Raw genomic sequence first — 54,510 nt, forward strand, 5'->3', positions numbered from 1 at the left:
AAGTGAGTGAACAGTAGGCAGTAGGCAGTAGGCAGTAGGCAGTAGGCAGTAGGCAGTAGGCAGTAGGCAGTAGGCAGTAGTAAAGGTTAGCTGTCCGTCCGCCTCCTGGTTGCTATTGCCTATTGCCGACTGCCTCACCTAGGTGCCCGCTTGGCCAATATCCGCTGCAGCGTGCGGCGGTGCATGTTGAGGCGGCGGGCGGTTTCCGAGACGTTGCGCTCGCACATTTCATAAACGCGCTGGATGTGCTCCCAGCGCACGCGGTCGGCCGACATCGGGTTTTCAGGCGGCGCGGCGCGCTCGCCGGCGGTGCGGGTGAGCGCCGCGAAAACATCGTCGGCGTCGGCCGGCTTCGACAGATAGTCGATCGCGCCGAGCTTAACGGCTGTCACGGCGGTGGCGATGTTGCCGTAGCCGGTGAGGATTATCGTCCTGGAATCGGTGCGCTTCTCGCGGATGGCCGCGACAACGTCGAGCCCGTTTCCGTCACCGAGACGCATATCGACGACGGCATAAGCAGGTGGATGCGCGCGGGCCTTGGCCACGGCCTCCTCGACGCTCTCGGCCGTCTCCACCTGAAAACCCCTCGCCTCCATGGCACGCGCCAGGCGGGTGAGGAACGGCTTGTCGTCGTCCACGATCAGCAGCGACGCGTCGCCTGCCCCGACGACGCCCTGAACGGTTTCTTCGTTGATCATTCTTGTTCGTCCGTATTGCCCGAATTTGTTTCAGATATAGGCCGAAACTGCCACATTTGCCACCTTTGGAGCATCCTGCTTTCGCCAGGGCTCTATGCCGTGTCGAACATCGACGCCACGGCGGATTCGGGATTGAGGAAAGCCTCGCGCGGCCAGTTGACCTGCACGACCGCGCCGTGGCCGGGTTCGTTGGCGTTGTAGAAGGAAAGCGTCGCGCCCGAGCGTTCGAGCAGCGTCTTGGCGATAAACAGGCCGAGGCCGAGGCCGCCACCCCGCTCGGCGCCGTGGCGGGTGGACATGTAAGGCTCGCCGATGCGGTCGATAATTTCCGGTGGGAAGCCCGGCCCGTCATCTACGATGTCGAAGGCGACTTCCCGCTCGTCCCAGCGCCAGCGTATGGTGACAGTGCCGATGGCGAAATCGACGGCGTTCTCCACCAGATTGCCGAGGCCGTAGATCACGCCCGGATTGCGCCGGGCGACGGGCTCCGGGCCGATCCGCTCGCCGGGCTCGAGCCGTATGGCAATGCCGAAATCGCGGTGCGGCGCGATCACCTCCTCGACCAGCGATGTCAGCGGCATTCGGGCGAGATGCTGTTCGCTCTCCGACGACAGGCTGGTCAGGCGCTTCAGTATATCCCGGCAGCGCTCGCTCTGGGTGCGCAGAAGTGTGACGTCCTCGTGGTATTTCGGATCGCCGCGCAGCGCGCGTTCCATCTCCTTGGCGACAAGGGCGATGGTGGCGAGCGGTGTGCCGAGCTCATGGGCGGCCGCCGCCGCAAGCCCGTCCAGCGCCGAAAGATGCTGTTCGCGCTGCAGGACGAGTTCGGTGGCGGCGAGCGCATTTGCGAGAAGCCGCGCCTCCTCCGCGACGCGCCAGGCATAGACGGCGGTAAAGGTGGTGGAGCAGAACACCGCGGTCCACATCCCGGCGACGTAGATGAAGGGCATGGAAAGCTCGGCGCCCTCAAACCACGGCAAAGGCAGATGGTAGAAGGCCAGGAGCGTCGCCATGGCCATGACGAGGGCGCCGAGCAGGGCCGTGAGCCGCAGCGACAGGGACGTGGCCGAGATGATGACCGGCACCGTCATCAGGAGCGAGAACGGATTGGTGAGCCCGCCCGTCATGTAGAGCAGGCCGGCAAGCTGCAGCGCATCGAAGGTGAGCGTGATGAAGGCGGCGCGCGGTGTCAGCCGGTGCGCGGCCGGATAGCGGAAGGTGAGCAGCAGGTTGAGCCAGGCCGAACAGGCGATAAGCGCGAAGCACAGGCTGACCGGCAGCGGAAAATCGAGCCAGTAGGCCACGATGATGACGGTGACGCTCTGGCCGACGATCGCCAGCCAACGCAGCCGGATCAGCGTGTTCAGCCTAAGGCGTTGGCTCTGCTGGAGGTCGGGCGTGCGCTGCATTTCGATCATGGCCGTTTATGCCCCTCGCCGGCGGTCGACGCCAAGCGCTTATTTGACCCGCGGCTTGGCCCGCGCTGTGGCTTCGGCCGAAACGGGATCCTCCGGCCAGAAATGCTTGGGGTAGCGGCCGCGCATTTCGGCGCGTACATCGGCCCAGGAGCCGCGCCAGAAGCCCGGCAGATCGCGGGTCGTCTGGATCGGCCGATGCGCCGGCGACAGCAATTCCAGAGTCAGCGGCACCGTGCCGCCGGCTATGGAAGGATGGCTGTCGAGGCCGAAAAGCTCCTGCACGCGGATGGCCAGCACCGGCCATTCGCCGTCATAGCGGATCGGTACCCGGCTGCCGGAGGGGGCGTCGAAATGGGTCGGCGCCAGCGACGCGATCCGGCGCTGCAGGTCGTGCGGCACCAGCGACATCAGCCCCGCGTGGAGAATTCCGGCGTCGATGCGCTGGAAAGAAGCCTCGCCCGGGAGGAGCGGAGCGAGCCAGTCGTCGAGCGATGCGAGCAGCGCCTCGTCGGAAACGTCCGGCCACGGCGCGCCGAGTCCTCGATGCAGCCATTGCAGCCGATGGCGCAGGGTCTCGGCTTCCCTGCTCCACGGCAGCAGCGCCAGACCGTGCGTGCGCAATGCGTCGAGCATGGCGCGATCGGCCTCCGCGCCGGTCGGCGGCGGCAGCATGCGCTCGGAAAGCACGATCGCACCGAGGCGCTCCGTCTCGCGCACCTTGACCGCGCGTTTTTCGGGGCCGAAGCTCGAATCCACCTGCTTGACGATGCGCGCGCCGAGCGCCTCGCGTATCACTTCCATCGATACCGGAGCGGCTGCGGCAACGCGCGCATTCTGCGCCTTGCCCTGGAGGTCGGCGACGACGAGGAACGTTTCGCCCGCAAGCGGGTCGGCGGCGTCGAGCATGGCGCCGCTGCCGTTTGCCAGCACGAACCGCCCGCGCGCACCGCGCGCCCTGGCGACGCGGTCGGGCCAGGCGTGGATTAGGAGGGCGCCGGTGGTGGTGGTGGTGGAATTGTCGGGAAGGGCAGTTCTCGTTCCGCCCGCCTGCCGCGCCTGCCGCTCGGCGAGCTGCCGGGCCGCGACGGCGCGCGGCGACCGGTCGCCGCGAAACCGCATCAGCCGGCGCTCCAGATCGGCGCTGTCGCCGCCAAGCCCTCGCTCGGTTATGAGCACGGCAAGCTCGGCGGCAGGCAAGGCATGTCCGTCCTTCGCTGCCTCCGCCACCATGTGCGCAAGGCGCACCGGCAGCGCCAGCTTGCGCATCGCTTCGCCCGCCGGTGTCAGCCGTCCGGCGGGGTCGATGGCGTCGAGATCAGCGAGCAACGCCCTTGCCTCGGCAAGCGCCGGCGCTGGCGGCGGGTCGAGGAAGGTGAGGCTGGCCGGATCGGCGACGCCGAAGGCGGCGCAGTCAAGAACCAGCGACGACAGGTCCGCTTCCAGGATTTCGGGCGGCGTGAAGGCGGGCAGCGCCGCCGTCTGCTCGGCGCGCCACAGGCGGACGGCAACGCCCGGCTGCGTGCGGCCGGCGCGGCCTGCGCGCTGATCGGCCGAAGCGCGCGAGACGCGCACCGTCTCCAGCCGAGTCAGTCCGGTCGCCGGTTCATATCTCGGCAGGCGTGACAGGCCGCTGTCGATCACCACGCGTATCCCGTCTATGGTGATCGAGGTTTCGGCGATCGAGGTCGCCAACACCACCTTGCGGCGGCCCGGCGGCGGCGGCTTGATCGCTGCGTCCTGCGCCTTGCCGTCGAGCATGCCGTAGAGCGGCGCGATGTCGACATCGCTGCCTATCCGGCTTTCGAGGCGTTCGGCGGTCCGTTCGATCTCGCGTTGGCCGGGCAGGAAGGCGAGCACGCTGCCAGGCTCGGCGGCAAGCGCCTCGCGGATGGCTTTTGCCATCGCATCCTCAATCGGCATCCCTGCGGGACGCTCGTCGTAGCGTATGTCGACGGGGAAGCTGCGCCCCCGGCTTTCGATGACCGGCGCATCGCCCAGCAATTTTGCTACACGCGCCCCGTCCAGCGTCGCCGACATGACCAGCAGCCGCAGATCCGGCCGCAGCGCGCCCTGCACATCGAGCGCCAGCGCCAGCCCGAAGTCGCCATCGAGGGAGCGCTCGTGGAATTCGTCGAACAGAATGGCCGAGATGCCAGGCAGTTCCGGATCGTTAAGGACGGTGCGAGCCAGCACGCCTTCGGTCACGACCAGTATCCGGGTTGCGGCCGAGACGCGGCGCTCCATGCGCATGGCGTACCCGACCGTGCCGCCCACCTCCTCGCCGAGCAATTCGGCCATGCGCCGGGCGGCGGCGCGTGCTGCGAGCCGGCGCGGCTCCAGAAGCAGGATCTTTCCGGCGCCGAGCCACGGCGCGTCGAGGAGCGCCAGCGGCGCCAGTGTGGTCTTGCCGGCGCCGGGCGGCGCGACAAGCACCGCCTTGCCCTTGTTCTCCAGCGCCTCGAGCAGCGCCGGCAAAGCGGCGGTGACGGGAAGATCGGGAAGCGTTCGCACCGTCATTGCCCGACGCGGATCACAGGGCCGCCCGCCGCATGGGCGTCGGCCTCGTCATGGGTGACCAGCACGACCGGCAGGCGGCTGGCGCGCGCCTTGGCGAAGACGAGTTCGCGCATCTGGCTGCGCAGCCCGGCGTCGAGCTTGGAGAAGGGTTCGTCGAGGAGCAGCATGCGCGGCGCCGAAAGCAGCACCCGCGCCAGCGCCACGCGCGCCTTCTGGCCGCCCGACAGCGTGTCGGGATCGCGCGCCGCCGTGCCGGCCAGCCCAACGCCGCCGAGCGCTTCCTTCACCAAGGCCGAGCGCGGGGCCTTGCCCTTGATCGAAGGCGGGATGGCGAACAGGAGATTGCCGCCGACCGACATATGCGGGAAAAGCAGCGGATCCTGGAACAAGATGCCGGCGTGGCGCTCTTCGGCGGGCAACGCGGTGATTTCCTCGTTGCCGGAAAACACCTTGCCCGAGGCCGAGAACGCCGGATCGAGAAAGCCGCCAATATAGGCGAGCAGGGTGGATTTGCCCGAGCCCGACGGGCCCATCACGGTCAACACTTCGCCGACCTCGACGCGATGCGAGACGGCGAGCAGCACACGTCCATTCAGCGCGATGCTCACCCCGTCGAGGAAAAGTTGTTGGTCGGCCATCTGTCCCGCCGCGTTCCGCCTGAACCGGTTCTACACGCGCATGGCGCGGCGGTTGCGGAATACCAGCGCCGGGATGAGGGTGGCAACAGCAAAGCCCGCCGCCGGCAAAAGCATCTGCAGAAAGGCATAGACGCCGATGACGCGGCGGTTGCCGCCCGATGCGAGCGCCACAGCCTCGGTGGTGATGGTTTCCAGCCTGCCCGCTCCGATCAGCAGCGTCGGCAGGTACTGCCCGACCGACACGGCGAATCCAACGGCGGCGGCGACCAGTATGGCTCGTGACAGCATCGGCAGGCGGACCCGGAGCAGCGTCGCGCTTCGCGATTTACCGAGGCCGGCGGCGACCGCTTCGTAGCGCCGGTCATAGGCTCGCCACGGGTCCGATAGCGACAGGAAGACATAAGGCATGACGAAGGTGAGATGCGCCAGCACCAGCGCCGGCAGGCTGGCGACGCTACCGGTGAACACGAACAGCAATTGCAGCCCGAACAGGAAAGCCGCCTGCGGCACCAGCAGCGGCAGGTAAAGGAAGAGCAGCGCCCAGCGCCCGGCGATCCGGCCGGTCTCGTTCTCGCGTATCAGGCAAAGCAGCGTTAGCGCTATCGCTAGCGCCGTCGACAGGGCGGCGACCCCAAGCGTGACCGACAGCGGACCGGCAAGCCGGGGCGCGGTCTTGATCCAGTTCTTCGCTGTCAACGTCTCGGGCACGGCGTCCGGAAACTGCCACAGCCCGGCGAACGACCAGATGGCGAGCGTGGCAAGACCGGCAAGCACGGTCAGCGCGGCGGCGACCATGGCAGCAAGCGCGCCTTGGCGCAGCCACATGTCGCCGCGGAAGCGCAGCCCGGACCTGCGCAACCGGCGAAGTATCGCCGCGCCGAGGCGTTCGAGCGCGATCCAGATGAGCAGCGCCGCGGCCGTCACGCCGAGCTGGAGCAGCGCGCCGGCGCTGGCGAAGAAGCGCATCGACAGTTCGGGATCATTCATCCAGCCGACGAGGCGGACGGCGAGTGGGGCCGGCGTGGTCGGCCCGAGGATCGCGGCGACGTCGACGACCGATGTGGCGAAGGCGATGACGGCAAACACCGCGAGCCGCATCTGCCGGTAAAGCGGCGGCCAGACGCCATGCAGGAAGCCGGCGATGCGGCCATAGCCGAGCGAGGCGGCCAGCGCCCGGGTACGCGGAAGATCGACCTGCGGCAGAGCTGCGAGCGCGATCAGCAGCAGGAAAGGGATCTCTTTGACGATCAGCCCGGCGGTCATCGACAGCCCCAACGGATCGTTGACGATCAGGAGGTCGGGCGGGCGCTCCCAGCCGGTCAGCCACGGCGACAGCATCCGGGCGATCATGCCGGACGGCGCGATCAGGAAGGCGAGGCCGAAAGCGGCTGCGGCATGCGGCACCGACAGGAGCGGCGAAACCAGATGCTGGATGCGCGAGAAGATGCGCGTTCCGGCCCAGCCGGCGATGAACAGCATGACCACGCCGAGCGACACGGCCGTTGTTATCAGTCCAGCGGCGAGGCTGATGAGCACCGACATCAGGATGCCGGGTTGGGCCAGCAAATTTTCGATATGCGCGAGCGTGAAGCCGGTTCCGTCGAGCGCCGGCAGGTAGCCGAAGGCCGGCAGGATGGTGCCGGCAAGGCCGAAAAGGATCGGGCCTGCCAGGACGGCGACGGCGAGCGGCGGGCCGAGACGGCTCAGCATTCCAATGCCTTCGGCGGAAGCGCTCTACGTTGCGCGAAGAAACCTCGCGACGCAATCAATGCTAGTTCGCCGCGCCGTAGCGCCGTTTCCATTCCGTCTCGATCTTGTCCATCCAGCTTGGATGCGGCTCGTCAAGTGCCGGGCCGAGCTCGTCCGGCTCCAGCGTGGCGACGCCGAGGTCGAGCGCGTCGAAGCGGGTGCGGTCGGCTACGTCGAGTTTCGAGATGGCGAGCACCGTCGGATCGCCCCAGATTTTTGGATCCTGCTTGTGCGCCTGCGCTTCAGGCGAGATCAGGAAGTCGGCGGCCACCAGCGCGCCGGCCTTGGCGGCGGCGTTGTAGGGGATCGCCACGAAATGCGTGTTGGCGAGGGTTCCGCCGGGAAACGTGAAGGAGCGGACCGTCTTGGGCAGCTCGCCATTGGCGATGGCGCTTGAGGCCTCCGAGGGGTTGAAGGCGAAGATGATGTCGACCTCGTTGTCGGCGAGCAATTGCTTCATCGCCGGGTAGTTCTGCGGAAACGCCTTGCCGCCGCGCCACAGCAGCGGGTTCAGCTCGTCGAGCCAGGCAAAGAGCGGCGCGACGGCTTTCTCGAACGACGCCTCATCCACCGGCTTCAGGAGAACGGAGCGATCGGCGGCGAGTTCGGCGAGCGCCTGCTTCAGGAACGACGAACCGGTGAAATCCGGCGGCTGCGGGTAGGTGAAGCGGCCGGGATTCCGCTTCGCCCAGGCAAGCAGGTCCTTCGCCGATTTCGGCAGCGAAGCCGGGTCGGTTTTCGCCGTGTCGTGAAAGAAGACCAGCTTGGCCATGCCCCACGGGCTCTCCAGCCCGTCGACGGGAATGGTGAAGTCGGTCCGGATGGTCGGCTTGTCGTCGACATCGATGAAGCGCCGGTTGGGCAGCTTTTCGGCCCAGCCGGGCGAGAAAAGCAGCTGCTGGCGCTTCATCGACGAAAAATTCTCGCCGTTGATCCAGATCAGGTCGACCGTGCCGCCTTCGTTACGGCCGGCGGCCTTTTCAGCGACCACTTTGGCGACGGCATTCGCGGTATCGTCGAGCTTCACATGGACCAGCTTGACGCCGTAGCGCTTTTCCAGCTCCTGGCCCGCCCATTCGAGATAGGCGTTGATGTTTTCCGCGCCGCCCCAGGCGTTGAAGTAGACCGTCTCGCCTCGCGCATCGGCAAGGACTTCCTGCCATCTCTCCGGATCGGGTTCGCCGGCCAGCGCCTGAAGCGTCATGGCAGCGAACGCAGTGGCGGCCAGAAGCAGCTTCTTCATCGGATTCTCCCGGTCCCGTTCAATCGGGCGCGATTGAGCATCGTTGGGGGAAGCCGGTCAATGAGCCGCCAGCGACGGCAGGGTCAATTCGATGTGAGAGGTGCGTGAGACCGCGTCACGCGACATCCACCCATCGGCCTTCGCGAAAAGAGCGCGCCATGGCGTCGACGGTGCGCTCGATCAAGATGCCTTCCTCGAAGTCGATGGCGACTGTGGTTTCGCCGCGCATGCGCCCGATCAGTTGGCGGCATTCGATGATCTTCAATTCGTTGAAGCCCAGCCCGTGGCCGGGCGCGGGGATGAAGCGATCGTAGGGCGGGTGGTGCGGAGCCGTCAGCACGGTGCGGAAACCTTGTTCCGTCGCCCGATCGGAGGTGAGGTAGAGCTGGAATTCGTTCATCCGCTCCTGGTCGTAGAGGATAGAGCCCCTGGAGCCGAATATCTGCACGGCGATGCGGCCCTTGCGGCCCCAGGCGGTCCGGCTGAGCGCGATCATGCCGGAGGCACCGTTGGCGAGGCGCAGGAGAATGGTGGCGATGTCGAATACCTCGACTTCGCGTTCGCCGGCGTCGGTCCGGCGCGTCGGATAGGGTTTGGCCATGTCGCACATCACCCGCGACACCCGGCCGAACAGCGTCGAGATCAGCGACAGCGGATGTACGCCGAAATCGTCGATCGCGCCGTGGCCGTTGACGGCTTCGTGCCGCTGCTGGAACGGCGCGTCCGGATCGGCCAGGAAATCCTCGTCCATCTCTATGCGGACATTGTTGACCGTGCCGATCGCGTCTTCGTCGAGCAGCTTTCGAATGTGGCGTATGGCGGGGTTCTGGATGTAGTTGAAGCCGAGGATGGCGACCTTGCCCGAGGCGCGCGCGGCGGCCAGCATCGCCTCGGCCTCGGCGAGCTTCGGCGCCATCGGCTTTTCGCACCAGACATGCTTGCCGGCCTCGAAGGCGGCGATCGCCATTTCGGCATGGAACCGGTTCGGCGTGGTGACCGAGACGACATCGACTTCGGGGTCGGCGATAACGTCGCGCCAGTCGCCGGAAGCCTTCGCGAAGCCGAATTCGGCAGCCTTTTTCGACGCGAGTTCCTGGCTGGCTTCGCCGAGATGGACGAGATGAATGTCGGGCACGTCGCCGAAAACCGGCCTCACGCCGGTCCAGGCCATGGCGTGGCACTTGCCCATATAGCCAGTACCGATCAGTCCGACGCCGATCTTCTTCATGGAGGGTCTCGCACCTTTGGATACGTGAAAAGACCGGGGCGTTGGACGCCCCGGTCCGATAGGCGGACAGGCCTATTTGTACTGTTCGGCGTTGCTCTTGTCGACGAGCACGGTGCCGGTGTCGATCACCGGATCGATTGTCTTGCCTGCCTTCAGGTCGACCAGAGCCTGGATGCCGAAGGCGCCCATGTTCTTCGGCGCCTGCGCGACCGTCGCGGTCATCTCGCCGGCCAGGACGGAGGCTGCCGCGTCCGGATTGGCGTCGAAGCCGACGACCATCACATCGGCCAGCTTGCCCGCCGACTTCAGAGCCTCGACCGCGCCGAGCGCCATATTATCGTTGGAGGCGAACACGGCCTTGATGTTGGGGTTGCCGGTGATGATGTTTTCCATCGCCGCCTGGCCCTTGGCGCGGTCCCATTCGCCGGTCTGCTCGGCGACCACCTTCATGCCGCAGGCCTCGAGCCCGGCCTTGGAGCCGGTTGCGCGGGCTTGGCCGGTGGACTGGGTGATGATGCCCTGCAGGATCGCGACCTCGGAGCCCTTTTCGATCTTGCCGCAGATATAGTCGGCGGCAAGCTTGGCTCCGACCTCGTTGTTTGTACCGATGAAGGTGACGCCTTCATTGGTGCCCTTGGTGTCGACGAAGACGACCGGAATGCCGGCAGCTTTGGCCGCGTCAACGACCGGGGCCAGCGCGTTCGGATCGGTCGGCGCCAAGGCGATGCCGTCCAGGCCCTGCGCGATCATGTCCTCGATCTGCGCGATCTGCGCGGCGACGTCGGATTCGGTCGGCGGCGACATGACCACTACTTCGACGCCGAGTTCCTTGCCCTTTTCCATCGCGCCGGCTTCCACCGCCGCCCAGAACGGGTTGCCGGCGCCCGGACCCTTCATGTCGAGCAGGAACTTGTCGGCAAGCGCCGTGCTGGTCATCAGCGCGAGCGCCGCGCCGGCCAGAATGAATTTCTTCATGGTATCCTCCCAGATGTTTCAAAATGTCTCCGATTGAGGATTGCACCCGGCGCGGAGACGGCGACGGGCGCAATTTTCGACTACCGTCTCACCGCCGCATGGCGGCGCAGAACGTCGATATAGACGGCGGCGATGATGACCAGCCCGATCAGGATCTGCTGCCAGAACGGACTGACGTTATTGAGATTGAGGCCGTTGCGCATCAGCCCCATGATCAGTACGCCGGCCATGACGCCCAGAACGGTGCCGCGGCCGCCGAAGAAGGATGCGCCGCCGATGATGACCGCCGCGATGGCGTCGAGTTCCGCGTTCTGGCCGGCAAGCGGAAAGCCCGAATCGGTGCGGCCGGCGAGCAGCAGCCCGCCAAGCCCGGCAAAGAAGCCGCTGATCGCATAGACATAGACCAGCACGCGATCAACATTGATGCCGGAGACGCGGGCGGCGTGCGTGTTGCCGCCGATGGCGAAGATGTGACGGCCCATCGAGGTGCGGTTGAGGAAGAACCACATGCCCACGGCGCTGATGATGACCACGAAAAGGCTGGCCGGCAGGCCCGTCGGCGGTGGGAAAATGCCGAAATCGTAATTCGCCTGACCGAGATAGCGCACCTCCCGCCCGAGCCCGGACACCGGAGCGCCCTCGGTGATAAGGCTCGACAGGCCGCGCGCGATGTTGAGCGTGCCCAGCGTCATGATGAACGGATGCGGCAGCCTGAGCACCGTCAGCCCGAGCCCGTTGACCAGGCCGGCCGTGATGCCCACCAGCGGCCCGATCAGGACGACGATCGGCCACGGCACTCCGGCCTTGGCGGCAACCGCCAGGCACATCATGCCGAGCGCCATCACCGAACCGACCGAAAGGTCGATGCCCGCCGTCACGATGACCACGAACATGCCGAGCGCCAGAAGCGCCAGCGTGGCGTTCTGCTTGATGATGTTGGTGAGGTTGGCCAGCGACATGAACACGTCGGGCCGCGTGGCGTAGAGCAGCGCCATCATCACCACCACGATGACGACGATGCCGTAATGCTCGAGGAAGCTGGAAAGTCTTGGGCTGTTGCCGAGCATCAGTGCTGCACTCTGTCGTGGGCGAAGGACTGGGTGTGGCCCTTGGTGCCCATGATCCAGCCGATGACCTCGTTGCGGTTGGTGTCCTGCAGCGGCGCGTCGGCGAAATTGGCGCCCTGGTAGAGCGCCATCACCCGGTCGCAGCAGTAGAAGATGTCGTCCATGCGGTGCGAGATAATGATCACCGCGACGCCGTGCTCCTTCAGCGACTTGATGAGGTCGAGCACCTTGCCGACTTCCTTGATGGCGAGCGCGGCGGTCGGCTCGTCCATGATCACCACCCTGGCGTCGAAGGCGGTCGCCCGCGCGATCGCCACTGCCTGGCGCTGCCCGCCGGACAGTTCCTCGACATTCTGGTCGATGCTCTTGACGTGGATCTTCAGCTTGTCGAGGTGCTCGGCGGCCATGCGGCGCGCCAGGTCGCGGTCGATGATCGTCAGGCCGGCGAATTTCCTGCCCGGCTCGCGGCCGAGATAGATGTTCTCGTAGATCGGCATGTTCCCGGCCAGTGCGAAATCCTGGTAGACCATTTCGATGCCCATCTTGCGGGCGTCGCGCGGCGAGTGGAATTTCACCGGAGAGCCGGCGAAGTAAAGCTCGCCCTCGCTCGGCGTGTAGAGGCCGGAAAGCACTTTCATCAGCGTGGACTTGCCGGCGCCGTTGTCGCCGACCACGCCCAGGGCCTCGCCCGGCGCGATATGGAAGCTCACGCCGTTCAGCGCCGTGATGGCGCCGAAATACTTCTTGACGCCGCGCGCTTCAAGCAGTGGCGCCGCAGCCGGCTCGCTCCCGTCGGTCATCCCTGCGAACTCCTCCACACCGCTGTTTCGCAGTTCCAGAATTGGAACAAACAGTGCATTATGCTTTTAGGTGTGGAATATCCATTCCATTTCTGCTTGACTGCGTCAAGGGCAAAATATCCGCCAAGGAAGCCGGGCGATGAGTGCGACAGATGTCTCTCCCAAGGACTACCAGGCGCTCCGGGCGCTGATCGCGCAACGCGCGGAGGATCTGCCGCGGCGGCTGATGCAGGTCGCCGGCTATGCGCTTGAAAATCCAGATGAGATCGCCTTCGGCACGGTCGCCAGCATCGCCGCCAGGGCGGACGTGCAGCCCTCGGCGCTGGTGCGGTTCTCGCGCGCGCTCGGCTATCAGGGGTTCACCGAACTGCAGGACGTTTTTCGCTCGCGGCTGAGGGAGCGGGTGCTGAATTACGACGAACGGCTGGCCAAGATGCGCGAGCACGGCATCGCCACCAGCAAGTCCGGCCTCGTGCTGGACGGGTTCCTGGAGGCGGCGGAACAGTCGGTCGGGCGCTTCCGCGAGAAGGTAGACCATGACGCGATCGAGCGCGCGGTCGACCTGATGGCCCGGGCCGAAACCATCTACCTGATCGGCCTCAGGCGATCCTTTCCGATCACCTCTTATATGAGCTATGCGCTCGGCAAGCTCGGTATCCGGAACATACTGGTGGATGCGGTGGCCGGCATGGGCGCGGAGCAGGCGAGTTTCATAACCGGGCGCGACGCCGTCCTGTCGATCAGTTTCACCCCCTATGCCAGCGAAACCGTCATGCTGACCAACGCCGCCAAGGCACGGGGCGCCGCCATCGTCTCGCTGACCGATTCTGTGTTCTCGCCGATCGCGTCCTCCGCGGACGTGCTGCTGGAGATCGTCGAGGCCAATTTCGAGGGTTTTCGCTCGATGGCCGTCACCATGGCGCTGGCCATGACGCTGACTGTTTCGGTGGCTGCACGGCGGGCCGAGGGGTAGTATGGTTGCGGCCGTCTTTACTCAGCCGGCGTGCGGCTGCGGGTTTGGCTGCTCTCGATCTAAAAAACGAAACAAACATTCTGAATTGACTATTTTGCAGAATGTATGTTTCATAATGCGAAATTCTTGATGCCGGATCGCGGGCGCGTCGATCGCGAACTTCGCCTGCGCGTCGAAACGGAAGGAGCGGGTATGTCCGAGGCGGACGCCAGGCGGCTCGACGTCATCACCATGGGGCGGGCTTCCGTCGATCTCTACGGGCAGCAGATCGGCTCGCGGCTGGAGGACGTAACCTCCTTCGCCAAGTCGGTCGGCGGCTGTCCGGCCAACATCGCCATCGGCACGGCACGTCTCGGCCTGCGTTCGGCGCTGCTCACCCGCGTCGGCGACGAGCAGATGGGCCGCTTCATCCGCGAGCAGATGCTGCGCGAGGGCGTATGCGTGGACGGTCTCGTCACCGACCCGACGCGGCTGACGGCGCTGGCCATCCTCTCGGTCGAGAACGACAAGAGCTTTCCGCTGCTGTTCTACAGAGAGAACTGCGCCGACATGGCGCTGTCGGAAGACGATGTCGACGCCGAATTCGTCGCCTCGGCCCGCGCGCTGGTGGTCACCGGCACGCATTTTTCCCGCCCCAACACGGAGGCTGCGCAACGCAAGGCGATGCGGCTGATGAAGGAGGCGGGCGGCAAGGTGGTGCTCGACATCGACTATCGCCCGAACCTGTGGGGCCTGGCCGGCCATGCGGCGGGCGACAACCGCTACATCGCCTCGGAGCGAGTCTCCAACCAGATGAAGACGGTGCTGGCCGATTGCGACCTGATCGTCGGCACCGAGGAGGAGGTGCTGATCGCGTCGGGCGAGAGCGAATTGCTGCAGGCGCTGAAGACCATTCGCGCGCTTTCGCCTGCGACCATCGTTCTGAAGCGCGGGCCGATGGGCTGCATCGTCTATGACGGCCCGATTTCCGAAGATCTCGAAGCCGGCATTGTGGGCAAGGGTTTTCCGATCGAGGTCTACAATGTGCTGGGCGCCGGCGACGCCTTCATGTCGGGCTTCCTGCGCGGCTGGCTCGGCGGCGAGGATTTGAAGACGGCGGCGACATGGGCCAACGCCTGCGGCGCTTTCGCGGTGTCGCGGCTCCTGTGCTCGCCGGAAATACCGACGTTCGAGGAGTTGCATTTTTTCCTGAAGCACGGCAGCCCGCACCGGGCGCTGCGCAAGGACGAGGCGATCAACCACGTCCACTGGGCAACCAACCGGCGGCGCGACATCCCCTCGCTGATGGCGCTCGCCATCGATCATCGCGCTCAGTTGGAGGATATAGCGAGGAAGACGGGCGCAGATGCAGAGCGCATCGGTGCTTTCAAAGTGCTGGCGGTGAAGGCGGCTGACCGCGTGGCGGGAGGGCGCGACGGCTACGGCATGCTGCTGGACGAGAAGCATGGCCGCGAAGCGATGTTCGAATTCGCGCGTTCTTCGTTGTTCTGGCTCGGCCGCCCTGTCGAACTGCCCGGTTCGCGGCCGCTGCGCTTCGAATTTTCACAAGATATCGGCTCGCAACTCGCCGAATGGCCGGTCGACCATTGTATCAAATGCCTGTGTTTCTATCATCCGGACGATCCGGCTGAGCTCAAAACCGAGCAGCAGCAGAAGCTGCGCGCGTTGTTCGAGGCCGCGCGCAAGGTCGGCCGGGAATTGCTCGTCGAGATCATCGCAGGCAAGCACGGCGGGCTTGCCGAGGACACCATTCCGCGCGCGCTAGAGGAGCTTTACGCGCTTGGCATCAAGCCGGATTGGTGGAAGCTCGAGCCGCAGGCGTCGAGCGCCGCCTGGCGCGCCATCGGCGCGGTCATCGAGAAGAACGATCCGTGGTGCCGCGGCGTGGTTCTGCTTGGGCTGGAAGCGCCACAGGACGAGCTGGAGGCGGCTTTTGCCGCGACGGCGGAAGCGCCGGTGGTCAAGGGTTTCGCGGTCGGCCGGACGATCTTCGTCGATGCCGCCGAAAAATGGTTCGCCGGCCAGATCTCGGATGAGGCGGCGATCACCGACATGGCCGAGCGGTTCGAAAGACTGACCGAGGCCTGGCTTGCGGCGCGCGGCAAGAAAGCAGCATAGTCGGCCAAAATTGGCCGGGAGGAACCCATGAGCAAGACCATCCGCCTGACCATGGCGCAGGCGCTGACCAGATTTCTGGCGCGCCAGATGACGGAGATCGACGGCAAGACGCTGCCGCTGTTCGGCGGCGTCTGGGCGATTTTCGGGCACGGCAATGTCGCCGGCATAGGCGAAGCGCTGTATCAGGTAAGGGACGACTTACCGACTTTCCGTGCCCACAACGAGCAGGGCATGGCGCATGCCGCGATCGCTTACGCCAAGGCCAATTTCCGCCGCCGCATGATGGCGGTCACCACGTCCATCGGCCCGGGCGCGACAAACCTGGTGACGGCGGCCGCATTGGCCCATGTCAACCGCTTGCCGCTGCTGCTTTTGCCCGGTGATGTATTCGCCAACCGTATCCCCGACCCGGTGCTGCAGCAGGTCGAGGATTTCGGCGACGGAACCGTCTCGGCCAACGACTGCCTGCGCCCGGTCTCGCGCTATTTCGACCGCATCACCCGGCCCGAGCAGATCATCCCGGCGCTGAACCGGGCAATGCAGGTTCTGACTGACCCGGCCGAGTGCGGGCCGGTGACGCTGGCGCTCTGCCAGGACGTGCAGGCCGAGGCCTACGATTATCCGGAGAGCTTTTTCGACGAGCGGGTTTGGCGGCCGCGCCGGCCGCAGCCGGATGCGAGCGAGTTGGACGCGGCGGTCGCCGCGCTGAAAGGCTCCAGGAAGCCGGTGATCATCGCCGGCGGCGGGGTTCTCTATTCGGAGGCCACGGCAACGCTGAAAGCCTTTGCCGAGAAACATGGCATTCCGGTCATGGAGACCAATGCCGGCAAGTCGAGCCTGCCGCACGACCATCCGCTCAATATGGGCTCGGTGGGGGTGACCGGGTCCTCGGCCTCGAACCTGCTTGCCGAGCAGGCCGATGTGGTGCTCGCTGTCGGCTCGCGGCTGCAGGATTTCACCACCGGCTCCTGGGCGCTGTTCAAGGCCGACGACGTGAAGATCGTGGGGCTGAACGCTCAAGCTTTCGATGCCGGCAAGCATCGCGCGCTGCCGCTGGTGGCCGACGCGAAAGCCGGGCTCGAGGCTCTGGAAGCCCGGCTCGATGACTGGAAATCGCCCGACGCCTGGGTCGCGACGGCTAAGGCCGCCAAGACCGACTGGCTGACCGCCGCCAAGGCCGTGACCGATCCGACCAATGCGTTGCCTTCCGACGCGCAGGTGATCGGCGCGGTGCACCGTGCGCGCGGCTCGAAGGCGACGCTTGTCTGCGCGTCGGGCGGATTGCCTGGTGAGTTGCACAAGCTGTGGCCGGCCGGCGCACCAGGCAGCTACCACATGGAATATGGCTATTCGACCATGGGATACGAGATCGCCGGCGGGCTCGGCGTCAAGCTCGCCAAGCCCAACGACGACGTCATCGTAATGCTCGGCGACGGCAGCTACATGATGATGAATTCCGAGATCGCGACCTCGGTTATGCTAGGCAAGAAGTTGACCATTGTGGTGCTCGACAACCGAGGCTTCGGTTGCATCAACCGCCTGCAGATGGCGACAGGCGGGGCGAACTTCAACAATCTGCTGAAGGACGCTAAACACGAGGTGCTGCCCGAAATCGACTTCGCCGCGCACGCCGCCTCGATGGGCGCGGTTGCCAGGAAAGTCGCCTCGATCGCCGAGCTGGAACGGGCGCTGAAAGAGGCGGAAGCCGATACGAAGACCTCGGTGATCGTCATCGACACGGACCCGCTGATCTCGACGGATGCCGGCGGTCACTGGTGGGACGTGGCGGTGCCGGAGGTCAGCAGCCGCAAGGAAGTCAACGCGGCGCGCAAGGACTATGAGCAGAAGCGCAAAATGCAGCATCTGGTGAATTGAGCTTGCCCCTCACCCTTACCCGTCCCCGTTATCCTTCGACAAGCTCAGGACGGGGAGAGGGGACGTCAACGCCGCGGCAATCTCCTCCTCTCCCCCCTTGCGGGGAGAGGGATGCCGCCCTTCGACAGGCTCAGGAGGCAGGTGACGGGCAGCGCTGCCAATGGAAAGAAACCGGAGAAAAAACTTGAAAGCCAAACTTGGCATGTCTCCCATCGCGTGGTGGAACGATGATCTGGCCGAACTCAGCGATGACGTGTCGCTGGAGGAGTGCCTGCGGCAGTCGCGGTCGGCGGGCTTCACCGGCATGGAAATGGGACGCCGCTTTCCCAACGATCCGAAGGTCATGCTGCCGATCTTGAGAGAGGCCGACGTGACCCTTTGCGGCGGCTGGTTCTCCGGCACGCTGGTCATTGAGGACATTGCTGCAAACAGGGACCGCATCCAGCCGATGATCGACCTGTTCAAGGCCGTCAACGCGCCCTGCATCGTCTATGGCGAGGTCGGCCGTTCCATCCAGGGCGACCGGACAAAACCCCTCGCCACCAAGCCGAAGCTCGCCGACGACGAGATGAAGGCGTATGCCAAAAAGATCACCGAGTTCGGCGAATGGTGCGCCGATCAGGGCATGCCGCTCTCATACCACCACCATATGGCGGCTGTGGTCGAGACCGAACCCGAACTCGACGCCTTCATGAAATATTCGGGCGCCGGCATTCCTTTGCTCCTCGATGCGGGTCACCTGGCCTTTGCCGGAGGCGACGTACTGCGGGCTATCGACAACCACCACAACCGCATCAACCATGTGCATGTGAAGGATGTGCGCATGGACGTGATCAACCGGCTCGACCGCACCAGGCAATCTTTCCTCGACGCGGTGGCCCTTGGCGCCTTCACCGTGCCCGGGGATGGCTCGCTCGATTTCGGCGCAATCGTGAAAAAGTTTGCGGACTATGGCTATGAAGGCTGGTTCGTGGTCGAGGCCGAGCAGGACCCGAAGAAGAATCCGCCACTCAGGATGGCGCAAGTCGGCTACAAGGAGTTGATGCGGGTCATGACGGCGGCCGGCTATACAGTTGAGACACAGGGCTTTCCGAATGCTTGATTCCTGCACTCCCGACGATGGTTTGGCCTGATGGCGGGCGAGGACCACCCGTTCCTGCGGCCACTGTGGCGCCGGGTCGCGCTCGTCGCCTTCTGCGTGGCTTGGGCTATATTCGAGATATTCTACGGCCAGTCGTTCTGGGCGATGATCGCCATCGGCATGGCCGGCTACGGCGCGTGGATTTTCCTGATCGCCTACAAGCCCGGCCCCGGGAAGGAAAAGGAGTAAGCCATGCCGAAACTGCTGGTGAAACCGGAAAAAGGAACCGGCCGCGTCTCCCATGTAACGCCCGCAAGCGCCGGCTGGACCTATGTCGGCTTCGATCTCCATCGGCTGAAGCCGGGCGAGACGGTGTTGGCTGCGACCGGGGATCGCGAAGCATGCCTGGTGTTCGTCACCGGCAAGGGCAGGGCCAAGGCGGGACCGGAGGATTTTGGCCTGCTCGGCGAGCGCATGTCGCCCTTCGAGGGCAAGCCGTGGTCGCTCTACGTGCCGCAAGGCTCCGACTGGTCGGTTACCGCCGAGACCGATCTCGAACTCGCGGTCTGCTCGGCGCCGGGCCTGGGCGGCGGCCTCGGGGCACGTGCCATTGCGCCGGAACAGCTCGGACGGGAAGTGCGGGGCAAGGGCACCAACACGCGCTACGTCACCAATATCCTGCCGGAAAACGAAGCGGCGGATTCGCTTCTGGTGGTCGAGGTCATCACGCCCGGCGGCCACACGTCAAGCTATCCGCCGCACAAGCACGATCGTGACGACCTGCCGAGGGAATCATATCTCGAGGAGACCTATTACCACCGGCTGAACCCGCCGCAGGGTTTTGCATTCCAGCGGGTCTATACGGACGATCGGTCGCTGGACGAAACAATGGCGGTCGAGGACGGCGACGTGGTGCTGGTGCCGAAGGGCTATCATCCCTGTGCCGCCTGCCATGGCTACGATCTTTATTATCTCAATGTCATGGCCGGGCCGAAGCGAACCTGGAAATTCTACAACGCGCCCGAGCATGAGTGGCTGCTGAAGGCCTGACGCCGACAGGTCTCATGGTCGCTGACTAATGACTTTGCCGGGGGCATCTGCTATCAGCCGGCATCTGTCCTGCTTCGTCAATCCGTCATGCAAATCGCCTATGGCATCGAGGCCGGCGAGGATATTCGATGCGTTACGCGATCTATTTCACACCTGAACAGAACGACCCGCTGACGCGGCTCGCCGCCGATTGGCTGGGCCGCGACCCGTTCACGGGTGCTGCGACCAAACCGCCGGCAAGCACCGTTCTTTCTCCGGCGGAGATCGCCTTCCACACTGCATCGGCACGCCGCTACGGCTTCCACGCGACGCTGAAAGCGCCTTTCCGTCTCGCCGAAGGCGAAAGCCAAGCCGATCTCGAGGCGGCGATGGCGGAATTCGCGCGAGCGACCGCGCCGGTCGTCATTCCGCGTCTCGTGATCAAGCAGATGGACGGATTTTTCGCGCTGGTTCCGGGCGAGGAAAACCCTGGGCTCCAGCGTTTCGCTGACGACGTGGTCACCAGCTTCGACCGCTTCCGGGCGCCGTTGAGCGAGACCGATATCGAGCGCCGCAATCCGGACGCGCTGAGCCCCGCCGAGTTCCGCAATCTGTACCAGTGGGGCTATCCTTACGTGTTCGACGCCTTCCGTTTCCACATGACGCTGACCGGGCGCGTGGCCGAAAACGACAGCGCACGGGTCCGCCGGGCGGTCGACGAGGTGTTTCGGGCGGCCATTGCCCGCCCCGTGACGGTTGCGGGCCTGGCGCTGTTTGTCGAGCGCGAGCCCGGCGCTCCGTTCATGGTACAATCCTATTACGCGCTCGATGCGCGGCGTGACAGAAAGACTGCCTGACATGACTTCCGAAACTATCCTGACCAATGCTCGCATCGTGCTTGCCGACGAGATGATCGACGGCACGCTCGTCATGTGCGACGGCAAGATCGCCGACATCGCCCCGGGCGCGACCCGAACCGGCGAGGATATGCAGGGCGATTTCGTCATTCCCGGCCTTGTCGAACTCCATACCGACCACCTGGAAGGTCACTATGCGCCGCGCCCGAAAGTGCGCTGGAACCCGATAGCCTCCGTTCTGGCCCACGATGCGCAGGTGGCGACCGCCGGCATAACGACGGTGTTCGATGCGCTGCGCGTCGGCATGGACCAGGATGGCGAGCTCACGATCGAGGACATGCGCAAGCTGGCCGATGCCATCGAAGACAGTTCCCGGCAGGGCCGGCTGCGCGCCGATCATTTCATTCACCTGCGCTGCGAGGTTTCGGCTGCGGATTGCCTGGAGGGCTTTGCCTATTTCGACGGCGATAACCGAGTCAGGCTGGCATCGCTGATGGACCATGCGCCCGGACAACGCCAGTTCGCCCGTCTCGAAGCCTATGCAATCTACTACATGGGCAAGCTGAAGATGAACGAGGAGCAGTTTCGCGAATTCTGCGAAAGGCGGATGGCGGAATCGGCGCTGAATTCACCCGCCAACCGCAGCGCCATCGCTGCCGCCTGCAACCAGCGCGGCATCGTGCTGGCAAGCCATGACGACGCCACGATCGCCCATGTCGACGAGGCCGTGACGCAAGGAATTCGCGTGGCGGAATTCCCGACCACGGCGGAGGCCGCGAAAGCCTCCAAGCAGGCCGGACTCGGCGTGCTGATGGGCGCGCCGAACGTCATGCGCGGCGGCTCGCATTCGGGCAATGTCTCGGCGCGCACGCTTGCCGAGGAAGGTCTGCTCGACATTCTGTCGTCCGATTATATCCCGTTCAGCCTGATCCAGTCGGCCTTCTTCCTCGGCGAGGTCGTCGAGGGCATCTCGCTGCCGCAGGCCGTCGCGATGGTTTCAAAAACGCCGGCGGAAGCCGTCGGCCTGACCGACCGCGGCGTGATCGAGCCGGGCCGCCGCGCCGATCTGGTGCGCGTGCGCGTCGACGAGCATGTACCGGTCGTGCGCACCGTCTGGCGTGAAGGAGGCCGTGTCGCATGATGGTTTCCGCACTCATAGAACGCGAGCAGGCGCGCGCCGAATTCCCCATCCGCAATGGCGTGTTCATCGTCGTCGTCGGACCGAGCGGCGCCGGCAAGGACACAGTGATCGGTTATGCGGCCGAGCGCCTGTCGCCGGAGGAGGGCGTGGATTTCGTACGTCGTGTCATCACCCGCCCCTGCGACGGGTCGAGCGAGATCCATGATACGCTGGCCGACGCCGCATTCGACGAGGCAGAGGCGTCGGGCGCATTCGCGCTGACCTGGCAGGCGCACGGGCTGAAATACGGTCTTCCGGCCAATGTCGACGAAGCCATCGCCAATGGACATGTGGCGATCGCCAACGGCTCGCGCGGCGTCATCCCCACGCTGCGGGAACGCTATGCCAATGTCGCCGTGGTGGAGATCACCGCCAGCCCCGAAATTCTTGCAGAGCGGCTTGCCTCGCGAGGGCGCGAATCGCGCGGCGAGGTTCTGGTGCGGCTGGCGCGCGCCGCCGCGGTCAAGCTTGCCGGGCCGGGCGTGGTTTCCATCGACAATAGCGGCCCGCGCGAGATCGCCGGCGAACGCTTCATGGCCATCGTGCGCAAGGCCATCGCGCATTCGGACGTGTCCGGCGCAGTCTGACGCTCAAGCAGGCTCACCCGATCCGGGACAGGTGATTGTCCCAGGCATATTCCTCGGCCGATTGTGAATCGCCATTGGGGTCGACGATCTCGCCGGCGCCGGTGGTGGCGAGGAAGCCGCTCCGGTCGGGCGCGATGCCGCAGACCTCGGCGAGCCGGCTCGTAGAGACAATGCGCCCGGCGGCCGCTTCGATGATCACCAGCGCGTTGCCCTGCGGCGAGGAAACCGCGATCGTTCCGGCCTCGGCATTGGCGGCGACCGAGCCGACATAGTTGCGCAAGCCAGCCAGCACGTCTTGCGGCATGTCGATCAGCCTAAAGGTTTCTCCCGCCCTGGCGCGTCCGACCAGTGCCGGCCGCTCGCTCGCCGGTCCCTCGTGCTGGCAGCCGAACCAGACTGTGCCGCTCGGGTCGACCGCCATGTGGCGGATCGACAGCTGGTGCAATTCGGGCGGCAGTTCGTGGCGTTCGATGAGATCGCCGGAGTGGCGGTCGATGAAGACCAGCGACGGCTTCATGGTCGAAAGGTTCAGCTTGGCACGGCCGAAATCCGGATGCGTTTCGATTCCGCCATTGGCGATTGCGAGCGTTCGGCCATCACCCAGCAGCAGCAGTTCGTGCGGCCCGACGCCGTGGGTGGGGAATTCGCCCAGCCGCCGGAAATCCGCGGCGGCGTCATAGACGCCGATCATGCCCGCCGCATTGTCGAAATCGTTCTCGGTGGCATAGAGCAGCCGGCCGTCTCGCGAGAACACGCCATGGCCGAAAAAATGCCTGCCGGCGATGCTGGCGATGGTCGCAGGCTGCTTGCTGCCCATGTGATCGAATACAACCGCGAAGGTGCCCGGCTGGCGCGCGAACACCACCGAGCGTCGCGACACCGGGTCGAAAGTCACGTCGTGTCCCCGGTCGGGCAGGTCGACCCGGTGCAGGACCGCGCCCGCTTCGGACAGTATGGCTGCGCCGTAGCTGCCGTCGCGCCGCTGGTATGCCGTGGCGAATACCGCATCCGCCTGCACCGTTTCGGCGAGCGCGCGGCCCGGCAACGATGCGAGAAAGCCGGCGCCCGCGGCCTTCAGGAAATCCCTCCGGTCGATGAGCGGCGTACGCACGCTTAGTCTCCGTCGAGCGACGAGAAGCCGGCGGTCAGGCCCAAAGCGCCCGCCAGCCTGACGCCGAAAAGCTCAGACAGGCTGGAGGTGACGAGGCGGGCATAGGCCAGCTTCTCCCGTCGCGCCGGGTCGGCGAGTATTTCGGCAACCGGTCCGTCGGTGGCTTCCAGGGCGCTCTCGGCATTGTCGAATTCGAAGCCGATCGAATCCGCGATCCAGGCAGCATCCGGCGGCAGTAGCCCGACAAGCTGGCTCGCCTCGAACAGCTTTCGCATGCCGCGCAAATTCGCCGCGATGGAGGCTTTAGTCGCGCCGGACCGCCAGAAGATCGCCTGCTTGGGCCGGTCGCTGTGCGCATCCTCGCCGAGAAAACCGTTGATGCGCACGTTGCGCACCATTTCAAGGCCATGAATGAAGATGTCGAACAGTTCGGTTATCGCTTCGTCATCGGTGCGGTAGAGCGGGTTGTCCGCACCGGGATTGCCCCATTGCGCCGCAATGCCGGCGGGGTCCTGCCAACCGGCAACGATGGCCGAGGCCATCTCCTCGACATTCCCTGCGATCGCGCGTCCATAAGCGCAGCGATAGGCTTCGCCCGGCGCGGCCAAGCTCTCCGCTCCGGTGCCGAAAAGGATGAATTCGAGCGCGCCCAGCCCCTGCATGGCGACGCTTTTGCCCTTGAGCGTCGCGGGGTCGGTGGCGGTCGCATCCTTGTCCGCGAGCGCCCGCTGCACCTGCTTCAGGCCGGTGCTCTTGCGGTCCGGCCAGAACAGGATGCGCTCCAGCCGGTTCTCCTCGGTCACCGGGCCGAAGCGGATGATCTCGGCTTCCGACCATGCGGTGACGACAGTGAGGAAGGCTTCCCGCGCTACCGCTAGCCTGTTCGGCGACGGCTCGGCGCAGAGTGCGTCCATGTCGCCGCTGAGTTCGGCTGACGCGGTCTGGAACGCGCCATAGGCCGGTGTGACGAAGCCCGACACCGCGCCGGCGATGACCGGGTTCTCGGCACTGGCCGGAGATGCAAAGGCGGTCGTCGCCGCTAACAGGAGGAGGAGCAGGAGCTTCATCACAGCGACTCCAGAAATTTTTCCAGAGCGTCGCGGTCGGCTTTCTCAAGCGCGGCGAACCCGTCGCGCGCGGCCCGCGCCTCGCCGCCGTGCCAGAGTATCGCCTCGGTCAAATTGCGCGCCCGCCCGTCATGCAGGAAGAATGTGTGGCCGCTGACCTGCGCGGTAAGGCCGATGCCCCAGAGCGGCGGCGTGCGCCATTCGCGGCCATCCGCATCGCCAACACTCTGGCCGTCGGCAAGCCCTTCGCCCATGTCGTGCAGCAGGAAATCGGAATAAGGCCAGATCAGCTGGAAGGCGTGCGCCTTGTTCGGCGCGTCGCGCCGCGTCACGAATTTCGGTGTGTGGCAGGAAGCGCAGCCGAGCTCGTAGAACACTTTCTTGCCGGCGAGCACGTCCGGCTTTCCGGCATCGCGCCGCGCTGGCACGGCGAGGTTCTGTGAATAGAAGGTGACGAGGTCGAGGACCGGATCGGGCGCCTCGGTTTCGCCTAGGCGCTCCTGCACGCCGTTCGGCAGCGCCCGGCAATCTTTCTGGGCATCGCTGCAATCGCCCCAATGGCGCGGCACGTCCGGCGTCGAGATGCCAATGTCGCCGGCGAAGGCTTCTGCCGACTGCTGGCGGATCGACGGCGTCGAAGCCTTCCAGCCGAACCGCCCGAGCGCCGGCTCGCCGCTGACCGCGTCGCGCACGATCGATGCTTTCCCGGAAATCCCGTCACCATCCCGGTCCTCCGGGTCGGCTTTGGCGAGAATGTCGGCCGGGTGGATCTGCTCGACCAGCCCAAGCCCGATCATTGGCGGCGTCACCCGCGGCGAAAGTGTGGTTGCCGCATGGAGCGGGCCGAGCGGCAGGCCGCTGACCGAATAGCGCGGCTTGCGCAGCGAAACGACACTTTCGTCGCCGAGCGTGACCGGCGCCTCCTCGTAGGCGATTTTCATCTTGCCCTCGGCGGCAAGGCCGGGAACGGCAAGGTCCTGCAGCTGGCCGCCATAGACGGGATCGGGGAAGTTGAGCGCGGCCTTCTGCGCCAGTTGCGCCTTCTCCTCGGCGGTTTCGGCGGCGCGGGCGAGCCGCAGGAACATGGAGGTCGCGTCGGCATTGCCTTCGGGAGGATGTCCCCGACCGTCCTTCAGATGGCAGCTTTGGCAGGCGCGCGCGTTGAACAGCGGCCCGAGCCCGTCCGACGCCTGGGTAGACGACGGCGAAGAAACCCAGAGCTTGCGGAACAGTGCATTGCCGAGCTTGAACGTGCCCTGCTCCTCGAAACTCAGATTGGCCGACGGATGGGAGAAGGCATCCTGGTTGACGCGCTTGCGCGAGGTCGCAGCACCCGCCGGCATCGGCTCGAAATCTTCCGCCTTGGAGAAATCCGTGGCCGGCTCGGTTATCGCCGTGACGCGGGCGAGATCCTTTGCCGTGAGATAGGTGCGGGTTGAGGAAAGTCCAGCCGGAACGTCTCCGGCTGCGACGACAGTCGTCAATGCGAGACTCGCGAGGGCAGCGATCAACGATCGGCGCTGAGCCTGTGTTGGTGCGGCCTTCGAGCCTCGAAGGACGCACCAACTATACAAAAGCGTTCGGCGGCGCAGAAGATCTATGGCGCGCCGCATCGCATATCCTAGTCGGCCTCGTTCGCCGAAGCCGCGTTGAGCAGGCCGTAACGTTCCTCGCCTATGCTGGCGAGCAGCTGGAGCTGCGTTTCGAGGAAGTTGATATGGCCCTCCTCGTCCTTCAGCAGGTCCTCGAAAAGCTGCATGGTGACGTAATCGCCCAATTCCTGGCAGATCTCGCGCGATTTCTTGTAGGATGTGCGCGCGTCATATTCGCCGGCCAGGTCGGATTCGAGCACTTCGCGGACATTCTGGCCGATGCGCAGCGGCGCCAGCGACTGGAGGTTCGGATGGCCTTCCAGAAAGATGATGCGCTCGATGATCTTGTCGGCGTGATGCATCTCTTCGATGGATTCCTCGCGCTCCTTCTTGGCCAGTTTAAGGAATCCCCAATCCTCCAGCAGTCGGAAATGAAGCCAGTACTGATTGACGGCGCCAAGTTCCAGAAACAGCGCCTCGTTAAGCCGCTCGATGACTTGTATTTCGCCCTTCATGGCGTCTGCTCCCGAATTCGGCCCGCAGTCCTCGGACGCGGTCCAGGTGTGAAACGACATCCGCCCCGTTCGCCTCCGAACGAAGGTGGTAATGCTCGGTTACCCGAATGATCGTTTCCACCACATTTGGGAAGCAGCCGCAACAGCGACCGCGCTTCTGAAGCCAATGATATACCTTGGCCGGCACGATGAGGTGCCAAGGATCGGCTTCCAGAAGCTGGATAATGGCCTCTTCGATATCCTTTTCGGTGATCAGGTTGCAGTGACAGACAATCATGTTGAACTCTGTTGGGTCCCGGCGCGGAACGCCGGCCTGGATATCGGGAAAGCTTACTGGAAGACCTTGTCGGGGGCGTCGAGGCTGTCGGACCCCTCGAAGGCGATGGAGTCGAGCTTCAATACCGCGACAACACGTTCGATAGACCTGGTCTGGTCGATCAGCCCGTCGATCGCGGCCTGAACCGCCGCGTTGCCTTCGGCATTGCCTTCGCCGATCTGCTGGTCGTACGCCTCGCCGCCTTCTGCGCGCTTGGCCACGGCTTCCATGGCGGAAATGGTCGCGTCCAGCTTTCCGGTCAGCTCGGCGTCGAGCGCGGCGTCGGCTTCCTTGACCATTGCGGCGACGGACGGCCCCTCGACGACAGACCCGTCAATCCGCTTGTAGCGGCCGAGATAGGCATCGCGGATGCCGATCGCATCGTAGAGATGCGAGATGTGGGTATTGTCGGAGAAGCAGTCATGCTCTTCTTCGGGATCGTGCAGCAGAAGGCCGAGCTTCATGCGCTCGCCTGCGAGTTCGCCGTAGGAGAGCGAACCCATGCCGGTCAGGATGGCCGACAGGCCTGCCGCCGGGTCGCCTTCCAGCAAAGACTTGCGCGCTTCTCCCTCGGGCCCCCAATTGGCCACCATTTCCTCGATATCTGCCACGAGGAGGTCGGTCGTGGCCGCAAGGTACTGAGCGCGCCGCTCACAATTGCCACCGGTGCAATTGGCCGGATCGTAGTCGGTGAAGGGGCGGATTCCCGCACCGGGACCGGTTCCGTTCAGATCCTGGCCCCAGAGCAGGAACTCGACCGCGTGATAGCCGGTCGCGACGTTGGCCTCGATGCCGCCGGCTTCCTGCAGCGTGCCGGCAAGAAATTCGGGAGTGATCACCGAAGCGTCGACCTTCGCCCCGTTGATCTCGATCTGCGGGTTGGCGATGACATTGGCGGTGTAGAGCGTGTTCTCGTCGGACTCCGTGCCGTAGCCGGCGTCGACATAGTCGATCAGGCCTTCGTCGAGCGGCCAAGCGTTCACCCGGCCTTCCCAATCGTCGACGATCGCATTGCCGAAGCGGTAGACTTCCGTCTGCTGGTAGGGGATGCGGGCGGCCTTCCAGGCGGCGCGGGCGGCCTCCAGCGTTTCCGCGGACGGCTTGGCGATCAGCGCGTCCGCTGCCTCGTCGAGCAGCCTGGCCGTCGCAAGCGCATCTTCGTATTTCGCCTGGGCGATGTCCGCATATGTGGCCAGTACGGCCTTGGGATCGGTATCGGCTTTTGCCGGGAGGACGAAAATAGCCGCGGTCAGCATCGCGGTCGCAGCTACCGCCGCCAACCTGCCGCTCTGCGGCGCTGTAAGCAATGCTCGCATCATCGTATTCTCCTCACTGATCGGCCGGCCTGCGGCGCTGGACTGTATTGTTGGCGGGCTGCAGCAGCAGCGCGACGATGCGCAGCGGCGCCTGGAGCGGCCGCGAGGCTGGCAGTGTGCCAAGGAACATGCGCCCAGCCGAAAAGCGGGCGGACCGCGCAGGAGCGCGGGAAGGAAAAGCAGACACGAAGTCCTCCAATCGAACGGGTTCAAGGCCCAGACATCAAAGGGATGTGCTCATTGAGCACGGCGCCATAAAAGCGGTCGGCAGGAAAAAGTCAATCCGGATCGAGCAAAAACATTTGAAATCAACACATTAGAACTATTCTAAGTTTCTCAACTTAATGGATGCCGAATCCGCAGCGGCACCCGAGACAAGCCGGCGCACTTGACACGGCGTCGTTCGAGGTGCGACCCCGCGCCAGGATGCGATGTCGGAAACGGAACGGTCGCCCGGCGGGACAGCATCTTATGCTGCGCCCTGGAATGCAGGCATCATGAAGAACGGCGTGGTCATTGTCGGTGCGGGACATGCGGGCGTGCAGGCGGCCGCGAGCCTGCGCGAGGCTGGTTTCGATGGTCGCGTCACGCTGATCGGCGACGAGAACGAGCTTCCCTACCACAAGCCGCCTCTGTCCAAAGCCTTCATGAAGGAGGCCGACGCCAAGCCGCAAATGCTGCGCGCGGAGGCCTTCTACACAAACGGCGGCATCGACCTGATGCTGGGCGCCAGTGTCGAAAGGATCGACCTCGCTGGCCGGCGCCTCGACCTTTCGGGCGGCGGGCATATCGCCTTCGACCACGCGATCCTCGCCACCGGCTCGCGGCCGCGCACGCTGGCCCTGCCGGGCTCGGACTTGGTCGGCGTGCTGTCGCTGCGCTCGGTGGCCGACGCCCGCGCGATCCGCGAGGCGAGTGCAGGCTGCGAGGACGTCGCCGTTCTCGGCGGCGGCTTCATAGGACTGGAAATTGCTGCAACGCTGGCGCTCGGCGGGCGCCGCGTCACGGTCGTCGAGGCGCAGGACAGGCTGCTCGCCCGCGCCGCCGCGCCGGTGATCGCCGCCCATGTCCGCACCCGCCTCGAAGCGGCGGGTGTGCGCCTTTTGGCCAACACGACGATCGAGCGGCTGGAAAGCCGGAACGGCCATGTCGTGGCGGCCGTTACCTCGTCGGGCGAGAGGCTGCAGGCGGGGCTTGTCCTTATCGGGGTCGGCGTCGTGCCGAATTCGGAGCTTGCGGAAGCGGCAGGCATCGCGGTCGCCAACGGCATCCGTGTCGACCCGCAAATGCGCAGTTCGCAGCCTGAAATCCTGGCGATCGGCGACAACGCCAACTACCGGCACTGGTTTTCGGGGGCCGATGTGCGGCTGGAATCGGTCCAGAACGCCACCGACCAGGCGCGGCTGGCCGCCCGCACCATAACCGGCCATGAAGATGCCTATCGCAGCGTCCCCTGGTTCTGGTCCGATATCGGCGACATGAAGCTGCAGATGGTCGGTCTGGCCGCCGGCGGCGACAGGTCCGTGGTGGTCGGCGATGCGGCCGAAAACCGCTTTTCGGTGTTCCACTTTCTGGGCGACAGGTTGATCTGCATCGAATCCGTCAACCGGCCCGCCGACCATATGCTGGGCAGGAAGATGCTTGCCGCCGGCTTTTCGCCAAACCCGGCAACGCTTGCCTCCGACGATCTCAAGGCGGCTTTCGCGAAGTGGCAGCAATTGCAGCCGGCCGAGTCGGCCTGAAGATGGACCTGCCGGTCGCAGCCCGGTGGTTCGAGCGCCGCGAGATGGGTGGCGGCGTCACCATGCTGACGGAGCCGCACGCGCATGCCTACATTCGCGCCAATATTTGGCACGTGCGCGGCGCCGACATGGACCTGGTGATCGACACCGGCATGGGATTGCGGCCGCTCCGGCCCGAACTCGACATCGAGCCGGGAAGGCCGCTGCTTGCAATCGCCACGCACATCCACGTCGACCACGTCGGCTCGCTCCACGAATTCGCAGACAGGGCGGGTCCGCGCGTTTCGGCAGCGGGGTTCGCGGCCATGTCCGACGAATGGACGCTGGCGCATATGTTCCGCGAACTCGAAGCGCCGGTTTCGGCCTTGCCCGCGCCCGGCTGGAGCGCCGAAGACTACAGGATCGAGCCCGCCGCGCTGACCAGCATTCTCGACGAGGGCGCCATGGTCGATATCGGCGACCGGCGCTTTGCAGTACTTCACCTGCCGGGGCATTCGCCGGACTCCATCGGGTTGTTCGACGAGGCCAACGGGGTGCTGTTCAGCGGCGATGCCATCTACGACGACGAACTGATCGACGACCTGCCGGGCTCGGACCGGGCGGCCTACTGCCGCACCATGGAACGGCTGAAGGAACTGCCGGTCCGCATAGCGCATGGCGGCCACGGACCAAGCTTCGGCCGCGAGCGGCTTATCGCCATCGCTGACAATTACCTGCGCAGACGCGGGTAGCGGCCGCTCCACACGGCGCGACAATCGGGCATCGCAGGGCCTGGAACCCGGCTGGCCCGCACACGTTCTGGGTCTCGAAGGTGAGGGGCATCATGTCGCCTCCCGGTCAAGAGGCTCAGGCATGACATTGAACGGCACGTTCACCCGGATCGCCAACACGGTGGCGCACGCTACCGGCATGCCGGCGACATTCATCGCCTGTTGCGCCATCGTCGTTGCATGGGCTTTGAGCGGGCCTGTGTTTGGCTTCTCCGACACATGGCAGCTCATCATCAACACCGGCACGACGATCGTCACCTTTCTGATGGTGTTTCTGATCCAGAACACGCAGAACCGCGACGGCGCGGCCCTTCAGACCAAGCTCGACGAACTTATCCGGGTCGGCGCGGCTTCCAACAAGTTCATTGGCATCGAGCACCTGACGGAAGAAGAAGTGGAGGAGTTCCGGGCGCGCTGCGAGCGGGCGGCCAAGGCCAAGGGCAAATTGAAAACGCGGCAACCGGCTTCGCACTCCGGACGATCGCGTTAGCAGTGCGTGCAGCGCAGTCCCCTATTCAGCGGGCGCGGCGGCGGGGCGATCGATCGGCTTCAGCCACGGCTCGCGCCGGTGCGCCCACAATTCGTAGTGCGGCAGGAGGTCGGTCGGCGCGGTGTCGAGCGTGCCGATCTTGATTTCGGCCTCCCCGCCATCGACTTCGAACAACCTGGAGCCGCATTTGGGGCAGAAGCGCCGGCGTTCCCACTCTATGGTCTGGCCGCTCGTCTCGAACGCCGATTCCGGCCAGACGGCGAAGGCGGTGAAAACGCTTCCGGATTCCTTGCGGCAACTCGTGCAGTGGCATATCCCGACACGCAGCGGCTCTCCAGCCACCTTGTAGCGGACCGAACCGCAACTGCATCCGCCAGACCTGTAACGCATTTTTGCTCCTCCTCTGGGCGGAGAAACTTCACATCGCCGTACTGGTTCCGAGCGCATACGGCCGGCTGGCCGGCGGGGCGAAATGTGCGAGACGGAACTAGGCGGCAATCAGGGCGTTGTCAGCCGTCCCTTCCATCAGACGACGGCCGAGATCGGATAGTCGGCGGCCACTGAAAACGGAAAGCTGCACAGGTGGTGACCATCGCTGTCGGTAATGTCGAATTCCGCTTCCCGTATCACCGGCTCGCCTCTGAGCAGCGCGTGGGCGATCACTTCCTTGGCCGCCAGCATGGCCTTCCTGACAGCCTCCTTCTCGTCGGCGAGTTCAATGCCTTCGGTATCCCTGGTGAGCTTTCCGTCCGCCCGGTAGTGAAAATAGTAAAGGGGCATGCACGCCTCCGGTGCACTGCCGAACAGCCGGGTCGCTGAAAATGTTCCAAAGAGGCCGAAACGACCTGATCCAGCCAAAGGCAAAATACGTACAGTCTTTACAGGCCCCAACGGCCGTAGCTGTCGACCGCAAAGCGGAAGGTTCACCGCGCCAGAAGCTTGCCTCGATGAAACTGGGCGTGCGCCCGCGCAATCTGCTGCTCAGCATAATAGGCGCGCAGGACCTTGCCCTGATCAAGCCTCACCTCGAACGGGTCTCCCTGCAGGCGCGGGCTCCCGTCGAAACCGTCGATGCGCCCGTCTCCTATGCCTATTTCCCCGAGGATTGCCTGATATCGGTCATCGCGAGGCTGCGCGACGATAAGGCTATCGAGGCGAGTGTTGTCGGCCGGGAAGGCATGACCGGCACGGCCATCCTTCTGAATGACGATACGGCGCTGAACGATTGCCGCGTCCAGATAGCGGGGGCGGCCTGGCGCATCGGCTCCGCCGCCCTGAGATCGCTCCTTGAGAAAAGTCCGACTCTCCAGGCGCACTTGCTGCGCTACATCCAGGTGCTTCTGGTGCAGACGTCCCAGACGGCGCTCGCCAATTCGCACCTGACACTCGAAAAGCGCCTGGCGCGCTGGCTCCTGATGGTGCACGACCGCGTGGGGCGGGACGAGTTCGGCCTGACGCACGAATTTCTTGCGGCGATGCTGGGGGTCAGGCGGACCGGCGTCACCGTGGCCCTGCACATGCTGGAGGGCAAGCATCTGATCCGATCGACGCGGGCGCGCATTCAAATTCGGGATCGCGCCGGACTGGAGGCGCTTGTCTCCACCAGCTACGGCATTCCCGAAGCGCAGTACCGGCGGCTCTTTCCGGAAGCCGGCTTCTGACCAGATTTTCGAATGTCGGTTTCGTACAACCGGGCTGTTGGTACGTTTTCGACACTAACGTTTCCGCTGCCCCGGCATTAAACCTCTGGCTCCGCTTGTGGGGGGCGATTTCATGCCGCGCTATTTTTTTCATTTTCGGAGCGGGGACCAATTGAGCGAGGACTACGAGGGCGAACTGCTTCCGGATATCGCCGCGGTGGAAGAGAACGCCATGGTCTCCGCCAGGGAGATACTCGCCGAGGAACTTCTGGGCCGCCAGCCGGTGCTGGCCGGCTGCAGCTTCGAGGTCTGCGACGAAACCAAAAACGTGGTGTTCGTCTACCCGTTCTCAAAAGCGGCGTAAGCGGGACGCGCCTTGAGCGCCGCCAACCAAGTTCGAGCATAGAATAAATGGATCGTTTGCACGTTTTGTTGGGCGCGGGCGGCTTGGAATTTGACGGACTTTTGCACCCTCCGGGGTCCGCCGATGCATAACGCCCGCAAACCGATATACCGAAACGGACTTCTTCGGCGTCTCAGCCCAAAAGATCTTGCGTTGATCGAGCATGAGCTTGTCTTCTGCGATCTTCCGCTGCGAATGGTGCTGGAAGAGCGCAAGGCTCCAATCGAATACGTCTACTTCCTGGAGGAAGGCATAGGGTCGGTGGTGGCCAAGACCCCGAAAGGGCGCGATACCGAAGTCGGGCTGATCGGATTCGAAGGCATGACTGGCGCCGGCGTGGTGCTCGGCGATGATTTTCCAACGCACGAGTGCTATGTCCAACTGGCCGGCGCGGCTTACCGGCTGCCGACCCGCGCGCTGCTGTCGGCGCTGTCGCAAAGCCCGACGCTCAGGCCTTTCCTGCTCCGGTATGTGCAGGCGCTGCACATCCAGACTGGCTACACGGCTCTCGTCAATGCGCGCTCGAAGCTCGAAGAACGCCTCGCGCGCTGGCTGCTGATGTGCGACGACCGCGTGATGGGCGAAAAGCTGACCATCACGCATGAATTCCTTTCCGTCATGCTGGGCGTGAGGCGGCCGGGCGTGACGGTGGCGTTGCAGATATTGGAAGGCAAGGGCTTCATCCGCGCCAACCGCGGCGAGATCCTTTTGCGTGATCGCGAGGGGCTCATCGAACTCACGGACGGCGCCTACAGCGAGCCCGAAGCCGAGTATCTGCGTCTGGTCGGCGAGATCGGTTAGCACCCTGCCGGAGAAGCCGCTCCGCGGTTGCCGGAAGACAATGTTTCCCACCGTACAGAGGGTCATTTTTGCGTCGACAAGGGCCGCGCAGCCTGACAAATTTATCGTTCTTGCCAGGCACAAGATCAGGCAGAACAGGGAGGTGTGAAATGAGTCTCGTTTCGATCTCTATCAGGTCGCCGCAGGAAGCAGCGGAAGCCTATGTGCTGTCGCGGCGCCGCTCGCCGGTGCTGTCAACCGGGCTCGCCATCCGCGCCATACGAACGCTGTTGCCGCGGTGCCCGTCCACGGATCGGGAACTGGCGGATATGGTCGCTAGCGCCGCAATCCAGCGCGGATTGTCGGTTTCGTTCGATGCAGGCGCCGAGCGCAGCGAGGTTCCAACCCCCAACGAGTTCTGACCGGGACATCGAAGGACCAGATATCGGCCGCTTGGCCATGAAGCGCTCAACCAGCCGCCTCACCGGGGGCGTCGCCGTTTCGTGGTCTTCGTGTCGGGGTGGATCTCGAGTCCGTGCTCTGCCGCATAACGTTTGATCATTTCGGCGAGTTCAACCTCCGAGATCGCAACCCGGCCGATATGAGCGCGTACGTGGCGCACTCCGTCGGCAACCGACACTGACCACTGTCCCCCCTTGGTGGCGGCGAAGAAGGCCTCGATTGCCGCCTCGACGTCCGTGGACGGACCTGCGCTGTGCCGGGTTCTCATTCAGGCGGCGTGCTCCGGTTCGGGCGACGAGCCGCACCGGCGCTAGGAGGAGTTTTCGATATGGCGACGCCGGCGCGTCTCGTCAGTTCTTCCAACAAGGAGCCGTCGGGAATGTTCCTTTGAATACGAGGATGGCGCGGCTAACCGCGGCATGCGTTGCGATCAGGCGGTTTCGGCCGCGACAGGGCTTGAGCGGCTTTCCTTGCGCGCCACAAGCCTGGAGAGCGGCGCCTCGATCAGGCACTCGACGCCGGCCGGCTTGTAGTTGAGCTCGACCTTGCCGGCCAGTTCGGACGAAAGCATGCGCTCGATCATGCGCGTGCCGAACCCGGTCTGGGTGGGCTGCCGCACCGGGGGCCCTCATGCTCGGTCCAACGCCAAAAGAACGTGTCGCCGGCGATTTCCCACTTGATGCGGACGCAGCCGGCATCGTCTTGCAGCGCTCCGTATTTGGCGGCGTTGGTGGCCAGTTCGTGCACCGCCATGGATAGGGCGAGCGCCGCCTTTTCGCCTATGCGCAAGGGCGGCCCGTCGATCTCGAACTGCTCCTTGCGAAACGGTTGCAGCGTCGTGACGATCGTCTCTTCCAGATCGGCGCTTGTCCAGTTGCCCGCCATCAGATGCTGGTGGGCGCTGGCCATGGCGCTCAGGCGGCCGCTGAACACGGCCAGGGACTTGCTTGCCGCTTCGTCCCGAAACGTCTGCGACGCCACTGCCTGCACGGTCGCCAGAATGTTCTTGATCCGGTGCTCCAGTTCCCTGGCCAGTATATCGCGGTGTTCTTCGGCCTTTTCACGCGCCGAACGGCCTTCGAGCAGCTCGTCCATGAAGTCGTCGATCGCCGCGCCCACTTCCGACAGTTCGCCGCTGTCGGGCGACATGCCTGTACGGGCGGTGGTATCGCCGGCCCGCCACGCATCGATTGTCGCAAGCACGCGGTTCACAGGCCGGCGCACCAGCCGGTTGCCGGTGAACACGGCAAGCGCAAGCGCGATCGCGGCGCCAAGCCCCGCAATGACTAGGCCACGCACCGTCGCCTGATATACGGGCCGCATGGCGTCGTCGTACGAAACGCCGGCGCTGATGTAGATGCCGTCGGGCGGCGTCGCGACGGGACGGTAGCCGATGATGCGCCGCGTGCCGTCCTGACTCGTGACCTCGAGCCGTTCCCGGCCCGTCCGCGGTCAGCAGATGCAGGTATTCGTCCGGAATGCGCGTCCCGACGTATCGCTCGGGATAAGGGTGCCGAGCGATGATGACGCCGTAGCGGTCCGCCAGCGTGAGGGCGTCATTGTCTGGAAACCGGCGGTCGGCTATCCGGCTGTTCAGCCATTTCAGGCTCAGCCCCGCGACCAGCACGCCCTTGATGGTCCCGGACCGGCTGAAGATGGGAACCGCCAGCGGCAAGGTCGGCTCTCGGCTCAAATCTCCGAGCTGGTAGGTGCCGATGATGAATTTGCCGGTGGCCATCACGTCGCGGAAATATTCCCGTTCGCTCAGGCGGATCTCGGTCCCGGGCGCGGTCGAGCGGCAACGGATGAGCCCTTGCGAATCCACGGCCGAAACCGACAGGAACTGCGGCGTCTGGGTCGTCAAATCCGCGAGAAACGACTCACACGAGCCTGTGTCGAACTCGCGGACCGAAGGGGAGCGGGCCACGACGCGCAGCATGCCCTCGGCGCCGTCCATGATCCGCTGCATCTCCAGAGACGCCAGTTCGCCGACCCGCATGGCGGAACGATGCACCTCGATCTCGCGCTCGCCCCGCGTGACCACCTCATTGTAAAGGAGGATTACCAGCGCGGGGGCCAGCGCCACCGCCGTCAGCAAATACAGGCGCTGGCGCAAGGATAGCGTGCTAAATTTCACTCGATGGCTCTCCGCATGCCCTCCCCGCAACACGCAAACTAATCACGAATGCAACGGATATGTAAATCATGGTGTTCCGGCGGGCGCCGGCCGCCGCGCCAACTTCGTTCGCTCCCGCTCACCGTTGGCCCGTCGGATATCCGACGGTCAGCCACGCGCTGGAACTCCTTGTGGCGATCGGCGTTCACCGGACGGGCGGGCTATGGAGGAAGCTGATGTTGAGATTATTGCTTCTCGGGCTTATCGGCGTGGCGGCCTACCGGATCGGCAAGGAGATGTACCAGAGTATTCCATCGGATTTCGAACCAGTGCCCGCGCCGGCGGGGAAAACGAAACGGACCCAGGGCCGTTCCAAGTCCGGAGGCGGCAATGTTGGCGACCGCTAGCATGCTCGTGGCCGGTTCGCTCGGAATGGCGGTTCTGGACGTGAGTTTTCTGGTCCTCGCATCGACGATCGGGCTGCTCCTCATGCACGACCAAGGCAACTGATCGGGCAGGACTTATTCTTCAGCAGAAACGTCGCGCTTCCGCTTGAGCGCCGCCTGCAATTGCTCGGCGAGCCTCATCAGCTTTTGTGGGATCTCCTCCTGCTCGATCCGCGTGAGGATTTCGCCGATCTCGCGATCCAGCCGCTGCAATCGGTCAGAATGCCGGTTGTCCGATTGGCTGGCATTGCTCGATTTCATGCTCCGGAATCCCCGGGATAGCCGCGTCGATCGATGTTCAGACATCCGAACCGCGATTACAGCAGTTTGTTGCCGGGATGGCGGAAGTTTTGGCCAGTATCCGCATTTTGAATTTAGTCGAAGCGGCGGCTCAGGAACGGCGAGCCGGCCAGGCCGAAGCGCCAGGGCGCATCCATGCCCTTGGTGATGCCAATTCGCCTTCCAACGGCGATGTCGACGGCCGCCGGCGCGTCGGCAAGCCGGAATGGCGCCGCCGTCAGGATGCGCCCGTCGTGGCTCTTGTCGACCGCCAGGGCAGTGCAGAGGCGGCCTGGCCCGGAACATAGGTTCCGGAGATCGGCCGACCCACGCCTGTCTTGCATGGTTTCGACGCCGAATATTGGCTGGATGGCCCTGATAAGCACCGCGCTGCCTGGCAGGCACACGAAATTCAGGCACCAGTGGATGCCGTAGGACCGGTACACATAGGCATGAGCCGGAGGCCCGAACATGCTGGCATTGGCGTGCTTGAGGCCGCGATAGCTGTGCGAGGCGGGATCGTCCGGACTGTAGGCCTCGGTCTCGACTATGAGGCCGCCGACGCCTTCGACGGTGAACTGCTTGCCGATCAGGTCGCGCGCCACGGCGACGGGGTCGCGAGCGTAGAAGGCGGCCGAAAATGTCACGTCGGCTTTCAAGATATCAGCTCCAAATCACACAAATCCTCTCATTGTCACCACGGCGAGCGCCGAGCGTCCGATAGGCCGCTTCCAAACTGTCTGCAACCGTACTTTACGGCCTCCAGGAGGAACCCCTCTCTCAACGCCCGCGTTGGTCCGGCGAGTTATCCTAAGCCACTCCCGCAATCCAAGAGGAATCGGTTATGAGTCGCGCCGATACTCCAGCTGGGGTTACAACCCAAAGGAAAGGTCGACGCGCCCACGGCGGTGAGGTGGTGACCCTCATCCCCGCACTGCGCGCCTTTGCCCGCACATTTTGCGCCGACACCAACGATGCCGACGACCTGGTGCAGGAGACGCTGATGAAGGGCATCGCCAATATCGAGCGTTTCCAATCCGGCACCAACATGAAGTCGTGGCTGTTCACCATCATGCGCAACACCTTCTACACGCGCATCAAGATGGCGAACCGCGAAGGTCCCGGCCTGCTGGACTGCGCTTCGGGCCGGCCCGCGACGGCGGCGAGCCAGGAATGGTCGTTGCGTAGCCAGGAAATGGCGCGCGCCATAGAGGCGCTTCCGGACGACCAGCGGCAAGTCATCGTGCTGATCGGGGTCCTGGGCACCAGCTATGACGACGCCGCCCATATATGCGGCTGCGCCATCGGGACCATCAAGAGCCGGCTGAGCCGCGCACGCAACCGGCTTCTCGAGACGTTGGGCGAGACATCGCCGCGCGACGCGGTGCTCACGCCGGATGTGTCCGCCACCGCCATCCGCTCCGACGAAGCCGTCGTGTGAACCGCCGCCTGGACGTGCCGAGGGCCGCAACGCTTTCTGCAATGGCCAAGCTGTTTATACGGCCGCGCAGCGGCACCGCCGTTCATTGAGCGGCAGTTCGCCGAGAAGCGCGCGGAAGGCTTATCTTTTCGGCCGGAACGATGCTGAGGTGGCCGCCTACCTCCAGCACCGCGAATTTGATCTGATCGAGGCGCTCCAGCCCGTGCTGCTCGCGGGCGGCGTCCAGAATGTCCTCCATCGCAACCCGCGCGCGCTGCATCGCCCGCTGATCGGGTTTCCCGAGGCTGATCAAGACTGTTGGAACGCCGTCTATCCACTTGCCGGCGCTTGGCATCCATTCCTTCACATAAGACAGCACGATGTCGGTGACGAACAGCGTCAGGATGAGCAGCACCGCATTGGCGATGGAAAAGTCGTCGCCCAGCAGCGCCTGCTGCGTCGTCTCGGCGATGATCAGCAGCAGCACGAAATCGAAGGCGGTCATCTGCGCAAGCGTCCTGCGCCCCGAAAGCCGGAGGATGACGAGGAGAATTGTGTAGATGGCAATCCCTCGCAGGATCGATTCCATGGCTGCCTCCTATGGCAGGACGACCGTTGTCGCACTTACCGGGCTGCCTCCATCGAGCGATACGTCATATCGGGCGAGGCCAGGCCGCTGGGCCCGAAGGTGCAGAACGACTTGCGAGGGCGGCCCATCCTCGCTCTTGAACACCACGGTCTCGCCCGCGGAACTTGTGAGCGAGCGGTCGGGCAGTGGCTGGATGTCCTCTATCTGGAAGTATTTCGAAAATTGCGGCGAAATCGTCAGCCGATGTTCCGGGCTGGAGGAAGCGAATGCCACCGTGATCTCGTCGGCGGATTCCCAACGGGCGACGCGCGGATAATCGACCTGGCCAGCCTCCAGATCGACCGTAGAATGGGAAAGGAGGCCGCCGCCGCCCATCAGGCCCGTCAGCGCAAAAAGGAGGATCAGCCCGAAAACCAGCCACGCCCAGCGTTCGATCGTCCAGAAACGTTCCTGGAACTTTCGGTCTTCTTCAATCTGGAGTCCGTCGTCTCGGATGGGCGGTTGGGCAATTTCGATTTCGTTCAACAACGCGCTCCTTGTCAGAGACAGAAACCAAGTTGCTGCTTTTTGGTTCCGGGAGGGCCAAGCGCAGCCCATTGCCTGATCGCGCGGACGGCTGCCCGACGGAACTCTTTGTCGACCAACATTGTACGGACGAGCCGGCTTCAGATTGCCGGAACCCATTTCCAGAACACGCCTTCCATGCGCTCCGGATAATATTTGAATTCGCATTCGAATCGCCACCCATAAGCCTTGGCGGCATTCAGCGCCTGAGCGCTAGGGGGCTTCATGCCGGTGCCCGGCGCGAACCAGTCTTCCAGAAGATCGTCCGGGACATACGCCCCGATCCTGAGCGGCAAATGCTCAAGGACGGCATCCATCTCTTTCGGCGGCACTGTTCAGACCCTCCACGGACCCGCACAATCAACAGTCTTGCCGCCGTATAGGTTCCAGCATCGGAACGTCGTTGTTCGTACCCTGCAGAAGGCCTAGGACGCTGCGCCCAGCGGGTCAGCTGGACCCGGTTGAGCGACTGCGCGATGTTGGAGAACGCGGCAAGCAGTTCTCCGGGCGGAAGCGCCGTAATAGTGGTTCTTATCGCTGGCGCAGCCCTCGAGCGTCGACTTGGCGTCGGCATTGTCGACCAAGAATTGCTCAACCGCGCGCGTGGGCGGCGGCGTGGATGAAATGCTGGAACCTGTCGATTGCGGTTCAGTTCTAGGGGGAGGCGGGATCAAACAAAGTGGGATTCACACAAGGGAGAATAAAATGGCAAACGGCAGAGGAAGGCGCGGCGAAGGCGGCTATGACAACGAATACGAAACCGACGATCCGAGATATGGCGGCCCGTATGAACGAGGGCGCCGGCCGGGCATGGGCGGCTATCAGGATTACGGCCAACAGCGCGGCGAGCAGTTTTCCGGAGGCGGCTACGCCACAGGCAGTCCGTACGGCCAGGGCGAATACGCCCGACCGCAAGGCGCCGACGAGTGGCGTTCCGGCAGCGAACGCTTGGCGAGAGGACTGGCCGGCGGCCCGCGCCGTTCAGCTCCTTATGGCGGCGCCGACAGCTTCTATCGGGGCGAGCGCGGCGGCTACGGCTACCGGCAAGGCGACAGGGACTTCTGGGACAAAGCGACGGACGAGGTTTCGTCCTGGTTCGGCGACCGCGAAGCCGAGCGCCGCAGGGAGATGGATCAGTTTCGCGGGCATGGCCCCAAGGGATACATCCGGTCCGATGAACGCATAAGAGAAGACGTAAACGACCGCCTGACCGACGATGGCAGCCTCGACGCGACCGATATCGAGGTGGATGTGAACGACCGCGAGGTGACGCTTTCGGGCACCGTCAACAGCCGCATCGACAAGCGCCGCGCCGAGGATCTGGCAGAATCCGTGTCGGGCGTCATGCATGTGCAAAACAATATCCGGGTGAGGCAGAGCGGACAGTTCGTGCCCGGAGCCGCCACGATGCCTGTGCGCTGAAGCGCCAGTCGGAACCCTTCCCCGGGTAGGGGAAGGGTTCGACGTTAGGCCTCGAAAACCCGGAACAATTTGCCCCAGTCTTCCGTTGGGCCCGCAAAGCCAGGATTTGAGGCCATGCCCAGGAGATATAGAGCCGTAGTGCGAAGCCAGTTGTCCGCCGATGTCATCGACCAGTTTACCGGCCTGCCGGCGCACTGGTGCAGACAGGCACTGGTCGACATCGAAAGCGACGAGGCGACCGATCTCGCCGACCTGCTGAACCTGCTCGACCGGCGCAGGCGTATGCAGCACCAGTCGAGCGGTGCGAGCCGGCGATAGCGCCGCGCCGTCTCCGGCAGCCTTCGGGCGCCGCTACGGAACGAAACCGACCCCCAGCAAGTTTGGTTGTGAAGGAGACGACGATGTTCGAATCGCAACCGATCTGGATGTTTGCCACGGTGCTCGGTCCCGTCGTGCTGGCGGCTGTGATCGCCTATGCCCTGCTTGCTCGCCGCCGGCTCTCGCCGCGCGAGAAACGCGAGCGCGACGCCGCCACGCGCCGGCTCTACGACAACGAGAACCGGAACCGGTCATAACCTGCAAACCATCCTTGAAGCCGCCCGTGCGCCGGAACGATTCGAGGCTTTCGGCCGTTCGCCTCTGCGAGTATAGTGCCGGGTTTGGCGCCGTGGAGATGTGCGATGGTAGCACGGGCTGTGTGGAAGGGTTTCCTCAAACTTGACACCGTGACTTGCGGGGTCAAGCTCACGGGGGCGACCAGCGAATCCGAAAAAGTGCATTTTCGTACCCTTAACCGCAAATCCAGATTGCCGGTGAAGGCCCGCTACGTCGACGAGGAAACCGGCGAGCCGGTCGAAAGGGAAGACCAGCTCAAGGGCTATGAACTCGACAATGGCGACTTCGTCCTTATCGAGCCGGAAGAGATCAAGAGCCTCAAGGTCACCTCCGAGCACACGCTCGAAATTCAGGGTTTCGTGGACGAGAACGCGGTCCAGTCGCTCTATCTCGAGAAACCCTACTACCTCTACCCGGCAGACAAGGCTTCGGTGGAAGCCTACGCCGTCGTCCGCGAGGCGATGAAGCGGAAGAAGCGGGTCGGCACCGCCAGCATCGTGCTTTACCAGCGCGAGCGTCCAGTGATTATCGAACCTTACGAGGACGGGATGATCATGACGACGCTGCGCAATCGCGACGAGGTCATCGCCGCCGATACGGTGTTCGATGGCATCAAGACCAGCAAGGTCGACCCGGAGATGGCGGAGATCGCTTCGCTGATCATCGAGAAGAAGGTGACGAAATTCGATCCGTCGAAATTCGAGGATCGCTACGAGAACGCCCTGATCGAACTGATCAACGCCAAGCGCGCCGGCAAGAAGCCGCCCAAGGCAGCGCCCGCGCCCAAGGAAAACGTCATCAATCTCGCCGACATCCTGCGCAAGAGCCTGGAGAAGGAGGGCGTCAAGGCGCCGGCCAGGCAGAAAACCGCCAAGGCCGAGCCCAAGCGCAAATCCGCCTGACGCCGTCAGCGCGGGATGAAGATCGCGACCTTCAACATAAACGGCGTCAACGGCCGGCTGCCGCGCCTTGTCGAATGGCTCGACGAGGCGCAGCCGGACATCGTCGCCCTGCAGGAGCTGAAATGCGCCGATCGGTCATTTCCCGCGAAGGCTCTCGCCCGCGCCGGATACGGCGCGATCTGGCATGGCCAGAAATCCTGGCATGGCGTCGCGATACTGGCGCGTGGCGCCGAACCGATCGAGACGTCGCGCGGTCTCGCGGGAGACGATGACGACGGCGAAAGCCGCTATGTCGAGGCGGCGGTCAAGGGCGTGATCGTCACCTCGCTCTACGCGCCCAACGGCAATCCGCAGCCTGGTCCCCGCTTCGATTACAAACTCGCGTGGATGGAGCGGCTGAAGGCCAGAACCCGCGAGCTCTGGGAATCCGGACTGCCGGTCGTCCTGGCTGGAGACTTCAACGTCGTCCCGACAGATGCCGACATCTATGCGACCACTTCCTACAACAACAACGCGCTGGTTCAGCCCCAAAGCCGCGCCTCTTTTCACGCAATCGTCGATCAGGGCTGGACCGACGCGATCCGCGCGCGCCATCCGTCAGGTCCGGTCTACACGTTCTGGGACTACAAGCGGGACCGATGGTCGCGGGACGCCGGCCTGAGGCTTGATCACCTGCTCCTGAGCGCCGATCTTGCCGCCCGGCTGGCCGATGCCGGCGTCGACAAAGCGGTTCGCGGGCGGGACGGCGCGAGCGACCACGCGCCCGCATGGGTCGTGCTCAGTTAGCGGGACGAAGTGATCCGGCCGCTCAGTCGGCAGCCGGGGCGCTGTTGGTGGTCGCGTCGGGAGATGTCGTCTGCGACGGCCCGCCTCTCCCGGTCTGCGGCGTCGGGTCGGCGTCGACTTCAGGAGCCGGCACCGGCTCCTCTGACCCGGGCGCATTCGGATCGGGTTCGCCGCAGGCCGTAAGCATCGCCAGAAGCACAATGGCAGGGATGGCGCTCTTCATAAGCCGAGTCCTTTGCGCTCGCCTGTCGGAAACAGGCGGAGCGCCGAATTGTTCCAGCCGGACGCGGGCGCGGAACCTTCCTCGCGGTGCCTTGTTTCAGAAAGGCCGGCGGCGCCGGCGAAGGATTCCCGACCCTGGAGCATGACCATGAACACGGCAAACCTGCAGCTGGAAGGCCTCTATCTGGCCATCGCATCCATCAACAGCGCGTTGGTGCGCAAGGGACTGCTCACCGTCGAGGAAATCGACACGGCGCTTCGCCGCGCCGAGGCCAATGCTGTCGGCGAGGACAGGCTTACCGAAGATCTTCGCCCCGCGAACCGGGACGCCGTCTGCTTTCCCATCCGCCTGCTCCAGATCGCGAACAACAGCCAGGCAGAGGGTGAGATTCCGCAGTTTTCCGAACTGGCGCGGCTCGTCGGCGAAACCAAGCGACCCTACAACGACCAGATGTGACGGCCGTCAGCCGACGATGCGCAGGTTGGACAGTTCGTCGGCGATATCCTTGAACGCTTCCGCAAGGTTGCCGCCCGTGGTGTTCCAGAACAGTTTTGCGGGCTTGGAAGCATCCGCCGGATCCTTGTGGAATCGCGAATCGGACGAGCATTTGCGCAATGCATCGATGGCATTGGCGCCGCTCGTGGTGCCCGCGTTCAGGTCCAGCGCGACTGTCATCACCATTATCCCGCCGGCCTTGGCCTTATCGCAGACCGTCGCCATCTGTTCGTTCAGCGCTTTGGTATAGTTGCTGTTCGAGTAGTCGAACTGCCCGACAGCGCTGCTTGTGCCGAGGAACAGCCGGCCAACGCCGGAGCCGTTGTAGCCCGGCTGCAGATAGCCATAGGACGAATAGATGGATTTGCTGTCCACCGGGTCCGAATAGCCGAGCGAGGAAGGCGTGTAGTAGGTGTTGGCGCCGTCGGTGAGCACGATGACGACTTTGTCGTTGCCTCTTTCGGCGTCCGCGCGGCCCTGCGAAAACGGCTCGCCTCCCGACACCGCCCGCCAGCCCCAGGCCAGGCCTTCCGGCACGTTGGTGCCGCCGTTCGGGGCCATCAGGTCGATCGCCGCCTTGATGGACGCCAGGCCTTCCGGCACGCTCACATCGGTGAGCGGCGTGATCGGATTGGTGGTGCAGCCATAGTTGGGGCCGGTGCCCTTCGTAAGCGCCGGCGCCTGATTAGGCCGCACAACAAAGTACTTTGCCATGTTGCGCTGTTTTGCGGCTTCGCCCGAACTTGCGGGGTCGTCGTTCCACCAGCTATTGGCCGTTGTGGGTTTCGACGGGGTCGGTTCATTCTGGTTGTCGTAATTCTGTTTCCAGTGGTCGCCCGGTTCGTCTGGAGCAAACATGGGGACGAACATGGTAGCCGGGTTGCCGACGCCGATACCGGTGTTGTTCGAACCGCCGGTAGCGGGGGCATCACTGACGTTGTAAGGATAGGGGCGGGCCTCGATACAGCCTTGCCAGCTTGCGAACGGGCCGTATGTGTCGAGATAATCGTAGTCGTAATGACCGTACCGGCAGGTGTTGTCGCTACGATATGAATCGCAGACAAAACGTTTGGTGCCCTCCACTCGCTCGTGGCTTGTGACGACCGTCATGTCCTTGTAGAGCGAAAACCGGCTGAGTAACCCGCCCGCTTCGTCGCCCCAGCCCATCCCCTTCTTCTTCCACACGCCATCGATCTTTTCCGCGGTCTTGGCGGGATCCGACAGCGTCGACCAGTCGAAATTTTCGTGATGGACCGGCGAAAGCCCCTCGATATCCATCCAGGAAGCGCCGGCGTTTTCCGGACCGACATTGACCGAGGCGGCGAACGGGACGAGCGCGAACTGCACCGGCTTTTCAACCTGCTTGATCATCAGCGCCTGCGCGGCCAGCGTATCGACGAGCTGCTTTGCCGCCAGTTTGAGGAGATCGATCCGCTTCTGGCCGGAGCCGGTGCCGAGTTCAACCATCGACCCCGAATTGTCGAGTGCCAGCGCGACTTCGAGCGTGTTCTTCAAACGGATTTCGCTTTTTGCCGTGAAGCCGATTTCCTGGTCGCCCGGCTTTCCGATGAGTTCGGCGAAGGCCGGGAAGAAATAAGGCTGGTAGTTGAGGCGAGCCGACAGCTTCAGCGTTCCGCCGCCCTCCTCATTGTTGGGCAATACGACGCTGAGCGTCGTGTCGGCCGGATCGACCGAGCCGAGATTGGCATGAAAGAAATCCGTCGCGTAGGCGATCAGCGCCGCGTCGCTGGCCCCGCTGTCGATGTGGCGCGCGGTTGCGATTCCGGCAGCGTCGAGCGCGTTCAGCGCCACCTGCTGCTGGCGGTTCATCTCGGAGAAGTCGACCGCGAGCGCCAGCGCGCCTATCAGCGGAATCATCGCCAGCACCGTCGCCAGCGCATAATTACCCCCGGTATCCTGCAGAAACCTGCGGATCATCAATGGTGCCCTGCCTCAAAACCCGGAGGGACAATCCCACAAAGCCCTGAATAGGCGGTTCCGGAAAACGCTCGATTGCGGCGCGTCCGCTTCACGGCCCGGTAACCAAAACGCCACATATGTCCAAACTGAACATTCGGAGTTTCTAATTGTTCAGGAATGCAACCTAGCCTCTGCCCTAACAAACGGGCGCGTAAGGGGTTCTGGGGCGTGAGGGGCAAGGCAATCACCATGATCGGCATCGCCGCCGTATTCGGCGCGGTATCGATCTTTGCCGCCGATCTGTGGATAAAGAGCGAGGCAAGCGCCCGCGCCACGGATGTTTCGGCCGCGATTCCGCTGCCGGCTGCTCCCGCGGTGGAGTTCAACAGCATCGTGGTCGCCACCCAGCCGCTTCGTTTCGGCATGCCGCTCGACCGGGCGCAGTTGCGCGAGATCCCCTGGCCGCAGGAGGCGCTGCCGCAAGGCTCTTTCAGCACCATCGATGCGCTGCTCGCGGAAGGCGGCCGCGTGGTGCTGTCGCCGGTGGAAATCAACGAGCCGCTGCTTCTGGCCAAATTGTCCGGCCCGAACGGCCGCGCGACGCTTTCCAACTTGCTTTCTCCCGGCATGCGCGCGGTGACGATCCGCACCGACGAGATCGCGGGCGTCGGCGGCTTCGTCACGCCGGGCGACCGGGTCGACGTCGTGCTGACCCGCGATGCGGGGGCCATCACGGAGGTCGAGAAGAACGCCGAAGGCGCGGCGGGCTCCACGATCACGACTGAGATCGTTGTGGAGAACGCCAAGGTGTTGACGGTCGGGCAGGGCGCTGACGAACGCCGCGCCGAACCGCAGGTCGCCGAATCCGTGACGATAGAAGTCGACGGCGAGGGCGCGCAGAAGGTTGCTCTCGCCCGCACGGTGGGAACGCTGTCGCTGTCGCTCCGTGCGTCGAGCGACGGCGGCGCGGCGGTCGACGGCGTGACGACGATTTCCGCCTTCGGCGGTTCGGTCGCGGCCGACGCGGCGGAAGCCGCGGGAGCGCTTGTCGAGGCCGTCGCCGCGGAGCCGGAAGGGCCAAAATTCACGACCGTCATCGTGACGCGCGGCACCGAGCCGCAAAGCTATCAGGTCGTATCGCCTGACGAATGAGAATGCCGGCAGGGGCGCCGGTTGGGGACAGGGCAATGTTTGGGTGGATGGGGAATTTCGGGCTGCGCCGCATGGCAGTCGCGCTGATGGCGGTCTCGGTCGCCGGCCAGGTGCTGATTGCGCCGCGCGGCGCGGAGGCCGCGAACGATGTCGTTCACATCACGTCGGCCAAGAACGCGTCGATCAAGCTTGCCAAGGGAAAGCCGAAAACGGTCAAGACCGACGTGCCTTTCTACGAGATCGTCATCGGCGATCCGGAGATCGCCAACGTCAATCCGCTGACCGACCGCTCCTTCTATGTGCTGGGCAACAATCTCGGCACGACCGGCGTGGCCCTGTTCGACGAGAACAAGCAGCTGGTCGGCACGATGGACATCGAGGTCACGCTCGACACCGACCGCCTCGCCAACACCATCCGCGACAGCGTGCCGGGCACGGACATCCAGGTGAGCTCGGCCAACGGCAGGCTGGTGTTGTCGGGATCGGCCGAAGACGCCGTGGCGGCGGAGAAGGCATCCCGGATCGCCACAAATTTTTCCGGCAAGGAAGAGGTCATCAACTCGGTCGACATCTCGTCGTCGCAGCAGGTCCAGCTCAACGTCCGTTTCGTCGAGATCAACCGGCAGGTAGGCCAGGAACTCGGCACCAAGATCGGCGTCAGGTATCTGGGCTCCGACGGCGGCGTTTCGTTCAACTCCAGTCCGTCTGCCTCGACAGCCGTTCCGGCGGGCCAGATCATCGGCGCCCTGTTGACCAATGGCGTGTCGATCGATGTCGCCATCAAGGCGTTGGAAGATCGCGGCGTCGCACGCCGGCTGGCCGAGCCCAACCTGATCGCGCGCTCCGGCGAAAGAGCGAGCTTCCTGGCAGGCGGCGAGTTTCCGATCCCGGTCTCCGAAGAGGACAACAAGATCACCGTCCAGTACAAGAAATTCGGCGTCAGCCTCGACTTCACGCCGACCGTGCTGGCTGACGGCTTGATCAGCCTCGATATCGAACCGGAGGTCTCCTCGGTCGATAAGTCCGCCTCGTACAATTTCGGCAATATCTCCATTCCCGGTTTCGTGGTTCGCCGCGCCCGCACCTCGATCGATCTGAAGAGCGGCCAGAGCTTCATGATGGCCGGGCTGCTGCAGAGCGAAAACGACATGACCCAGCAGCGCGTGCCGGGCCTCGGCAAGTTGCCGATTCTTGGGCCGCTGTTCAGCTCCAGGGCGTATCAGCGGCGCGAGACCGATCTGGTGATCATCGTTACGCCTTTTCTGGTCCAGCCGATCGATCCTTCCAAGAAGCCGCTGGTTCCCACCGACGGCACGATGGCGGCCAGCAATGTCGACTACTTTCTGGGCAATGTGGAGGAGGTGAAGGCCGGCGCTTCACGCAACGCGCTTATGCCGGCCGCGCCAGTCGCCTCTGTCGGCCACTTCCTCGACCTGCCGAAGGAATGAACATGAGCAAGCTTTCGATACCCGGCATGGTCGCCATCCTCGCGTTCTGCGGCGGCTGCGCCACCGAGGAGACAGCCCGGATGGATGGCCTGACGATAGGCGGCGGCAACGCCGTGGCGGCCAATTCGGCGATGCAGATGGTCGATCCGTGGCCGCGCGGCGTCGAGGACACCGAACTGATCGTGCCAGCCGACCCCGGCCAATACAGGACCGAGGAAGCCGCCGCCGTCGCTGCGGAGCGGGTCGACAGCTCGATCGATGCCGACAAGTGACAAATCGGATAAAGCGACATGGCCGCCAACAGTAAAAGCAAGCGCATCCTCCTGGTCTCGACCGACAAGGCGTTCCTGCAGGACACCAAGGCGGCGTTCGCCTCGTCCGAGCAGATCGAGCTGGTCGTCGTCGAGAAGAATGTCGGCGAATTACGCGCCGAGATTCAGGAAGCCGAATGCGCTGCCGTCATCATCGACATGGACGCGGCGAAACTCGAGGACATCGAGGCGCTGCAGCGCATAACGCGCCGGCTGGAAGGCCGCGCGCCGATCATCGTCGTAACCCAGGAATTCAACGCTTCCGCGGTGCGCATCCTGGTGCAGCTTCAGATCGCCGACTTCCTGGTCAAGCCTATCACCACCGCCGACCTGGTCCGCTCCTCGCTTCGCGCGCTACAGGGACCGGGCCGCGAGGAAAACACGGAATCGCAGATCTACACGTTCATGCCGGCCGCAGGCGGCGTCGGCACCACCACGCTGACCCTGCAGACGGCCTTCCAGTTGCATCAGTCGCTGGCCCGAGGAACGTCGACCTGCGTGGTGGACCTGAATTTTCAGCAGGGCTCCTGCGCCGAATATCTCGATCTCGAGCCTCGCTTCGACATCAACGAGATCGAAAACCAGCCCGAACGTCTCGACCGCCAGCTTCTCGACGTCATGCTGTCGAAGCATTCGAGCGGCCTTTGCGTGCTTGCGGCGCCCACCCGGCCGTCGGAAATGCGCTCGTTCAACACCGATGTTGTGGTGCGCGTGCTCGACCTCGTCTCGGCCTATTTCGACAATGTCGTCATCGACATGCCGCGCACCTGGTTTCCGTGGACCGAGACCGTGCTGCTCGGGTCCAACAAGCTCTACATCGTGGCCGAGATGACCGTGCCGTGCCTGCGCCACACCCAGCGGCTGATCCAGGCGGTGTACGAAACCGCCGGCAAGGAGGTGAAGCCGAACGTCATCGTCAACCGCTTCGAGCAGCGCATGTTCGACACAGGGATCAAAGCGGCGGACGTGCAGGAGATACTGGGCGAGCATTTCGTCGGCGGCATTTCAAACAATTACCGGCTGGTGCGGGAGGCGGTCGACCGCGGCGTGCCGCTGCATGAGATCGATCCCAACGCCAACGTCGTCAACGATCTGAAGCGGATCATCCTGCCGGAAGAGGCGGTCGCGCCGGCGAAGAAGCAACGCTCGCTGTTCGGCCTCGGCAAGGGATTTTTGAGGAAAGCCGGATGAAGAGCCGTTTCTCCGCACTCCAAAAGCGGGACGCAAGGCCCGAGCGCCCGCTCGAGCTCGGTCGCGAGCCAGCATATGGCGGTCGTGATCCCGACGACGCGCCAGCCGGCGCCGCCGAAGGCCGAGGTCGGGCCGGCAAAGCCGATAAAGGTGCTGGACGCGCGCGTGCGCATCCACCGCATGCTGATCGAGGAGATCAACCTTGTGGCGCTGGAGCGCCTGCCGCGGGACGAGATGCGCCGGCAGGTGCATGAATTCGTGTCGGAGAAGACCCGCCAGGAGCGGCTGGCGATCAATGTCGCCGAACTGGACTCGCTGGTCGACGACATCGTTGACGAAATGGTCGGCCTCGGCCCCCTGGAGCCGCTGCTCAAGGACCCGACCATCAACGACATCTTGATCAACGGCCACCAGAACTGCTTCGTCGAGCGGCGCGGCAAGCTCGAACAGGTGCATATTCCGTTCAAGGACGAGGCGCACCTGCTGCGCATCGTCAACAAGATCGTCGCGGCGGTCGGGCGGCGCGTCGACGAATCCCAGCCCATGGTCGATGCGCGCATGCTCGACGGCTCGCGCTTCAACGCGGCCATCCGCCCTGTCGGCGTCGACGGCCCGCTGGTCTCGATCCGCAAATTCTCGAAGAACAAGCTTGGCCTGCACAAGCTGGTCGAGTTCGGCGCCATCACCCAGAACATGGCCGAAGTGCTCGCCGCCGCCGTGCACGCCCGCAAGACCACGATCATTTCGGGCGGCACCGGCACTGGCAAGACGACGATGCTGAACGCTTTGTCCGCGTTCATCCCCGAGGACGAGCGCCTGATCACCATCGAGGACGCGGCGGAACTGCAATTGCAGCAGCCGCATGTCGCGCGCATGGAGACGCGGCCCGCCAACATCGAGGGCCATGGCGAACTGAAGCAGCGCGACCTCGTCAAGAATGCGCTGCGCATGCGTCCCGACCGCGTCATCCTCGGCGAGTGTCGCGGCGAGGAAGCGTTCGACATGCTTCAGGCGATGAACACCGGCCATGAAGGCTCGATGGCGACGATCCACGCCAACACGCCGCGCGACGCGATCAGCCGCCTCGAACAGATGCTCGGCATGACCGGCATGCCGATGACGGTGCAGTCGATCCGCAGCCAGATCGCCAGCGCGCTGGACATCATCGTTCAGCTCACCCGCCTTTCCGACGGCAAGCGCAAGGTGACCAGCGTCGCCGAGGTGACCGGCATGGAAGGCGACGTCATCCAGATGCAGGAGATCTTCAAGTTCGTGCGCACCGGCATGGAGGCGGACGGCACGATCCTCGGCCACTTCGAGGCGACGGGGCTGCGCCCGCGTTTCCTGGAGGACATGAAGGCCATGGGCATCGAGTTTCCGGGCAGGTATTTCGAGCCCGGGCGGCCGCTGGAGTAGCCGCATGTTCGAGGGCTTCAGCGCCATTTACGCAATCTATGCCGGCGCCGGCCTGACCGGAATCATGATCGCCGAGGCGTTCTACCTGCTCTATGCCGGGCACAAGGACCGCCGCGCGGCGATAAACCGCCGCGTCAAGCTGCAGGACAAGAAGCTCAGCCAGGAACAGGTCCTGATTCAACTCCGCAAGGAGCGCGGAGTTGGCGAAGGCACAGGGTTGTTCTCGCTGGACCGTTTCCGCGCGCTGCGAACCCAGTCCGGCTTGATCGCTCCGCTCCCGAAATTCCTCGGCATCACCACCGGCGGCGCGGCGCTGCCCGTGCTGGCCGCGATATGGAACGGGCTGCCCTTCATGTTCTCGCTCGCCGCCTTTCCGCTTTTGTGCCTCGCTATTCCGATCATGGCGCTGCGGTTCCTGCGCAAGCGCCGGCACAAGATGTTCGGCATGCAACTGCCCGAAGCGCTCGAATTGATCACACGCAGCCTGAAGGCCGGCCACCCGGTTCCCGTGGCCATCGCCATGGTCGCCCGCGAAATGCCCGATCCCATCGGCACAGAATTCGGCGTCGTCGCGGACGAGGTGACCTACGGTTCCGATCTGGTTTCGGCGCTGCATTCCCTGTTCGAGCGCGTCGGGCACGAGGATCTGCCGCTCTTCGTTACCGCGGTGTCGATCCAGAGCAGCTCCGGCGGCAATCTGCGCGAGATTCTCGACGGCCTTTCGTCGGTTATCCGCGAGCGGGGCAAGCTCCGGCGCAAGGTGCGCGCAATTTCGACCGAAGGGCGCATGTCGGCCTACATACTGACCGCCGTGCCGGTGCTGCTGATAACCGGCATAATGGTGCTGATGCCGCACTTCTATGAGAGCGTCTGGGGCGAACCGCTGACCTGGTACCTGCTTGGCGGCTCGATCGCATGGCTGCTGCTCGGCAATGCGATGATGTTCAAGATGTCGAACGTCAGGTTCTGATGGAAAACCTGGTTGCCACCCTCGCTGCCCTTCGGCCGACGTCGCTGGCGCCCTTGGCCATGCTGTTGCTGGCGCTGGGCGCCGTGGCGATGGCGTGGCCGCTGCTTGCCCGCCGCGGCGGGCGCAGCGACGTGAAGCGCCGGCTCAAGGTAGAGACGGCCGTTGCGGCCTCGCCCGTTTCGGAAGCGCCGAAGAAGAAGCAGAGAGCCGTTCGCGAAAAGGCGATGAAGACGGCGCATGATTTCTACGCCAAGAGCGATCCGGAGAACGTGGCGAGACTGCGCATGCGGCTGATCCAGGCCGGGCATATGGATCCGTCGGCAGTCGGCAAGTTCTTCCTCATCCGGTTCGCGGGCTTTGCCGTCGGGGCGGTAGGCGCATTCCTGGCGGACCAGTGGATGGGCGGCGATTCCACCGCTATGAGCCGCTGGACCTTCGTCGTCATGGCCGGAGGCGCCGGATATTTCTTTCCGGGGCTGGCGCTGACCCGGCAGATCCACCTGAAGATGCGCGAATACCGCAACGGCTTTCCGGACTTCATGGACCTGATGATCGTCTGTTCGGATGCCGGCATGACCATGGAGGCCGGCATAGAACGCGTCTCCAAGGAACTGTTCATCACCTATCCGTCCCTCAGCCAGAACCTCACGCTGGTTTCGCTGGAGTTGAGGGCGGGCCGCAGCCTGGACGATGCGCTGAAATCGCTGGCCGACCGGCTTAGCCTGGACGAGGTGCGCTCATTCGCGACGCTCCTGCAGCAGTCGAAGGAACTCGGGACCAGCCTGTCGGGCGCGCTGCGCGTGTTTTCCGACGAAATGCGCCACAAGCGCATGTCGATGGCCGAGGAAAAGGCGCACGCGCTGCCGGCCAAGATGTCGGTGCCGGTCACGGTCTGCATCCTGCCGGTCGTGCTGATGATCGCCGTCATCCCCATCATCGTGAAGATGACGACGCTCAGCGACTGAGCGTGGTTAACGCTCTGTATTAGATGTTCCTAATTTTAAGCATGCTTCGGCACGTTGATTTAACGGGTCGCATGTAATGTCGTTCATGGACAACGACCCGGCAAACGGGCGCTACGGACGGGGCAGATGCGTCATATCCACATAACGGCAACGGCCGTCATCGTTGCAGCGGTTGCGCTCGCATCCGGCTGCACGTCGAGCAAGATCGACAAGACTGAGACGACATCGATTGGGCCGGTCGCCCAGGACATCAGCGAAAGTGACCTGACCGCCGGCAAGACCCAGTTCCGCGAGGCCAATTACGGGCTTGCCGAAAAGCATTTCCGAAAGGCGGTCGAGCTTCGCGCCGACAATGCCGAGGCCTGGATGGGATTGGCCGCCTCCTATGACCAGCTTGGCCGGTTCGACTTCGCCGACCGCGCGTATGATCAGCTTCTCAGGGTCGCGGGGCGCAAGGCGCAGGTGGTCAACAATATGGGCTATTCGCAGCTGCTGCGCGGCAACAAGAAAAAGGCGCAGGCCCTTCTTCTGGAAGCCAAGGGCGGTTTGGCCGATGCGACCGTCGTGGACGCCAACCTAGCCCTGCTGAAGAAATCGTAGCGGCTGTCCCATCCCGACCGTTTCGGGAAGACCTCATCAGCCCGCCGGCCGGATCAATCGGACCGGCGCTCGGCGAACTGTGCGCCATCCAGCGATGACGGCAGGCACGGCAAGTCGGTATCGGGGCAGAGCTTGACCTCCTCTATTGTCGCCACCGGGCGTTCCGGCGCGCCCCTGTCCTGCAGGCCGAGATAGGTCAGGCGTACCGTTTCGGGCTGCCTGATGTCGCCGAACAAATGAAACGATAGAAGAACCGCAGCCGCCAGGACCGTTCCCGACAGGGTGGCTTCGAAAAGGCCGAATTGCTGTTTTGGCCGCGGATACATGCTCGGCTCGAAGGTTGAAACGCTCCCATCAAAAACTGCTTCCGGCGTCGGGAGTTCCGAATTTAATCAATCTAGCCGCAATCGAACGCATGACCCGCGGAGGCCGGATGGAACGCT

At 64.2% G+C, this 54,510-nt stretch carries 62 protein-coding genes and 1 pseudogene (1 of these 63 running past the window's edge); 33 read left to right on the top strand and 30 right to left on the bottom strand.

The annotated features are described in order from the left end of the window. Positions 1-10 carry the 3' end of an MmcB family DNA repair protein gene (locus ACG873_RS26615; RefSeq protein ID WP_394888751.1) on the top strand. The gene continues 491 nt to the left of window position 1, outside the view, so 10 of the gene's 501 nt are visible here — the last part of the coding sequence; its start codon lies beyond the left edge, outside the window; its stop codon occupies positions 8-10. A gap of 124 nt (positions 11-134) precedes the next feature. On the opposite strand, the gene ACG873_RS26620 is transcribed toward ACG873_RS26615, so the two are convergent. The 10 genes from ACG873_RS26620 to ACG873_RS26665 form a co-directional block, all read right to left on the bottom strand. Continuing rightward, entirely contained in the window at positions 135-698 is a 564-nt protein-coding gene (locus ACG873_RS26620; RefSeq protein ID WP_394888752.1) for an ActR/PrrA/RegA family redox response regulator transcription factor, read from the bottom strand. A 92-nt stretch (positions 699-790) separates the two neighbouring features. Then, positions 791-2,116 (bottom strand): ActS/PrrB/RegB family redox-sensitive histidine kinase, encoded by a 1,326-nt coding sequence (locus ACG873_RS26625; RefSeq protein WP_394888753.1) that lies wholly within the window; start codon positions 2,114-2,116, stop codon positions 791-793. Positions 2,117-2,155: 39 nt separating this feature from the next. After that, on the bottom strand, positions 2,156-4,633 hold the full coding sequence (hrpB, locus tag ACG873_RS26630; RefSeq protein WP_394888754.1) for an ATP-dependent helicase HrpB: 2,478 nt from the start codon (positions 4,631-4,633) through the stop codon (positions 2,156-2,158). Then, complete coding sequence (locus ACG873_RS26635; protein ID WP_394888755.1) at positions 4,630-5,271, bottom strand: ATP-binding cassette domain-containing protein; 642 nt, start codon at positions 5,269-5,271, stop codon at positions 4,630-4,632. The genes hrpB and ACG873_RS26635 overlap by 4 nt, the downstream gene beginning before the upstream one ends. 30 nt (positions 5,272-5,301) lie before the next feature. Then, a complete protein-coding gene (locus tag ACG873_RS26640; RefSeq protein ID WP_394888756.1) occupies positions 5,302-6,981 on the bottom strand; it encodes an ABC transporter permease in 1,680 nt (559 codons plus the stop codon). Between the two features lie 61 nt (positions 6,982-7,042). Continuing rightward, positions 7,043-8,224, bottom strand: a complete 1,182-nt coding sequence (locus tag ACG873_RS26645) for an ABC transporter substrate-binding protein (RefSeq protein WP_394893715.1) — start codon at positions 8,222-8,224, stop codon at positions 7,043-7,045. 154 nt (positions 8,225-8,378) lie between these two features. Further along, complete coding sequence (locus ACG873_RS26650; protein ID WP_394888757.1) at positions 8,379-9,491, bottom strand: Gfo/Idh/MocA family protein; 1,113 nt, start codon at positions 9,489-9,491, stop codon at positions 8,379-8,381. Between the two features lie 72 nt (positions 9,492-9,563). Further along, a complete protein-coding gene (locus tag ACG873_RS26655; RefSeq protein ID WP_394888758.1) occupies positions 9,564-10,466 on the bottom strand; it encodes a sugar ABC transporter substrate-binding protein in 903 nt (300 codons plus the stop codon). Between the two features lie 80 nt (positions 10,467-10,546). Next, a complete protein-coding gene (locus ACG873_RS26660) occupies positions 10,547-11,533 on the bottom strand; it encodes an ABC transporter permease (RefSeq protein WP_394888759.1) in 987 nt (328 codons plus the stop codon). Next, the gene (locus ACG873_RS26665) at positions 11,533-12,333 is read right to left on the bottom strand and encodes an ATP-binding cassette domain-containing protein (protein WP_394888760.1); all 801 of its coding nucleotides are present in this window, start codon (positions 12,331-12,333) and stop codon (positions 11,533-11,535) included. Before ACG873_RS26665 ends, ACG873_RS26660 begins: the two co-directional genes overlap by 1 nt. A 139-nt stretch (positions 12,334-12,472) precedes the next feature. On the opposite strand from ACG873_RS26665, the gene ACG873_RS26670 reads away from it, so the two are divergent. From ACG873_RS26670 to phnN, 9 genes are all read left to right on the top strand, one after another. Further along, positions 12,473-13,306, top strand: coding sequence for a MurR/RpiR family transcriptional regulator (locus tag ACG873_RS26670; protein WP_394888761.1), 834 nt, complete (start codon positions 12,473-12,475; stop codon positions 13,304-13,306). Between the two features lie 192 nt (positions 13,307-13,498). Further along, positions 13,499-15,424 (top strand): bifunctional 5-dehydro-2-deoxygluconokinase/5-dehydro-2-deoxyphosphogluconate aldolase, encoded by a 1,926-nt coding sequence (locus ACG873_RS26675; RefSeq protein ID WP_394893717.1) that lies wholly within the window; start codon positions 13,499-13,501, stop codon positions 15,422-15,424. Between the two features lie 27 nt (positions 15,425-15,451). Then, positions 15,452-17,299, top strand: a complete 1,848-nt coding sequence (gene iolD, locus ACG873_RS26680) for a 3D-(3,5/4)-trihydroxycyclohexane-1,2-dione acylhydrolase (decyclizing) (protein WP_394888762.1) — start codon at positions 15,452-15,454, stop codon at positions 17,297-17,299. Between the two features lie 184 nt (positions 17,300-17,483). Continuing rightward, a complete protein-coding gene (gene iolE, locus ACG873_RS26685; RefSeq protein WP_394888763.1) occupies positions 17,484-18,401 on the top strand; it encodes a myo-inosose-2 dehydratase in 918 nt (305 codons plus the stop codon). Between the two features lie 30 nt (positions 18,402-18,431). Then, positions 18,432-18,629: a DUF3329 domain-containing protein gene (locus ACG873_RS26690; RefSeq protein WP_394888764.1), complete on the top strand. Its 198-nt coding sequence runs from the start codon at positions 18,432-18,434 to the stop codon at positions 18,627-18,629. A gap of 3 nt (positions 18,630-18,632) precedes the next feature. Beyond that, positions 18,633-19,430: a 5-deoxy-glucuronate isomerase gene (gene iolB, locus ACG873_RS26695; protein WP_394888765.1), complete on the top strand. Its 798-nt coding sequence runs from the start codon at positions 18,633-18,635 to the stop codon at positions 19,428-19,430. Positions 19,431-19,558: 128 nt separating this feature from the next. Next, positions 19,559-20,266, top strand: a complete 708-nt coding sequence (locus ACG873_RS26700) for a DUF1045 domain-containing protein (protein ID WP_394888766.1) — start codon at positions 19,559-19,561, stop codon at positions 20,264-20,266. A 1-nt stretch (position 20,267) separates the two neighbouring features. Next, complete coding sequence (locus ACG873_RS26705) at positions 20,268-21,407, top strand: alpha-D-ribose 1-methylphosphonate 5-triphosphate diphosphatase (RefSeq protein ID WP_394888767.1); 1,140 nt, start codon at positions 20,268-20,270, stop codon at positions 21,405-21,407. Beyond that, positions 21,404-22,033 (top strand): phosphonate metabolism protein/1,5-bisphosphokinase (PRPP-forming) PhnN, encoded by a 630-nt coding sequence (gene phnN / locus ACG873_RS26710; protein ID WP_394888768.1) that lies wholly within the window; start codon positions 21,404-21,406, stop codon positions 22,031-22,033. Before ACG873_RS26705 ends, phnN begins: the two co-directional genes overlap by 4 nt. A gap of 13 nt (positions 22,034-22,046) precedes the next feature. On the opposite strand, the gene ACG873_RS26715 is transcribed toward phnN, so the two are convergent. From ACG873_RS26715 to ACG873_RS26740, 6 genes are read right to left on the bottom strand one after another with little or no spacing between them, the layout of a single operon-like run. Next, a complete protein-coding gene (locus tag ACG873_RS26715; RefSeq protein WP_394888769.1) occupies positions 22,047-23,144 on the bottom strand; it encodes a DUF1513 domain-containing protein in 1,098 nt (365 codons plus the stop codon). Between the two features lie 2 nt (positions 23,145-23,146). After that, complete coding sequence (locus tag ACG873_RS26720) at positions 23,147-24,211, bottom strand: imelysin family protein (RefSeq protein ID WP_394888770.1); 1,065 nt, start codon at positions 24,209-24,211, stop codon at positions 23,147-23,149. Continuing rightward, positions 24,211-25,824, bottom strand: coding sequence for a di-heme oxidoredictase family protein (locus ACG873_RS26725; protein ID WP_394888771.1), 1,614 nt, complete (start codon positions 25,822-25,824; stop codon positions 24,211-24,213). The genes ACG873_RS26720 and ACG873_RS26725 overlap by 1 nt, the downstream gene beginning before the upstream one ends. Positions 25,825-25,832: 8 nt before the next feature. Further along, complete coding sequence (gene bfr / locus ACG873_RS26730; RefSeq protein WP_394888772.1) at positions 25,833-26,318, bottom strand: bacterioferritin; 486 nt, start codon at positions 26,316-26,318, stop codon at positions 25,833-25,835. After that, positions 26,284-26,595 (bottom strand): (2Fe-2S)-binding protein, encoded by a 312-nt coding sequence (locus tag ACG873_RS26735; RefSeq protein ID WP_394888773.1) that lies wholly within the window; start codon positions 26,593-26,595, stop codon positions 26,284-26,286. The genes bfr and ACG873_RS26735 overlap by 35 nt, the downstream gene beginning before the upstream one ends. A 53-nt stretch (positions 26,596-26,648) precedes the next feature. Continuing rightward, complete coding sequence (locus ACG873_RS26740) at positions 26,649-27,950, bottom strand: imelysin family protein (protein ID WP_394893718.1); 1,302 nt, start codon at positions 27,948-27,950, stop codon at positions 26,649-26,651. Positions 27,951-28,447: 497 nt separating this feature from the next. Between ACG873_RS26740 and ACG873_RS26745 the strand changes: the two genes are divergently transcribed. The 3 genes from ACG873_RS26745 to ACG873_RS26755 all read left to right on the top strand — a co-directional run bounded on the left by ACG873_RS26745 (position 28,448) and on the right by ACG873_RS26755 (position 30,952). Beyond that, positions 28,448-29,692, top strand: coding sequence for an NAD(P)/FAD-dependent oxidoreductase (locus tag ACG873_RS26745; protein ID WP_394888774.1), 1,245 nt, complete (start codon positions 28,448-28,450; stop codon positions 29,690-29,692). A 2-nt stretch (positions 29,693-29,694) separates the two neighbouring features. Beyond that, on the top strand, positions 29,695-30,423 hold the full coding sequence (locus ACG873_RS26750) for an MBL fold metallo-hydrolase (protein WP_394893719.1): 729 nt from the start codon (positions 29,695-29,697) through the stop codon (positions 30,421-30,423). Positions 30,424-30,544: 121 nt separating this feature from the next. Then, positions 30,545-30,952, top strand: a complete 408-nt coding sequence (locus ACG873_RS26755; protein ID WP_394888775.1) for a low affinity iron permease family protein — start codon at positions 30,545-30,547, stop codon at positions 30,950-30,952. A 21-nt stretch (positions 30,953-30,973) separates the two neighbouring features. Here ACG873_RS26755 and ACG873_RS26760 read toward each other — a convergent pair whose 3' ends face one another. After that, positions 30,974-31,342, bottom strand: coding sequence for a GFA family protein (locus ACG873_RS26760; RefSeq protein ID WP_394888776.1), 369 nt, complete (start codon positions 31,340-31,342; stop codon positions 30,974-30,976). A gap of 135 nt (positions 31,343-31,477) precedes the next feature. After that, positions 31,478-31,732, bottom strand: coding sequence for a DUF6894 family protein (locus ACG873_RS26765; RefSeq protein WP_394888777.1), 255 nt, complete (start codon positions 31,730-31,732; stop codon positions 31,478-31,480). 167 nt (positions 31,733-31,899) lie between these two features. Between ACG873_RS26765 and ACG873_RS26770 the strand changes: the two genes are divergently transcribed. The 4 genes from ACG873_RS26770 (at position 31,900) to ACG873_RS26785 (ending at position 34,197) form a co-directional block, all read left to right on the top strand. Then, positions 31,900-32,613 (top strand): Crp/Fnr family transcriptional regulator, encoded by a 714-nt coding sequence (locus ACG873_RS26770; protein ID WP_394888778.1) that lies wholly within the window; start codon positions 31,900-31,902, stop codon positions 32,611-32,613. Positions 32,614-32,764: 151 nt separating this feature from the next. Next, the gene (locus tag ACG873_RS26775) at positions 32,765-32,956 is read left to right on the top strand and encodes a DUF6894 family protein (RefSeq protein WP_394888779.1); all 192 of its coding nucleotides are present in this window, start codon (positions 32,765-32,767) and stop codon (positions 32,954-32,956) included. 123 nt (positions 32,957-33,079) lie between these two features. Then, positions 33,080-33,796, top strand: a complete 717-nt coding sequence (locus tag ACG873_RS26780) for a Crp/Fnr family transcriptional regulator (RefSeq protein WP_394888780.1) — start codon at positions 33,080-33,082, stop codon at positions 33,794-33,796. A gap of 149 nt (positions 33,797-33,945) precedes the next feature. Next, positions 33,946-34,197 (top strand): hypothetical protein, encoded by a 252-nt coding sequence (locus ACG873_RS26785; protein ID WP_394888781.1) that lies wholly within the window; start codon positions 33,946-33,948, stop codon positions 34,195-34,197. Between the two features lie 59 nt (positions 34,198-34,256). On the opposite strand, the gene ACG873_RS26790 is transcribed toward ACG873_RS26785, so the two are convergent. The 4 genes and pseudogenes from ACG873_RS26790 to ACG873_RS26805 all read right to left on the bottom strand — a co-directional run. After that, the gene (locus ACG873_RS26790; protein WP_394888782.1) at positions 34,257-34,505 is read right to left on the bottom strand and encodes a hypothetical protein; all 249 of its coding nucleotides are present in this window, start codon (positions 34,503-34,505) and stop codon (positions 34,257-34,259) included. Between the two features lie 162 nt (positions 34,506-34,667). Beyond that, the gene (locus ACG873_RS26795) at positions 34,668-34,856 is read right to left on the bottom strand and encodes a hypothetical protein (protein WP_394888783.1); all 189 of its coding nucleotides are present in this window, start codon (positions 34,854-34,856) and stop codon (positions 34,668-34,670) included. Continuing rightward, the gene (locus ACG873_RS26800) at positions 34,817-35,560 is read right to left on the bottom strand and encodes a sensor histidine kinase (RefSeq protein ID WP_394888784.1); all 744 of its coding nucleotides are present in this window, start codon (positions 35,558-35,560) and stop codon (positions 34,817-34,819) included. Before ACG873_RS26800 ends, ACG873_RS26795 begins: the two co-directional genes overlap by 40 nt. A 217-nt stretch (positions 35,561-35,777) precedes the next feature. Continuing rightward, positions 35,778-36,236 (bottom strand): annotated as a pseudogene (locus ACG873_RS26805) (cache domain-containing protein); the annotation flags it as partial. Between the two features lie 206 nt (positions 36,237-36,442). Between ACG873_RS26805 and ACG873_RS26810 the strand changes: the two are divergent. Then, positions 36,443-36,760 carry a hypothetical protein gene (locus tag ACG873_RS26810; RefSeq protein WP_394888785.1) on the top strand — a complete coding sequence of 106 codons (318 nt, stop codon included), beginning with the start codon at positions 36,443-36,445 and terminating at the stop codon, positions 36,758-36,760. Positions 36,761-36,874: 114 nt separating this feature from the next. Here ACG873_RS26810 and ACG873_RS26815 read toward each other — a convergent pair whose 3' ends face one another. Together ACG873_RS26815 and ACG873_RS26820 are read right to left on the bottom strand one after the other, a co-directional pair. Continuing rightward, positions 36,875-37,060 (bottom strand): hypothetical protein, encoded by a 186-nt coding sequence (locus ACG873_RS26815; RefSeq protein ID WP_394888786.1) that lies wholly within the window; start codon positions 37,058-37,060, stop codon positions 36,875-36,877. Positions 37,061-37,173: 113 nt separating this feature from the next. Then, on the bottom strand, positions 37,174-37,737 hold the full coding sequence (locus ACG873_RS26820; protein ID WP_394888787.1) for a DNA-3-methyladenine glycosylase: 564 nt from the start codon (positions 37,735-37,737) through the stop codon (positions 37,174-37,176). A 254-nt stretch (positions 37,738-37,991) separates the two neighbouring features. On the opposite strand from ACG873_RS26820, the gene ACG873_RS26825 reads away from it, so the two are divergent. Then, positions 37,992-38,519, top strand: a complete 528-nt coding sequence (locus tag ACG873_RS26825) for a sigma-70 family RNA polymerase sigma factor (RefSeq protein WP_394888788.1) — start codon at positions 37,992-37,994, stop codon at positions 38,517-38,519. 82 nt (positions 38,520-38,601) lie between these two features. Here the strand turns inward: ACG873_RS26825 and ACG873_RS26830 are convergent, their stop codons facing one another. From ACG873_RS26830 to ACG873_RS26840, 3 genes are read right to left on the bottom strand one after another with little or no spacing between them, the layout of a single operon-like run. After that, positions 38,602-39,087: a DUF421 domain-containing protein gene (locus ACG873_RS26830; RefSeq protein WP_394888789.1), complete on the bottom strand. Its 486-nt coding sequence runs from the start codon at positions 39,085-39,087 to the stop codon at positions 38,602-38,604. A 9-nt stretch (positions 39,088-39,096) separates the two neighbouring features. Then, positions 39,097-39,771, bottom strand: coding sequence for a hypothetical protein (locus ACG873_RS26835; protein WP_394888790.1), 675 nt, complete (start codon positions 39,769-39,771; stop codon positions 39,097-39,099). Continuing rightward, a complete protein-coding gene (locus ACG873_RS26840; protein ID WP_394893720.1) occupies positions 39,753-39,968 on the bottom strand; it encodes a hypothetical protein in 216 nt (71 codons plus the stop codon). Before ACG873_RS26840 ends, ACG873_RS26835 begins: the two co-directional genes overlap by 19 nt. A 388-nt stretch (positions 39,969-40,356) precedes the next feature. Here ACG873_RS26840 and ACG873_RS26845 point away from each other — a divergent pair, with 388 nt between their 5' ends. The 5 genes from ACG873_RS26845 (at position 40,357) to ACG873_RS26865 (ending at position 43,376) form a co-directional block, all read left to right on the top strand. Further along, positions 40,357-41,073, top strand: a complete 717-nt coding sequence (locus ACG873_RS26845; protein ID WP_394888791.1) for a BON domain-containing protein — start codon at positions 40,357-40,359, stop codon at positions 41,071-41,073. A gap of 138 nt (positions 41,074-41,211) precedes the next feature. Next, complete coding sequence (locus ACG873_RS26850; RefSeq protein ID WP_394888792.1) at positions 41,212-41,391, top strand: hypothetical protein; 180 nt, start codon at positions 41,212-41,214, stop codon at positions 41,389-41,391. A gap of 83 nt (positions 41,392-41,474) precedes the next feature. Beyond that, positions 41,475-41,648, top strand: coding sequence for a hypothetical protein (locus ACG873_RS26855; RefSeq protein ID WP_394888793.1), 174 nt, complete (start codon positions 41,475-41,477; stop codon positions 41,646-41,648). A gap of 105 nt (positions 41,649-41,753) precedes the next feature. Continuing rightward, positions 41,754-42,590, top strand: coding sequence for a Ku protein (locus ACG873_RS26860; RefSeq protein ID WP_394888794.1), 837 nt, complete (start codon positions 41,754-41,756; stop codon positions 42,588-42,590). A 15-nt stretch (positions 42,591-42,605) separates the two neighbouring features. Beyond that, positions 42,606-43,376: an exodeoxyribonuclease III gene (locus tag ACG873_RS26865; RefSeq protein WP_394888795.1), complete on the top strand. Its 771-nt coding sequence runs from the start codon at positions 42,606-42,608 to the stop codon at positions 43,374-43,376. Between the two features lie 22 nt (positions 43,377-43,398). Here ACG873_RS26865 and ACG873_RS26870 read toward each other — a convergent pair whose 3' ends face one another. Beyond that, entirely contained in the window at positions 43,399-43,599 is a 201-nt protein-coding gene (locus ACG873_RS26870; protein WP_394888796.1) for a hypothetical protein, read from the bottom strand. A gap of 147 nt (positions 43,600-43,746) precedes the next feature. On the opposite strand from ACG873_RS26870, the gene ACG873_RS26875 reads away from it, so the two are divergent. Beyond that, positions 43,747-44,055, top strand: coding sequence for a hypothetical protein (locus ACG873_RS26875; protein WP_394888797.1), 309 nt, complete (start codon positions 43,747-43,749; stop codon positions 44,053-44,055). A gap of 6 nt (positions 44,056-44,061) precedes the next feature. Here the strand turns inward: ACG873_RS26875 and ACG873_RS26880 are convergent, their stop codons facing one another. Continuing rightward, positions 44,062-46,032: a pilus assembly protein gene (locus tag ACG873_RS26880; RefSeq protein WP_394888798.1), complete on the bottom strand. Its 1,971-nt coding sequence runs from the start codon at positions 46,030-46,032 to the stop codon at positions 44,062-44,064. Between the two features lie 210 nt (positions 46,033-46,242). Between ACG873_RS26880 and cpaB the strand changes: the two genes are divergently transcribed. The 8 genes from cpaB to ACG873_RS26920 all read left to right on the top strand — a co-directional run bounded on the left by cpaB (position 46,243) and on the right by ACG873_RS26920 (position 54,067). Beyond that, positions 46,243-47,166 carry a Flp pilus assembly protein CpaB gene (cpaB, locus tag ACG873_RS26885; protein ID WP_394888799.1) on the top strand — a complete coding sequence of 308 codons (924 nt, stop codon included), beginning with the start codon at positions 46,243-46,245 and terminating at the stop codon, positions 47,164-47,166. 71 nt (positions 47,167-47,237) lie between these two features. After that, positions 47,238-48,614: a type II and III secretion system protein family protein gene (locus ACG873_RS26890; RefSeq protein WP_394893722.1), complete on the top strand. Its 1,377-nt coding sequence runs from the start codon at positions 47,238-47,240 to the stop codon at positions 48,612-48,614. Positions 48,615-48,616: 2 nt separating this feature from the next. Beyond that, positions 48,617-48,886, top strand: a complete 270-nt coding sequence (locus tag ACG873_RS26895) for a hypothetical protein (protein WP_394888800.1) — start codon at positions 48,617-48,619, stop codon at positions 48,884-48,886. An 18-nt stretch (positions 48,887-48,904) separates the two neighbouring features. Further along, positions 48,905-50,116 (top strand): AAA family ATPase, encoded by a 1,212-nt coding sequence (locus ACG873_RS26900; RefSeq protein WP_394888801.1) that lies wholly within the window; start codon positions 48,905-48,907, stop codon positions 50,114-50,116. Between the two features lie 75 nt (positions 50,117-50,191). Beyond that, positions 50,192-51,532, top strand: coding sequence for a CpaF family protein (locus ACG873_RS26905; protein ID WP_394888802.1), 1,341 nt, complete (start codon positions 50,192-50,194; stop codon positions 51,530-51,532). 4 nt (positions 51,533-51,536) lie between these two features. After that, positions 51,537-52,502, top strand: a complete 966-nt coding sequence (locus ACG873_RS26910) for a type II secretion system F family protein (RefSeq protein WP_394888803.1) — start codon at positions 51,537-51,539, stop codon at positions 52,500-52,502. Next, a complete protein-coding gene (locus ACG873_RS26915; RefSeq protein WP_394888804.1) occupies positions 52,502-53,467 on the top strand; it encodes a type II secretion system F family protein in 966 nt (321 codons plus the stop codon). The genes ACG873_RS26910 and ACG873_RS26915 overlap by 1 nt, the downstream gene beginning before the upstream one ends. Before the next feature lie 126 nt (positions 53,468-53,593). Further along, a complete protein-coding gene (locus tag ACG873_RS26920) occupies positions 53,594-54,067 on the top strand; it encodes a tetratricopeptide repeat protein (RefSeq protein ID WP_394888805.1) in 474 nt (157 codons plus the stop codon). Between the two features lie 53 nt (positions 54,068-54,120). Here the strand turns inward: ACG873_RS26920 and ACG873_RS26925 are convergent, their stop codons facing one another. Then, the gene (locus ACG873_RS26925; protein WP_394888806.1) at positions 54,121-54,393 is read right to left on the bottom strand and encodes a hypothetical protein; all 273 of its coding nucleotides are present in this window, start codon (positions 54,391-54,393) and stop codon (positions 54,121-54,123) included. Between the last annotated feature and the right edge of the window lie 117 nt (positions 54,394-54,510).

The sequence above is a fragment of the Allomesorhizobium aridi genome, assembly GCF_043769475.1.
Taxonomy (GTDB): domain Bacteria; phylum Pseudomonadota; class Alphaproteobacteria; order Rhizobiales; family Rhizobiaceae; genus Allomesorhizobium.

Bases quoted from the DNA above. Each gene is read 5' to 3' on its own strand.
- ACG873_RS26740 (WP_394893718.1), bottom strand. From the start codon at position 27,950: ATGCGAGCATTGCTTACAGCGCCGCAGAGCGGCAGGTTGGCGGCGGTA.
- ACG873_RS26635 (WP_394888755.1), bottom strand. From the start codon at position 5,271: ATGGCCGACCAACAACTTTTCCTCGACGGGGTGAGCATCGCGCTGAAT.
- ACG873_RS26690 (WP_394888764.1), top strand. From the start codon at position 18,432: ATGGCGGGCGAGGACCACCCGTTCCTGCGGCCACTGTGGCGCCGGGTC.
- ACG873_RS26655 (WP_394888758.1), bottom strand. From the start codon at position 10,466: ATGAAGAAATTCATTCTGGCCGGCGCGGCGCTCGCGCTGATGACCAGC.
- ACG873_RS26785 (WP_394888781.1), top strand. From the start codon at position 33,946: ATGAGTCTCGTTTCGATCTCTATCAGGTCGCCGCAGGAAGCAGCGGAA.
- ACG873_RS26665 (WP_394888760.1), bottom strand. From the start codon at position 12,333: ATGACCGACGGGAGCGAGCCGGCTGCGGCGCCACTGCTTGAAGCGCGC.
- ACG873_RS26800 (WP_394888784.1), bottom strand. From the start codon at position 35,560: ATGCGGCCCGTATATCAGGCGACGGTGCGTGGCCTAGTCATTGCGGGG.
- ACG873_RS26700 (WP_394888766.1), top strand. From the start codon at position 19,559: ATGCGTTACGCGATCTATTTCACACCTGAACAGAACGACCCGCTGACG.
- ACG873_RS26855 (WP_394888793.1), top strand. From the start codon at position 41,475: ATGTTCGAATCGCAACCGATCTGGATGTTTGCCACGGTGCTCGGTCCC.
- ACG873_RS26620 (WP_394888752.1), bottom strand. From the start codon at position 698: ATGATCAACGAAGAAACCGTTCAGGGCGTCGTCGGGGCAGGCGACGCG.
- ACG873_RS26720 (WP_394888770.1), bottom strand. From the start codon at position 24,211: ATGAAGCTCCTGCTCCTCCTCCTGTTAGCGGCGACGACCGCCTTTGCA.
- ACG873_RS26860 (WP_394888794.1), top strand. From the start codon at position 41,754: ATGGTAGCACGGGCTGTGTGGAAGGGTTTCCTCAAACTTGACACCGTG.
- ACG873_RS26780 (WP_394888780.1), top strand. From the start codon at position 33,080: ATGCATAACGCCCGCAAACCGATATACCGAAACGGACTTCTTCGGCGT.
- ACG873_RS26915 (WP_394888804.1), top strand. From the start codon at position 52,502: ATGGAAAACCTGGTTGCCACCCTCGCTGCCCTTCGGCCGACGTCGCTG.
- ACG873_RS26725 (WP_394888771.1), bottom strand. From the start codon at position 25,824: ATGCGGCGCGCCATAGATCTTCTGCGCCGCCGAACGCTTTTGTATAGT.
- ACG873_RS26790 (WP_394888782.1), bottom strand. From the start codon at position 34,505: ATGAGAACCCGGCACAGCGCAGGTCCGTCCACGGACGTCGAGGCGGCA.
- ACG873_RS26845 (WP_394888791.1), top strand. From the start codon at position 40,357: ATGGCAAACGGCAGAGGAAGGCGCGGCGAAGGCGGCTATGACAACGAA.
- iolB (WP_394888765.1), top strand. From the start codon at position 18,633: ATGCCGAAACTGCTGGTGAAACCGGAAAAAGGAACCGGCCGCGTCTCC.
- ACG873_RS26660 (WP_394888759.1), bottom strand. From the start codon at position 11,533: ATGCTCGGCAACAGCCCAAGACTTTCCAGCTTCCTCGAGCATTACGGC.
- ACG873_RS26830 (WP_394888789.1), bottom strand. From the start codon at position 39,087: ATGGAATCGATCCTGCGAGGGATTGCCATCTACACAATTCTCCTCGTC.
- ACG873_RS26840 (WP_394893720.1), bottom strand. From the start codon at position 39,968: ATGGATGCCGTCCTTGAGCATTTGCCGCTCAGGATCGGGGCGTATGTC.
- ACG873_RS26810 (WP_394888785.1), top strand. From the start codon at position 36,443: ATGGTGTTCCGGCGGGCGCCGGCCGCCGCGCCAACTTCGTTCGCTCCC.
- ACG873_RS26920 (WP_394888805.1), top strand. From the start codon at position 53,594: ATGCGTCATATCCACATAACGGCAACGGCCGTCATCGTTGCAGCGGTT.
- ACG873_RS26770 (WP_394888778.1), top strand. From the start codon at position 31,900: ATGAAACTGGGCGTGCGCCCGCGCAATCTGCTGCTCAGCATAATAGGC.
- ACG873_RS26870 (WP_394888796.1), bottom strand. From the start codon at position 43,599: ATGAAGAGCGCCATCCCTGCCATTGTGCTTCTGGCGATGCTTACGGCC.
- ACG873_RS26895 (WP_394888800.1), top strand. From the start codon at position 48,617: ATGAGCAAGCTTTCGATACCCGGCATGGTCGCCATCCTCGCGTTCTGC.
- phnN (WP_394888768.1), top strand. From the start codon at position 21,404: ATGATGGTTTCCGCACTCATAGAACGCGAGCAGGCGCGCGCCGAATTC.
- ACG873_RS26755 (WP_394888775.1), top strand. From the start codon at position 30,545: ATGACATTGAACGGCACGTTCACCCGGATCGCCAACACGGTGGCGCAC.
- ACG873_RS26925 (WP_394888806.1), bottom strand. From the start codon at position 54,393: ATGTATCCGCGGCCAAAACAGCAATTCGGCCTTTTCGAAGCCACCCTG.
- ACG873_RS26745 (WP_394888774.1), top strand. From the start codon at position 28,448: ATGAAGAACGGCGTGGTCATTGTCGGTGCGGGACATGCGGGCGTGCAG.
- ACG873_RS26670 (WP_394888761.1), top strand. From the start codon at position 12,473: ATGAGTGCGACAGATGTCTCTCCCAAGGACTACCAGGCGCTCCGGGCG.
- ACG873_RS26890 (WP_394893722.1), top strand. From the start codon at position 47,238: ATGGCAGTCGCGCTGATGGCGGTCTCGGTCGCCGGCCAGGTGCTGATT.
- ACG873_RS26645 (WP_394893715.1), bottom strand. From the start codon at position 8,224: ATGACGCTTCAGGCGCTGGCCGGCGAACCCGATCCGGAGAGATGGCAG.
- ACG873_RS26750 (WP_394893719.1), top strand. From the start codon at position 29,695: ATGGACCTGCCGGTCGCAGCCCGGTGGTTCGAGCGCCGCGAGATGGGT.
- ACG873_RS26880 (WP_394888798.1), bottom strand. From the start codon at position 46,032: ATGATCCGCAGGTTTCTGCAGGATACCGGGGGTAATTATGCGCTGGCG.
- ACG873_RS26865 (WP_394888795.1), top strand. From the start codon at position 42,606: ATGAAGATCGCGACCTTCAACATAAACGGCGTCAACGGCCGGCTGCCG.
- hrpB (WP_394888754.1), bottom strand. From the start codon at position 4,633: ATGACGGTGCGAACGCTTCCCGATCTTCCCGTCACCGCCGCTTTGCCG.
- ACG873_RS26765 (WP_394888777.1), bottom strand. From the start codon at position 31,732: ATGCCCCTTTACTATTTTCACTACCGGGCGGACGGAAAGCTCACCAGG.
- ACG873_RS26625 (WP_394888753.1), bottom strand. From the start codon at position 2,116: ATGATCGAAATGCAGCGCACGCCCGACCTCCAGCAGAGCCAACGCCTT.
- ACG873_RS26905 (WP_394888802.1), top strand. From the start codon at position 50,192: ATGGCGGTCGTGATCCCGACGACGCGCCAGCCGGCGCCGCCGAAGGCC.
- iolD (WP_394888762.1), top strand. From the start codon at position 15,452: ATGAGCAAGACCATCCGCCTGACCATGGCGCAGGCGCTGACCAGATTT.
- ACG873_RS26705 (WP_394888767.1), top strand. From the start codon at position 20,268: ATGACTTCCGAAACTATCCTGACCAATGCTCGCATCGTGCTTGCCGAC.
- ACG873_RS26760 (WP_394888776.1), bottom strand. From the start codon at position 31,342: ATGCGTTACAGGTCTGGCGGATGCAGTTGCGGTTCGGTCCGCTACAAG.
- ACG873_RS26815 (WP_394888786.1), bottom strand. From the start codon at position 37,060: ATGAAATCGAGCAATGCCAGCCAATCGGACAACCGGCATTCTGACCGA.
- bfr (WP_394888772.1), bottom strand. From the start codon at position 26,318: ATGAAGGGCGAAATACAAGTCATCGAGCGGCTTAACGAGGCGCTGTTT.
- ACG873_RS26900 (WP_394888801.1), top strand. From the start codon at position 48,905: ATGGCCGCCAACAGTAAAAGCAAGCGCATCCTCCTGGTCTCGACCGAC.
- ACG873_RS26875 (WP_394888797.1), top strand. From the start codon at position 43,747: ATGAACACGGCAAACCTGCAGCTGGAAGGCCTCTATCTGGCCATCGCA.
- ACG873_RS26675 (WP_394893717.1), top strand. From the start codon at position 13,499: ATGTCCGAGGCGGACGCCAGGCGGCTCGACGTCATCACCATGGGGCGG.
- ACG873_RS26910 (WP_394888803.1), top strand. From the start codon at position 51,537: ATGTTCGAGGGCTTCAGCGCCATTTACGCAATCTATGCCGGCGCCGGC.
- ACG873_RS26640 (WP_394888756.1), bottom strand. From the start codon at position 6,981: ATGCTGAGCCGTCTCGGCCCGCCGCTCGCCGTCGCCGTCCTGGCAGGC.
- ACG873_RS26835 (WP_394888790.1), bottom strand. From the start codon at position 39,771: ATGGGTTCCGGCAATCTGAAGCCGGCTCGTCCGTACAATGTTGGTCGA.
- ACG873_RS26735 (WP_394888773.1), bottom strand. From the start codon at position 26,595: ATGATTGTCTGTCACTGCAACCTGATCACCGAAAAGGATATCGAAGAG.
- ACG873_RS26650 (WP_394888757.1), bottom strand. From the start codon at position 9,491: ATGAAGAAGATCGGCGTCGGACTGATCGGTACTGGCTATATGGGCAAG.